The following is a 56,871-nucleotide window of genomic DNA, read 5'->3' as shown; positions in this document are numbered from 1 at the left end:
CGGGAGCAGGCCCGCCGTATCGCCGACGGTCTCGACCCCGAGCCCTGGACGGCGCACCAACTCCAGGAGCCTGTCGTGCACCGGCTCCCCGCCGGGCTCCGTGACGTACCGACCGAGTTGCGGCAGTGGTGTGTTGACGCCGACGCGCAGGAGGCGGCGTGGGGCCGGCTCGTGCGAGGCGCCCCGGTGACGGTCACCGTGTCCGATCACACCGGGTACTACGCGCTGACCGTACGGCCCGTACCGGTACCGGCGTTCGTACCTGTACCCGCCGCTGCCGCCCCCGCGCGACTCGGTCGCTCACTCCCCGGGCTCCCTGCCGCGCGGATCGGCCGTGCCGTCCGCCGGTGGTGAGGGCGGCCGGCCGGTGAAGGTACGCAGGGCCAGCTCGATCCGGATTTCCTCGTTGTCCAGGACCGACTGAAGCCGGCGCAGGACGATGTCGTCGATGACGCGCTGGTCGCGCAGGCGGATCAGGGCGCTGCGTTGGACGCCGACCAGCGTGCGGCGCAGTTCGAGCCCGGTCCGCACGCCGGGCCCGGTGTCGGGTGGTTCCGCGTCCTCGGCCGCGTCCTCGGCGGCGTACTGGCGCAGTTCGCTCCGGATGGTGTCGGTGGTCTCCGGCGGCGCTTTCAGGCGGTCGGCGTGCTCGGGAAGGGCTTCCAGCGCGGCATCGGCCATCTGGCGACGGGCGTGGCGTTCTTCGGTGGTCTCGTGGGGATCGCCGCGCAGCCCGGACCAGCGGATCACCGCGGGCATGGTCGTTCCCTGGAGGACCAGCGTGACCAGGATGACGGCCACGGCGGTGAACACCAGCAGGCCGTGTCCCCCGAGCGGCCGGCCCGCGGCAGTGGTGGCCGGGACGGCGAGGGCGGCCGCCAGCGACACGGCCCCGCGCACGCCGCTCCAGGCGAGGGGGAACCGTTCCCGGGCGCCGGAGCGCAGCGTGCGCTGGACCGGGCGGCGGTCGATGACGCGCAGGAGGTAGGGCACCGAGTACAGCCACAGCAGGCGGGTGGCGATCACCACGGCGCCGACCAGCAACGCGGTGACCACCGCGTGTCCCAGGGAGACGCCGCTGATCGCGCGCACGATGGCGGGTGTCTGGATGCCCACCAGAACGAACAGGGCACCGTTGAGGATGAAGGTGCTCACCTCCCAGAAGTTGGTGGCTTGCACTCTGGCGCTCGCGCTGATCACCCTGGGGCCTGCCTGGCTGAGGATGAGACCGCAGGTGACCACCGCCAGGACGCCGGAGACGCCCAGGGCTTGCGCGGGCAGGTAGGTGGCGAACGGGGTGAGCACGGCCAGGGCGCTCTCCAACACGCGGTCATGCAGCCGCTTGCGCAGTGCCACAACGACGACGGCGCAGGCGGCGCCGATCGCGACACCGCCCGCGTAGGCCAGCAGGAAGCGTACGGCGGTGCCCCACCAGGTGACGGTCTGTCCCTGAACGGCGATCCCGACGAGCACCGCGTAGAGGGCCAGTGCGGTGCCGTCGTTGATCAGGCTCTCCGCCCGGAGGATGGTCTGGGTCCGGCGAGGCAGGAGTCGGGCGACCGCCGCCACAGCGATGGCGTCGGTGGGGGCGACGACGGCGCCCAGGACGAAGGCGAGCGGCCAGGAGAGGCCCAGGGCGTGCCCCACCGCGGCCACGGCGGCGGCGGTGGCCAGCACGAGGCCGGTCGCGAGCAGCACGATTCCGCGCAGATTCGTCCGGATCTCGCGGAGCGAGGTGGTCAGCGACTCCCAGTAGAGCAGGGGTGGCAGGAAGAGCAGCAGAACGACCGGGGGCGGCAGGACCAGCGTGCGGAACGTGGGGGTGAGGCCGATCAGGCAGCCACCCGCCACCAGCAGGACCGGCTCGTTCCAGCGCAGGCGGCGGGCCAGCCATGTCATGGCCAGCACGGCCGCGAGAACCACCACGACGACTTCCAGGCCCCGCATTCGGCACCGCCTTCCCGATGGGGCAGGCACACCTTTCCCGGTGGTTCGGCCCTGGACGCTCTCCGGGGGTTCGGCCCTGGACGTTCCCTGGTGGTTGGCCCCGGGCTTTGCCTCGTGGTTCAACCCTGGGTGAGTTCGGTCAGGACGTCGAGACGGGTCGTCCAGGTGAGCTCACGGCGCGCTCGGGCGTCGCTGAACCGCTGGTCGCCGTGGCAACCCTCGTTACGTCCGTTGCGGGCGGACCGGCTGCCCGTTGCGCGCGAACCGGCTGTTCGTTGCACGCGATCCCGCTGCCCTTTGCGCGCGATCCCGCGGTCCATCGCGTGTGAACTCGCTGCCCGTTACGACTCCGCGCGGCGCGGCAGCCACACCAGCAACAGCAGCACCGCCGTCAGCAACACCCCCGCGCCGGTCCTGAAGGCCAGCGCATACCCCTCCGTCTGTGCCTCCGGGCTCGTTCCGCCCGCCGTACGGGACGCCGCCACCGTGGACAGGATCGCCAGCCCGAGCGCGCCGCCCATCGTGCGGGAGGTGTTGATCAGGCCCGAGACCAGGCCCGCGTCGCCGGGGGCCGCGCCCGCCGTGGCCAGTGCGGCGAGCGGGGTGGCGGCGAGGCCCATGCCGGTCATCATCAGGACGCCGGGGCCGAGGACGGACGAGAGATACGTTCCGTCAGCGGTCATCAGGGACTGCCAGCCGAAGCCGGTCGCGGCCACCAGTGCCCCGGTCACCGCCAGGTCGCGGGCGCCCATCCAGGTCATCAGCCGGGGCGCCAGCTTCGAGCCGAGCACCGCGCTCAGGGAACTGGGAACGAGCGCGAGACCGGCGGTCAACGGGTCGTACCCCAGCACGTTCTGGCAGTACACCGTCATGAAGAACCACGTGCAGAAGGACGCCGCGCCGCAGACGAACAGCGCCGCGTTGGCCGCGGACACGGCCCGTACGCGGAACAGCCCCAGCGGCATCAGCGGCGCCTTCGTCCGCGCTTCCACTGCCACGAAAACGCCGAGCAACAGCAGTCCGCCGAGCAGGGGCAGCAGTGTCGCCGCCGTGCCCCAGCCCCGCTCGTCGGTCTGCACGACGCCGTACGCCACCGTCGCCAGCCCGACCGTGACCAGCATCGCCCCCGGCAGGTCGAGGCGGCGCGCCCGTGCCGTACGGCTCTCGGTCACCCATAGCGCGGCGCCGGCCAGGACCAGCACACCGATCGGCACATTGATCAGCAGCACCCAGCGCCAGGACAGCAGGTCGGTGAGGACACCACCGACCAGGCCGCCGGCCGCACCGCCGCCCGCGCCGACCGCCGACCAGGTCGCTATGGCCCGGGTCCTGGCGGCTCCCTCCGGTACGGCGCTCGTCAGGATCGTGAGGGTCGCGGGCGCCAGCACGGCCGCGCCGAGCCCCTGCACGGCGCGTGCGGCGAGCAACTGCCAGCCCTCCTGGGCGAGTCCGCCCGCGGCGCTGGCCAGGGTGAACACCCCGAGCCCGGTCAGGAACATCAGCTTGCGTCCGAAGAGGTCCGCCGCCCGTCCGCCGAGCAGCATGAAGCCGGCGAAGGCGATCGAGTAGGAGTTGACGACCCACTGGAGACCGGCGGTGGTGAGTCCGAGGTCCGCGCGCATCGACGGCAGTGCGACATTCACCACGGACACGTCGAGCACGACGAGGAACTGCCCGGCGCAGGCGGCGAGGACCACCGCCCAGGTACGGCGGGACTCGGCGGGGGCGGATATGTGGACAGCATCAGTTGGTGACGAGGCTCTGACCATGGCTGTCATGGTCGCATCAGCCACACTGTCCGCACATCGGGATATCGGGCCGCGGTCCGACCGAGGGGCGGACCGGTCCACACGGTCGTTCCGTGAACAGCCGTCGGCGTCGGCCGGGTTCGTACCGCTCGGTTCGTAGCGGATTCGTACCGCGCTCGCCGGAATAAGCACGCCCGAAAAAAATGTTTCATACTGCATCCACTTGGCGGTCGGCGCTGCCCGCAGGCGACCGCGTCCGCCCGTCCGCCCCGTCTGTCCGCCCCGCCCGTCCGCCCCGTCCGCACACACCCGCGCACTTCCCCGCGCTTTCCGCCGCCCTCTTCCTGCCCTGCCTGACCTACCGCGCTCCCTGCCACCCTCTTCTCTGTACGACCCGCTTCCCTCTACAGCCCGCTCCTCTGTACCGCCCGCTTCTCTGTACCGCCCGCTCCTCTGTACCGCCCGCTCACCTTGACTTCCCGTAAGCCCTTTAAGTCCGTTTTCACTTCCCGTACGTCCGACTCCCGTACGGTCGTTCTCCCGGACGTTCGGCTCCCGCACCGCCCAGACTTCCCGACCCTCACTTCCCGCCCGGAGGCCCCACGTATGACGCAGACGACGACCGATCAGCACGCCGGAGCGCTCCCTGATCCACAGGGCCGACGCACCGGCGGTGTCGTCCCCATCCTCGCCTTCGCGGGTATCACCGTCGCGGTGATGCAGACCCTGCTCGTCCCCGTCATCAAGGACCTGCCCGTCCTCCTCAGCACGGCCCCCGCCAACGCCACCTGGGTGATGACCGCCACCCTGCTCGCCGGTGCCGTGTCGACGCCGATCATGGGGCGGCTCGGCGATCTCTTCGGCAAGCGGCGCATGCTGCTCGCCAGCCTCGCCGTCATGGTGTTCGGCTCGCTGATCTGCGCGTTCACCGACGACCTCGTCGTCATGATCGTCGGCAGGGCGCTCCAGGGCTTCGCCATGGGCGCGATACCCCTCGGCATAGGCATCATGCGCGACGAACTGCCGCGCGAGAAGCTCGGTTCGGCGATGGCCCTGATGAGCTCCTCCATAGGCGTGGGCGGCGGACTCGCCCTGCCCGTCGCCGCGCTGATCGCCCAGAACGCGGACTGGCACGTACTGTTCTTCGCCGCCGCCGGGCTCGGCACACTGTCGATCCTGCTGACCGTCCGTTACGTCCCCGAGTCCTCGGTCCGGGCCATCGGCGCGTTCGACTGGCTCGGCGCGATCGGTCTGTCCGCCGGGCTCGTCTCGCTGCTGCTGCCGATCACCAAGGGCAGCGACTGGGGCTGGGGCTCGTCCACCACCCTCGGACTGTTCGGCCTGGGGACCGCGATTCTTCTGCTGTGGGGCGTCATGGAGCTGAAGAGTTCCGCGCCGCTGGTCGACCTGCGGACCAGCGCCCGTCGTGAGGTACTGCTCACCAACCTCGCCTCGATCATGGTCGGTGTCGCCTTCTACGCGATCTCGCTCGTCCTCCCCCAGCTGCTCCAGCTGCCCGCCGCGACCGGATACGGCCTGGGGCAGTCGATGGTGGTGGCGGGCCTGTGCGTGGCCCCTCTCGGCGTGACGATGATGTTCACCGCGCCGGTCTACGCCCGCATCTCCGCCAAGCACGGCCCCAAGGTCTCGCTGATCCTCGGCATGCTGATCATCGCGATCGGGTACGGGGGCGGCCTCGGCCTGATGAACGCGGCCTGGCAGACCATCATCATCTCGGTGGTCGTGGGCGCGGGCATCGGCCTCGCGTACTCCTCGCTCCCCGCCCTGATCATCGGTGCCGTCGACCCGTCGGAGACCGGCGCGGCCAATGGCCTGAACACTCTCATGCGCTCCATCGGTACGTCGGTGTCGAGCGCGGTGATCGGCATGGTGCTGGCCCACACCTCGGTCCAGACCGGCGGGGTGGCGGTGCCGACGATGCACGGTTTCCGTGTCTCGTTCCTGATCGCCACGGGTGCGGTGATCGTGGGTCTGGTGCTGGCGGCGTTCCTGCCGTCGCAGCGAACGGCAGTGGCAGCGAAGTCCCTGACGGCCGACGCGGAGTCGTCCCTGGCCGAAGGCGACGGGGCAGTCCGGCAGCGGACACTCGTCGCGGGGTCCGGCGGATTCCGGGGGCGGGTGCTGGACGCCGACGGTACGCCGGTGGCTCGGGCGAACGTCACACTGATCGACCGTCGGGGCAGGCAGGCGGGCCTCACCACCGCCGACGAGGACGGCCACTACGCACTGCTGCCGCCGAGCGCCGGCCCGTACGTACTGGCGGGGTCGGCCACGGGATACGCGCCGCACGCGCGCCCGGCGGAGTACGCCGGGGACGGTCTGCCGGTCGATGCCGATCTGGTCCTGGGCCTGGGACTGGGCCTGGACCGGGACCCGACGCTCGCGCAGAACGCGCCGGAACCCCGGAACACCGTCGAGTCGGCCCGATCAGTCCGGTCGTAGGTCCTGCGCGCCGTAGGCCCTGCGCGCCATAGGTCCTGCGCGCCATAGGTCCTCTCCGGTCGCGGACCCCGTCCGGTCCTGACCAGCCTCATGCCGTACACCCCCGGCGCCCGCATCGCCGGTGGTGTACGGCAGCATGGGGCCGCCCCCGGCCCTCCCGGGTCACCCGACAACTTACGGAGAGCGCATGCCCACCGGTACCGAGTCCGAGGCAGTCGAACCCCAGGCACCGCTGCCGACACTCGCACCGGCCCCCACGCTCACACCGGCATCAGCGACCGCACCCGCACCCGCACCCGAGATCCTCGCCGCCTTCGAGGCCGCCAAGGGCTTCATGCCCGTCCACGAAGGCCTCGCCCTGTACGCGGCGGCGGTCCACGCCTCCGCGCTCGGTCTGCCGCTCCTGGAGGTCGGCACCTACTGCGGTCGCTCCACCCTCCTGCTGGCCGCCGCCGCCCGCGAAGCCGGTACGGTCGCCGTCACCGTCGACCACCATCGCGGCAGCGAGGAGCAGCAGGCCGGCTGGGAGTACCACGACCCGACCCTGGTCGACCCCGACACCGGCCGGATGGACACACTCCCCACGTTCCGCCGTACGCTCCACCACTCCGGCCTGGAAGACCATGTGATCGCGGTCGTCGGCCGCTCGCCGCAGGTGGCACAGGTCTGGGGCGGCCAGGTCGGGCTGGTCTTCATCGACGGCGGCCATACCGACGAGCACGCCAACGGCGACTACGAGGGCTGGGTCCCCCGGCTGGCCGAGGGCGGACTGCTGGTCATCCACGACGTGTTCCCCGATCCGGCGGACGGCGGCCAGGCGCCGTACCGGATCTACCGCCGCGCCCTCGCGTCCGGCGCCTTCACCGAGACGACCACCGAAGCCGCGACGGCCAATGAAGCCGGGGCAGCCACCGGAGCCGAGACGGCCGCCGGGACCCCCGCATCGACCGGGCCCGCTGTCCCCCCGGTGACTGACTCTTTGCGTGTTCTGCGCCGCACGGCGCCGGGAATCTGACCCGCTCGCACTACCATCGCGTCGTGTCGTACGACGAGAGCCAGCAGCCCGTCCGCCGCCCCTTCGGCCGGAGCAACCTCACTGTCGCGGTCGCCGCACTGGTGCCGACCGCGTTGGCGGGGTGGTTCGTCTGGCAGGGCATCAGCGGCCCCGGCGGTGATGGTCCGGACGCCGCGGCGGCGGCCGGCGCCACCTCCGCGGCCTCCACCCCCACCGGACATTCCGCCTCACCGCCCCCCTCCCCCACCTCAAGCAACACACAAGGCACACAGGACACACAGGACGACAACACTTCCGGGGATACCGACCCAACCGGGCCGCTCGCCGGAAAGGTGGTCGTCATCGATCCCGGCCACAATCCCCGCAACCGCGACCACCCCACCGAGATCAACGAGCCGGTGGATATCGGAACGACCAGCAAGGAGTGTGACACCACCGGCACCTCCACCAAGTCCGGTTACGCCGAGGCGACTTTCACCCTCGATGTCTCTCACCGGCTGCGCACACTTCTCCAAAAGGAAGGCGCGACAGTCACGTTCACCCACGACGACGACCGGCCCTTCGGTCCGTGTGTGGATGAGCGCGCCCGTATCGGCAACAAGGCGAAAGCCGACGCCGTCGTCTCCGTCCACGCGGACGGCTCGGCGCCCGGCAACCGCGGCTTCCATGTCATCCTTCCCGCCCTGGTCAAGGGCGGGGAAGCGGACACCGCGGCCATCGTCGGCCCCTCGCGCACACTCGGCGAGGAGATCGTCGCGGAATTCGCTCGGGCGACCGGCAGTAAACCCGCCAACTACCTCGGCGAAGGTACGGGGTTGGACGTGCGCAGCGATCTCGGCGGCCTGAATCTGTCGACCGTGCCCAAGGTCTTCCTCGAATCCGGCAACATGCGTGATTCGAAGGACGCCGCCCTGCTCACCGACGCGAAATGGCGACAGAAAGCGGCACAGGGACTCTCGGACGGGATCAGCTCTTTTCTGCTGAACTGAGCTCGCGTAACGGCCGGACGGCTACGGCTGGATAGCTCGCGTAACGGCTGGATACCGGGCCCGATACCCGGAAGACGCCCCGATCGGGCAGACGATACATTCATCCGTACGATAGGGAGCCGCCCCCGAGCTTCGCAGCGCGTACCGCCGTACCGGCGGCCGCGACGACCGCCCCGACGAGACGACTGACGAAGGACTTTTCACGTGAACATCCGCTCCCTCACTCGAGGCGACGGCGTGGTGATCGGAGCAGCGGTGTTGCTGTTCATCGCCTCGTTCCTCAATCTGTACGAGTCCAGCGCCTTCGGGTCCAGCGGCGCCCCGAACGCGTGGGACTCGCTGGGCACCGTGATGAGCATCCACCTGGCCGGGGTCATCGCCGCCGCGCTGATCGTTCTCGCTCGTGCGTTGCCGCAGCCGCGCAAGGTCGCGGGTCTCGATCTGGGGCAGTTCGGTGTCGCTCTGGCGATCTTCGCGGCCTGGACGGCGCTCTGGTCGCTGATCGGCCTCGACGGTGTCAACGCGGGCAGCGGCCTGATCCTCGGCTTCATCGCCGCTCTGATCCTCGCGGGCGGCGCTGTCGCCACCCCGCTCGTCCCGCAGTTGAAGGGCTCGCTCATCCCCGCCCCGAAGCCGGCGGCCCCGCAGCCGTACGGCGGCCAGCCCGGCCAGGGGTACGGCTACCCGGGCAACCCGCAGCCGTACGGCGCCGGTCAGCCCTCGCCGTACGGTGCGGGCCAGCCCGGCGGATCGTTCGGCGGCCAGCCGGGCCAGCCCCAGCCGGGTCCGGCCGGCCAGCCCTCGGGAGGTGGCCAGGCCCAGCCGTCGGGTGGCGCCGCCCCCGCGGGCGACTTCGCGCCGTTCTGGTTCGCGGTGCCGGTGGCCCGTCCGCTGTTCGGTGAGGACGGCTCGCCGTCCCCGATCGCCGAACTGGCGCCGGGCACCTGGTACCTCGCGGTCGAGCAGCGCGGTGCCGCCCTGGTCGCACAGACGCAGGACGGGCGCCGGGGTGTCCTCCAGGACGCCTCCGGCATCCAGCGCGGCTGACAGCCGGTCGCCGGTCGCCGGTCGCACCAACGGAAACAGCATGACAACGGCCCTCGCCGGAACTCCCGTTCCGGCGAGGGCCGTTGCCGTTGTCCCGCGCCCTCCTGCCCACCACCCGCCGCCAGGGCCGGACCGTCCGGGTTTCACGCGCCCATAATCGGCAACACGTTCGACATGTCCTCACGCCATCGCAGTACAAGCGGATCCGCGGCGGCGATCATCATCGTCGTCGCGGACGTCATGGCCTTCATCCTGGGCCTCTGGATCCTGATGTACCTGCTGGACGCCAACCGCGCCAACGACCTGGTGGACTTCGTCCAAGGCGCGGCCCGCTGGCTCGCCGGCTGGTCCTACGACCTGTTCACCTTCAACGAGGCATGGGCCCGTGTCGTCTGCGGCTACGGCCTGGCCGCCGTGGTGTACCTGTTCATCGGCCACGGTCTCGCCAACCGGATGCGCCGCCTCTGACACCACTGACGCCCCCGACGCCACTGACACCACTGACGCCCCTGACGCCACTGACGCCCCTAACACCACTGACACCACTGACACCACTGACACCCCGATGACGGGTCCGCTCAGCCGCAGCAGTCCGGCTCCAGCCCACGCGGCAGACGCTCCCCGCTGAACACGGCGGTGGTCGCCTCGTCTCCCCCCAGCGCGGCCACCGCCAGCAGCAGCGAACCCGCCGTCCAGGTGGTGAGTTCCTCCGGCCAGAACGCCCGGTCGCCCTCGAAGACGTAACCCGTCCAGTACATCCCGTCCTCGGCGCGCAGATGCTGGATGGACTGGAGGATCTCCAGCGCCCGGTCGGACTGTCCCATCACCCAGAGCGCCAGGGCGAGTTCGCAGCTCTCGCCGCCTGTCACCCAGGGGTTGGGCAGCACACAGCGCACCCCGAACTCCGGCACGACGAACCGGTCCCAGCCCGCCTCGATCCGCTCCGTGGCCTGCGCGCCCGACACCGCGCCGCCGAGCACCGGGTAGTACCAGTCCATCGAGTAGCGGCTCTTGTCGAGGAACCGCTCGGGGTGCTCGCGGATCGCGTGCCCGAGCGCACCGGCCGCCAACTCCCAGTCGGGCTGCGGCTCTTCACGCTCCTCGGCGATCGCGAGCGCGCAGCGCAGCGCCTGGTACACGGACGAACAGCCGGTCAGCAGCGCCTCGTCGACGACCGTGCCGTCCGCCTCCCGCCTCCAGCCGATCTGGCCACCTGGCTGCTGGAGTCCGAGTACGAACTCGATCGCCGCGTAGACGACGGGCCAGGTCCGGTCCAGGAACGCGTCGTCGCCGGTGGCCAGGTAGTGGTGCCAGATACCGACGGCGGCATACGCGCAGAAGTTGGTCTCGCGCCCCCGGTCGACGGGGAGTTCGGCGTCCCCGTCGCGGTATCCCGCGTACCAGGACCCGTCCTGGTTCTGGTGCCGGATGAGCCACTCGTACGCCAGCGCCGCCGCCTCGTGCTCGCCCGCCGCGTCCAGCGCCATGGCCGCCTCGGTGTGGTCCCAGGGATCGAGGTGGTGCCCGCGGAACCAGGGAATCGCGCCGTCGGGGCGCTGTACGGCGAGGATGCCGGCGACGGTCTCGGTGGCCTCTTCGGCGGTGAGGACACCGGGCAGGACGAGGTGCTCCATGGCGCCGGGGCCACGACCGCGGCTGGGCCAGGTCACTTGACGACCGCCGCGGACTCGGTCGCCGCGGACGCTGCCGCATCGGACTCGGTCGCATCGGACGCTGCCGCATCGGGCGCGGTCCCCACGGGAAGGTGCGGCTTGGTCGCGTAGGCCACGAAGCTCTTGCCCACGACGGGGTTGAGGAGCTGCTCGGTGACCCGGGTGGCCAGGGGCTTCTTCATGATGTCCCAGACCAGGAGCTTGTGGTACGCGCGGACGGGCAGCGCCTTGTCGTTGTCGACACCGAAGGCGCACTTGAGCCACCAGTACGGCGCGTGCAGGGCGTGCGCGTGGTGGGTGCCGTACGGCTTGAGCCCGGCCTCCCGCATTCTGCCCAGCAGTTCGTCGGCCTTGTAGATCCGGATATGGCCGCCCTCGACCTCGTGGTACGCGTCGGAGAGCGCCCAGCAGACCTTCTCGGGTCCGTACCTCGGCACGGTGACCGCGATCCGGCCGCCGGGCCGCAGGACGCGGACCATCTCGGCGAGAACGCCCTTGTCATCCGGAATGTGCTCCATGACCTCGGAGATGATCACGACGTCGAAGGACTCGTCGGGGAAGGGCAGATGGAGCGCGTCGCCCTCCATCGCGGTGGCGGTGGCGCCCAGAGGGGCTTCTCCCGCCTCCTTCATCGCGGCGAACCACGTGGCCACTTCGCGGATCTCCTCGGCGTTCCGGTCGAGTGCCACGACCTGAGCGCCGCGCCGGTAGCACTCGAAAGCGTGCCGGCCCGCGCCACACCCCAGATCGAGCACGCGGTCGCCCGCGGCGAGCGGGAAGCGGGTGAAGTCCACGGTCAGCACAGGGGCCTGCTTTCGCGGTCGAAGGAACGGAGAGATGGGAGAAGACGTAGAGGGCGGAGGGGGCGACGTCGACACCGTACGGACACGCGGAGCGCGCGAGCACCGCACCGGCGCGCACAGCCACGGCCGGATGCCGGATGTACGACTACAGCCACGGATACGGATACGGCGTCAGCGGGTGCTGCCACGGGCCGCGGCCACGGTACGCCCCGGCTGCCGGGCACCTGCCCGCCGGGTGTCGGCAACCGCCCGCCGGGCCATCGCCGCCCGGTACAGCTCGGCCGTACCCTGCGCGGCCCTGGCCCAGGTGAACCGGGCCAGCACCCGCTCCCGTCCCGCCGCGCCCAGCCGGGCCCGGAGCTCCGCGTCGCCGAGCAGCCGTCCGAGGGCGGCGGCCAGCGCGCCCGCGTCGCCCGGCGGAACGGCCAGGCAGGTCTCGCCGTCGGGGCCCGCGACCTCGGGGATCGCGCCGCCGGTGGTGGCGACCAGCGGCGTACCGGTGGCCATCGCCTCGGCGGCGGGCAGCGAGAAGCCCTCGTACAGGGACGGTACGCAGGCGATCTGCGCGCCACGGACCAGCGCGACCAGTTCGGCGTCGGTGATGCCCTTGACGAACTCGACGGCGTCTTCGAGCCCGTATCTCTCGATGGCCTGGGCGACGGGGCCGTCCTCGGCCCGCCTGCCGACCACCACCAGGTGTGCGGTGGGCTGTTCGGTACGGAGCTTGGCGAGGGCCTCGACGAGATGGACGAGGCCCTTGAGAGGGACGTCCGCGCTGGAGGTCGTGACGATCCGGCCCGCTGTCTCGGGCACGGCCGGATCCGGCGAGAACAGGTCCGTGTCGGCGCCGATGTGCACGACGTCTATACGGTCCGCCGGCACCCCGAGATGGTCGGTGATCTCCTGCTTCGAGGAGCCGGAGACGGTGAGCACGGACGGCAGCCGACGCGCGACGCGCTTCTGCATGTGGGTGAAGCCGTACCAACGGCGTACGGAGGCCCGCGCCCGCCAGTTCGCGGCGGCGTCCAGGTCCAGCCGCCGGTCGACGGTGATGGGGTGGTGGATGGTGGTGACCAGCGGCGCGCCGAGGTCGCCGAGGAGCCCGTACCCGAGCGTCTGGTTGTCGTGGACGACATCGAACTCGCCCGCGCGGGCGGTCAGATGGCGCCGGGCGCGGAGCGAGAAGGTCAGCGGCTCGGGGAAGCCCCCGGTCCGCATCGTGACAACCTCAAGAGCGTCGATCCAGTCGCGGAACTCGCCGAGTCCCGGCGTACGGAACGGGTCGGGCTGCCGGTAGAGATCGAGGCTGGGCAGTTCGGTGAGCGGAACGCCCTCGTCGAGTACGGGGTAGGGCTGGGCGCCGATCACCTCGACGCTGTGGCCCAGGCGGGCGAGTTCACGGGAGAGGTGCCGGACGTAGACGCCCTGGCCGCCGCAGAATGGATTCCCCTTGTAACTGAGAAGTGCGATACGCAACGGACGGTCGTCGCCGCCCCGGTGCTCCGCTCCGCCGCCCCGGGGCTCCGCTCCGGTGCCCGCCTCCACAGCCTCAGCGGTCACTCTCGGCCCCCTTCTCACGGCACCCTCTGCGCTTGTTCCGTCTGTTGTTCCGCTTGTTGCTCGACTCGCTGTACGGCCTGCTGCTGTCGGGCCCGCTGTTCGGCTCGCTGTCCGACTCCGTGTTCCGCTGCCGTTCCGCCGCCGTTCCGTCGCGGTCCCGCTGCCGTTCCGTCTGTTCGCCTCTTCGCCTCTTCGTCCGTTCGACGCCCGGCGGAGCGTAACCGCTGGCGATATTCCGCAACAAGTTGCCGCCGGGCGGCTTCGCTCGCTCACCGACTCAGAATCTACCGGCAGGTAGCGTGGCCGTACGCGCCGCATCAGGTGATTCACGCCACGGCGCGCGCCCACCGTGCCGCGCGGTCCGGAGCACGACGGCCCCTTGCTCCATCCGGCGGATACCGCTCAAGTCACGTGCCTGCCACAGCCGAAGGACGGGTGTTCGCACATCCCCGCAATACGCTACGCAAGGAGCACGCATGCGCTTGAGCAAGCGCTGGGCACCGGCCGCCCTTCTGCTACTCGTCCCCCTGCTCGGCGGTACCGACGCCACGGCCAGCCCCATCCCGCTCCCCAGCCAGAGCCGCGTCCCGGTGGAGCGCTCGGCGGAAGCGGTCCCCGGCCAGTACATCGTCACCCTGAAGCCCGCGTTCTCGTCGGCCGGTGTGCTGCGGCAGCTCGGCATCAAGGCCCTGTTCACGTACGAGACGGTCCTGTCGGGGTTCGCCTCCACCCTCACCCCCGGCCAGCTGAACCAGGTGCGCGCCCTGCCGGGCATCGCGGCCGTGGAGGAGAACGGCGTCGTCTCGGTCGACCCGGCCCTGACCGCGTCCAAGCCCGCGTCCAAGTCGGCGTCCGCGTCCCGGCGGGCTCGGGTCACGCCCGGGAGTTGGGGACAGGACCGGATCGACCAGCGGTACCTCCCGCTCGACAACGACTACGACGTGACCGGCACCGGCAAGGGCGTCAGCGCGTACATCGTCGACACCGGAATCGAGACGGGGCACAGCGAGTTCGGCGGCCGTGCCACCGTCGGCATCGACACCGTCAACGACGGCCGGAACGGCCAGGACTGCAACGGCCACGGCACGCACGTGGCGGGCACCACCGGCGGCGCGACCTACGGCGTGGCCCGCTCCGTCTCCCTCGTCGGGGTCCGTGTCCTCGGCTGCAAGGGCAACGGCGACTGGGCCGGGGTCATCGCCGGCTTCGACTGGGTGGCCAAGCACGCCAAGAAGCCCGCTGTCCTCAACGCGTCCATCGGCGGCCCCTCCTCGACAGCGGTCAACACCGCCGCCAACGCGGTCACGGCAGCGGGTGTCCTGCCTGTCGTCGCGGCCGGCAACGACCACAAGGACGCCTGTACGGTCTCCCCCGCCGGCGCCGAGCAGGTGATCGCCGTGGGAGCCACCGACATCGAGGACCACGAAGCCAAGTTCAGCAACTACGGCAAGTGCCTCTGGACGTACGCTCCCGGCGTCGCCATCGTCTCCGCCAAGCTCGGCGGAGGCTCGGTCGCACTCAACGGCACCTCCATGGCGAGCCCTCACGTCGCCGGAGTCGCGGCGCTCTACAAGGAGAGGCACCCCGACGCCGACCCGAAGTCTGTCGCCCTCTGGATCGCCGGGCAGTCCACCAAGTACCTCGTGTCGCCCCTCAGTACGGGCTCACCGAACCGCCTCCTCTACACGGACGGGCTCTGACGGCTCCGACGGCCTCTGATACACCCTGAAGTGCTCTGAAGCTGGTTCACGTGGGCCGACTCCACTCCGGAGTCGGCCCATTCGGCCGTCACGGTGCGGCCGATATCACCGGCGGTCCTCACCGGCGGCGGTCTTCGAGCGACACGACGTTCGTGGCGTCCACCGCCGGGCGCAGGGCTCGGGCGAGCTCGACGGCGTCGTCCACGGCCCAGAAGTGAGTGAAGAACAGCCGGGGTTCGTCCGTCAGGCCGTGATTGTGGAGTTCGACGATGCTGATTCCCCCGCGTCGCAGGGCCTTGAGGACCTGCTGGACCTCTCCGGCGAGCATGGCGAAGTCACCGTTGAGCGCGGCCCTGCCGCCGCCGAGGGGCTGGAAGTTGAAGGCCGTGGTGGCACCCAGGCCGGGGGGCAGCACCATGCCGTTGTCGACGATGGTCTCGCGGCGGCTGAAGACGCAGTTGTAGACCCCCGCGATGCGACGGCCCTTCGCGCCCAGCGCCGCGTCGATCCCGGCGGTGTCGAGATCGACGGGCGGCGACGGCTTCGGCGGCTCGGCCGGCGGGGTTCCCGTACGGTCAAGTGCCGCGCGCAGCCTGCGGGCCAGGTCCACCGGGTCGTGCCCGTGCGCGTGGACATGGGTCCACCAGACGTCCGGGGTCTGGGCGAGCAGATGCTTGTGGAGCGCGGTCTGTTCGATCCCGTGCTTCTGGAGGGCGTCGGTGGTCCGCTGCAACTCGCGCTCGGTGAGCACCAGATCGCCCATGAGCATCACACTGTGGTCGCTGTAGCGGACGAAGCTCACATGGGAGCCCAGGGCGAGTGCCGGTGAGACGGTGATGCCGTAGGAGACCACGTGCAGGTCCCCGCGTGGAAAAGGCGTGTGGTACATGACTCCGCGCAACAGGTCGCCGGGACGCCCCAGCGCCTTCGCGACGCCACGCCAGTCAGCCAGGGTGGTGGGCACCGGTTCGATCGACCGCCGGCCTCCGGCCCCGGGTGTGGCGCGGGCCTCGGTCGCCCCCGTTCCCGCCCCCACTCCCGCCAGCACCGGAGCCAGGGCCGCCGCGGTCAGCAGCCGGCGCCGTGGAGTGGCCGCGTGCGTGTACGTGTCCTGCCGTCGGTTTCCGCTCATCACATGAGCACCTCCATATGCGATCGAAACACGCGACGGTGAAGGCGTCGTGGGGAACGAGGGCCGGATGGACCAGCGCGGTACACCGGGGCCGGTCGGGCGAAGGTCCTCGGTCGGACAAAGCACCCCGGCGGAGTGAGGCCGACCGGATGGGGAGGCGTCCGGAATGGGGAGGCGTCCGGCCGGGGACGGTGGGGTACGGGCCGGTAGAGTGGGTGCGTCGTCATCATGCCCGTACGGGGGAAAGCCGGTGCGAAACCGGCGCTGACCCGCAGCCGTGAGCCGCTGTCGCAGGCGGTGAGCCGGAATGCTCCGTACGGGTCGTGACCGGCTCGTGCCATCGGAAACCGCCGGTGGCCGGCATCGTCGAGGTTTACGGAGCCGGAGCCTGGTGCCTCAGTGTGCCTGTGCCCCCGGCCGCAGGAGAGGCTCAGCCGCCCATGACCACCGTTCGCCGTTGCGCGGCCGCGCTCGCCGCATCCGTCGTGCTCTGCGTGGCCGTTGTTCCGGCCGCCCACGCCGGAGGTGACGTATCCCCGGCCCCCTCCGGTTCCGATTCCGGTACTGATTCCGGTTCCGACTCTGGTTCTGGTTCCGGCTCTGATCCCAGCTCTGGTTCCGGTTCTGCTTCCGATTCGCCGCCCACCACGCCGTCCGTCCCGCCGGCCCCTTCGCCCTCTCCGGTCAAGCTTCCGCCGGGGCTGTACGGCGACAAGGACCCCGCCTACGACGGGGTGTGGCGCCAGTCGATGGCGATGCTCGGCCAGTTCGCGGCGGGTGTCAGGCCCGCGAACCAGGCCATCGCCTGGCTCAAGCGCCAGCAGTGCGCCAACGGCGCCTTCCCCACGTACCGCGCCGATCCCACCAAGCCCTGCGACGCCAGGACGGCCGTCGACTCCAACGCCACCGCGACCGCCGTCCAGGCGCTCTCCACGCTCGGCGGCCAGCGGCCCCCCATGGACAGGGCCCTGAACTGGCTGCGCTCCGTACAGAACAAGGACGGCGGCTGGAGCTACACCCCCGGCACCCCGAGCGACGCGAACTCCACCTCCCTCGTGATCGCCGCGTTGGTCACCGCGGGCGTACGGCCCAGCTCGATGCGGTACGCGAGGTCCCCCGAGGGCAAGCACGCCTACGACGCGCTGGAGAGTCTGTCGATTCCCTGCGGCCCGGGAGCGGACGCGGGCGCCTTCGCGTACCAGCCGGACAAGTCCGGGAAGCTCAGCGCCAACGACGACGCCACGGCGGCGGCCGTGCTCGGCGGGCTCGGCAAGCGGCTGGTGTCCGGGCCGGTGAAGGACGGGGGTCCCGGGCCGTCCTGCGTACGTACGGCGAACCCCTCCCCGGAGCGTGTGGCCCGTAACGGCGCCGCCTACCTGGCGTCCGCGCTCGCGGCGTCCGGGCACCTCGACCAGCCGCCGATGCCCGGCGCCGAGGACAGCACTCCGCTGCCCGACGTCGGCAACACCGCCGACGCGGTCGTCGCCCTGACGACCGCCGGGTACGGGGACCAGGCGACCGGCGCGCTGGAGTGGCTGCAGCGGAACTCCGGGGCCTGGGCCCAGGAGAACGGTCCCGCCGCCTACGCCCAGCTGATCATCACCGCCCACGCGACGGACACGGATCCGCGCAACTTCGGCGGTATCGACCTCGTACAGCGGCTGAACGCGACCGGTCCCACCCCGACGGTCGTGGCGTCCGCGACGGCACCGGCCGTCGCGGAGAAGGGGATCGACGGCGGCTCCGGGCGGGTCGTCCTGTGGGTCATCGGCTTCGGTCTGATCGCGTTCGTCGGGCTCGGTTTCCTGATCGGCAACCGCAGGAAGACGCGGCAGCCGTGACCGGCGCCCGGTCCCTCACTTCTCCCCCCTCCCGCTCCTTCCCTCGCTCCCCCTTCGTCGCTCTCTCGCTGGTGTTCTCCCTCGTCGGCCTCGTCCTGGGGCTCGACGCCGGGTCCGCGCAGGCGGCCGGTTACCGCTACTGGTCGTTCTGGGACGGCCGGGACGGGCAGTGGGCCTATGCCTCCGAGGGGCCGGCCACCGCCCGGCCCGCCGACGGCGCGGTCAGCGGCTTCCGCTTCTCGGTGAGCGCGGACAGCGGTGACGCGGCCCGGCCCCGCAGGACACCCGTCTTCGGGGCGGTCTGCGCCAACACCCCGGCGCAGGACGGCCGCAAGCGGATCGCGGTCGTCATCGACTCCGGTACGGCGGCCGACGCCCCGAGCAGGGAACAGCCGCCCGCTCTCCGGGCGGAGTGCGCCCGGGTCGGCGAGGACGCGACCGCCGCCGAGGCCCTCGCCGCCGTGGCGAAGCCGCTGCGTTACAACGGCCAAGCGCTGCTCTGCGCGATCTCCGGCTATCCGGCGTCGGGCTGCGGAGAACAAGTGGGGGAAGGGGAACGGGAGTCGGACGGAAAGCCGACGCCACAAGCCACTCCCACCCTCACCCCCACTCCTACGCCGACAACTGCCGACGGTGGAAGCGGCAGCGGCGGCCCGTCCGTCAGTGTCTTCGCCGGGATCGCCGCGGTGGTGGCCCTCGGTGCCGCCGGGCTCTGGCAGGCCCGCCGTCGGCGCGGATGAACCGGCCGTACGTCATGAACCCGCTGTACGTCGTGAACTCTCCGTACGCCACGCACCCGCTGTACGTCCTGAACCCGCCGTACGTCATGAGCCGGGCCCGATGAGCCGCGCCGCAGACCGCCCTGAGGGAGCGGCGAACCGCTTCCCCCGCCCGTCCCCGCTCCGCGCTCCCGAGGCGACCCGCTCCAACGCCCTGCACTCCGGCGCCTGGTGGCTCTGGGCGCTCGGGCTCGCCGTCGCCGCCTCCCGTACGACCAACCCGCTGCTCCTCGGCCTGCTGGTCGGTGTCGCGGGCTATGTGGTGGCGGCCCGCCGTACCGCCGCGCCCTGGGCCCGTTCGTACGGTGCCTTCGTCAAGCTCGCCCTGGCCGTCATCCTCATCCGGCTGCTGTTCTCGGCCGTCCTCGGCTCGCCGGTCCCGGGCTCGCACGTGCTGGTCACCCTGCCCGAACTGCCCCTGCCCGACTGGGCGGCAGGCATTCGGCTCGGTGGCCGGGTGACGGCGGAGCAGCTGGTCTTCGCGCTGTACGACGGCGCGAAACTGGCCACGCTGCTGATCTGCGTGGGCGCGGCGAACGCGCTCGCCAACCCCGCCCGGCTGCTCAAGTCCCTGCCGGGCGCGCTGTACGAGGCCGGGGTCGCCGTCGTCGTGGCCATGACCTTCGCGCCGAACATGGTCGCCGATGTCGTACGGCTGCGCACGGCCCGTCGGCTGCGCGGCCGTCCCACCGGCGGGGTGAAGGCGGTGCTCCAGATCGGATTGCCGGTCCTGGAAGGCGCGTTGGAGCGGTCGGTAGCGGTCGCGGCCTCGATGGACGCGCGGGGATACGGTCGTACGGCCGACGTCCCGCGCGCCGTGCGGCACACCACCAGCGTCCTCACGCTCGGCGGGCTTCTGGGCGTCGCCGCCGGTTCGTACGGACTGCTCGCCGCGCAGGGCGCCGGGTACGGGGTGCCGCTGCTGGCCGCCGGGCTCGTTGCCGCGTCGGCCGGGCTGTGGCTCGGCGGCCGGCGCTCCGTGCGTACCCGCTACCGGCCCGACCGCTGGGGTGTGCGCGCCTGGCTGGTCGCCGGGTCCGGTGCGGCCGTCGCGGCGGTGATGATCCGGGCGGGCGGCACCGATCCGGCGGCTCTGCACCCCGGCGTCGTACCGCTGGTGGCGCCGACGCTGCCGCTGTGGCCCGCGGCGGGGGCGCTGATCGGTCTGCTGCCCGCGTTCGTCGCGCCCGTACCCGCACCACCGCTGTCCCCGAGGGAGCCGACGCCGTGATCCGATTCGAGCAGGTGTCGGTCGTGTACGGCGATGCCTCCACGCTTGCCATCGGCGGCGTCGACCTCACCGTGCCCGAGGGCGAACTGGTGCTGCTCGTCGGTCCGTCCGGTGTCGGCAAGTCGACACTGCTGGGGACGGTGTCCGGGCTCGTCCCGCACTTCACGGGCGGCACTCTGCGCGGCCGGGTCACCGTCGGCGGCCGGGACACCCGCACCCACAAGCCGCGTGAACTCGCCGATCTGGTCGGCACGGTGGGCCAGGACCCGCTCGCCCACTTCGTCACCGACACCGTCGAGGACGAGCTGGCGTACGGCATGGAGTCGCTGGGCCTGGCCCCCGATGTGATGCGGCGCAGGGTCGAGGAGACGCTGGATCTGCTGGGCCTGGCCGAGCTGCGCGACCGGCCGATCGCGACGCTGTCGGGCGGGCAGCGCCAGCGGGTCGCGATCGGTTCGGTCCTGACCCCGCACCCCAAGGTGCTCGTCCTGGACGAGCCGACCTCGGCGCTGGACCCGGCGGCGGCCGAGGAGGTGCTGGCGGTGCTGCAACGGCTGGTGCACGACCTCGGGACGACCGTACTGCTGGCCGAGCACCGGCTGGAGCGGGTGGTGCAGTACGCCGACCAGGTCATCCTCCTTCCCGGCCCCGGGCAGCCCCCGGTCGTCGGCGAGCCCGAGGCGGTCATGGCGGTGTCGCCGGTGTATCCGCCGGTGGTGGCGCTGGGGCGGCTGAGCGGCTGGGAGCCGCTGCCCCTGTCCGTACGGGACGCCCGGCGCAGGGCGGCGGGGCTGCGGGAGCGGCTGGCGGGGACGGAGCCTGTCGCGGTGGTTCCGGCGTTGGCCGAGGCACCCGTACAGGCCCTGGCGGAGGGCCCGGTAGAGGCCCCGGTGGAGGAGCGAACACCGGCCGCCGCCCGTCGTACCACGCTCGCCCGGCTGCTGCGCCGCCGTCCGAAGACGGCGGCGGAAGAAGACACGGCGGAAGAAGGCGCGGCGGACCGGGCCGAACGGCCGCCCCGGCCTCTCGCCCTCGCCGTCGTCACGGATCTCGGCGTACGGCGCGACCGGATCGAGGCCCTGCGCCGGGTCTCGCTGACCGTCGCGCCGGGCGAGACCATCGCGCTGATGGGCCGTAACGGCGCGGGCAAATCCACCCTGCTCGCCGCGCTGGTCGGCATGGTCGAGCCGGCCTCCGGCAGCGTCCTCGTCGGTGGCCGCACCCCCCACCGCACGCGGCCGGGCGAGCTGATCCGCCAGGTCGGGCTGGTGCCGCAGGAGCCGCGCGATCTGCTGTACGCCGACACGGTCGCCGCCGAGTGCGCCACGGCGGACGCCGACGTGGGTGCCCCGCCGGGCAGTTGCCGGGCGCTGGTCCGCGAACTGCTGCCGGACGTGGCGGACACGACCCACCCGCGTGACCTCTCCGAGGGGCAGCGGCTGGCGCTGGCCCTGGCCGTCGTCCTGACCGGCCGGCCTCCGCTGCTGCTCCTGGACGAACCGACACGTGGGCTGGACTACGCGGCGAAGTCCCGTCTCGTCGCCGTACTGCGCGCGCTGGCGGCCGACGGGCACGCGATCGTCCTGGCGACCCACGATGTCGAACTGGCCGCCGAACTGGCCCACCGCGTGGTGATCCTGGCCGACGGCGAGATCGTGGCGGACGGCCCGACGCCCGAGGTGGTGGTGTCGTCACCGGCCTTCGCGCCCCAGGTCGCGAAGGTCATGGCACCGCAGGAGTGGCTGACGGTGACCCAGGTCCGTACGGCACTGACGGCGACGGAGGGAGCGGTGTGACACCCGATGCGATACCGGCAGCGCGACCGGCGGTGACGACGGCTGTCCCGCAGGCGCGCGCCGTACGGCTCGGGCCGCGTTCGGTCTGTGCTCTCGTCCTGATCAGCGTGGTCGGGGTGATCGCCTTCGGCTGGCCGCTGCTGGCCGACTCCGCGTCCGGACTCGCGCATTCCCGGGACGCGCCGTGGCTCTTCGCCGCGCTCCTCCCTCTCCTCGTGGCGGTCGCCGTCGCGACGATCGCCGATGCCGGCCTGGACGCCAAGGCGGTCGCGATGCTGGGAGTGCTGGCCGCGGTGGGCGCGGCGCTGCGTCCGCTCGGCGCGGGGACGGCGGGGCTGGAGCCCATGTTCTTCCTGATGGTGCTGAGCGGCCGGGTCCTCGGGCCGGGCTTCGGCTTCGTCCTCGGGTCGGTCACGATGTTCGCGTCGGCGCTGCTGACGGGCGGGGTCGGGCCGTGGATGCCGTTCCAGATGCTGGCGATGGGATGGTTCACGATGGGGGCCGGTCTGCTGCCGGGCCCGGACCGCCTGCGTGGCCGGGGTGAGCTGCTGATGCTCGCGCTGTACGGCGCCGGTGCGGCGTTCGCGTACGGCACGATCATGAACCTCCAGGGCTGGACGTACATCGGCGGGCTCTCCTCCGGTGTCTCCTTCCACCCGGGCGACCCGGTGGGGGACAACGTGGTGCGCTTCCTCGCGTACTGCGCGGCGACGTCGTTCGGCTGGGACCTGGGCCGGGCGGTACTCACCGTCGTACTGACCCTGACGATCGGTACGACGGTGCTCAAGGCGCTGCGAAGGGCGACGCGCCGGGCGGCGTTCGAGGCGGAGGCGCGGTTCGCGATCGGCTCCGTGAAGTGACCCGCGAAACACTGGTCATTGGAAGAACAGAGCCAGCGCGTTGACCTGAATCCGGATCGGGTCATCAGAGTTTATGTCAGTGAGACGCACACTGCACACCATCAAGTTGGGTGACGCAAATGAGAGCGTAGCCATGAACTGACCCAGCGCACGCTCGCGAAGCTGGTTGCCGGTGACGAAAGCACCGTTGATTCCCATCAGTGCGAAAACGACGCTGTCACCTGGGTGGAGATCTACGGGCTTCTGTTGTACCAGAGGGCGCCCCGGCAAGAGATGACCCGGCCCGCCGGGTTCGATGAAGTCGAAGAACACGCCTTGGAACCCTCTTACGCCTGCAGTCAAGGAGCGACCCACCGCATCTTCCTCGCCCGGAACAAACAGCCCAGGAGCGAGTGGCGTTGTAAACGCTGCTTCTACCTTTTCCTCAGTAGTCATTTTCAACTCCGATCAGCTGATGCACTGACTCGCGAGCACCTGAAAGGCGGCCCGAAGAGCAGTGCACATCCGTGGCGTGAGCTTCTGATAACTCCTGCGCTCGGCTATCTACCACATATCCAGGTTGGCACTGCGAATGCACGTCCGCAAACTCTGAAACAACTTACGGAAATAACAGCTTGCGGAAATAGTTGAGGTCGAAATGATCCCGCGTCACGCCGAGCACGGCCGGCACGATGGTGACGTCCACGACGGCCGTGACCTGACCGTCCGACGGTGTGGACGCGAACGTCGTCGCGGGGCGTGGCCCCCCGACACACCCGCGCCCGCCCTACCCCGGCTCCCGCGCCGTTTCCCATGCGGTCTTCTGCACCGCTACGACCCCCTCGCCGACAGCACCCGTTTCGGAACCGGTGCCCGCCACGCTCGCCGTACCGGCCGCCGTGCCCGTGACCGTACCCGCGCCCTCCCCCGTCGGGAACGGGTCGTCCTTCGCCACCGGCCCCGGCAGCAGCTTCCGCGGACCCGCCAGCAGATACGTCAGCGCGAAGCCCGCCCCCACGACCGCCGCACCCCCCACCGCGTCCAGGACCCAGTGATTCGCGGTGCCGATGATCGCGCACACCGTGAACAGCGGGTGCAGCAGGCCGAGCAGTTTCATCCACGGTCTGCGCGCCAGCACCACGATCACCACGCCGAACCACAGCGACCATCCAAAGTGCAGCGACGGCATCGCCGCGTACTGGTTGGTGAGCGCCGTCAGCGCCCCGTAGTCCGGGTTGGTGAGGTCCTGCGGACCGTGCACGGTGTCGATGAAGCCGAGGCCCGGCATCAGCCGCGGCGGGGCCAGCGGGTAGAACCAGAAGCCGATCAGCGCGAGGACCGTGGCGAAGGCGAGCGAGGTACGGGCCCAGCGGTAGTCGGCGGGACGGCGTGCGTACAGGACACCGAGGAGCGTCAGCGGCAGCACGAAGTGGAACGACGTGTAGTAGAAGTTGAAGAAGTCCTCGGCCCACTTCGCGTTCACGACCACGTGGTTGAACCAGTGCTCGATGTCGATTCCCAGCGCCTGTTCGACGGAGTGGATCTGGCGGGCGTTTCCCTCCGCCGCCTCACGGCCGCCCGTCGCGGCGAGCCGGATGTGGGAGTAGACCGAGTAACCGACGCGGATGGCCAGCAGTTCGAGCAGCAGATTCGGGCGGTCGAGCAGCCGTCTCCAGAACGGTGCCAGCGGAACACGGCTCCACCGCGCGGGCGCGGCCCGCGCGTACTGGGTGGGAACGGGCTTGTCGAAGTACGGCGAGGTGCGCAGCAGGAACGGTACGCCGCAGGCCGCCGCCAGCGCCGCGATCAGCAGGACGTTCTCCCGCACGGGAGCCAGCGCCGCCATGGTCGGCAGCAGCATCTTCCCCGGCAGCGACATCACCAGCACCACGAACGCCGGCCACACCAGCCGGTCCCTGGCCTTCGTACCGACCCGCCCGACCACCGCCAGCAGCACCCACAGGAGTTGGTGCTGCCAGGCCGTCGGCGAGACCGCGACGGCGACGCAGCCGGTCAGCGCGACGGCGAGCAGCAACTGCCCGTCCTGGGCGTAGCGGACCGCGCGGCGCAGCCCGAGGAAGACGACGGCCGCGGCCAGGACGACGAAGAGCACGACTTCCAGGGGCCCTTCCAGGCCGATCCTGAGCAGCGCGCCGTGCAAGGACTGGTTGCCGAGGGAATCCGGTCGTGCGCCGAGGCCCGCGCCCGCCACGTGGTGCAGCCAGTACGCCCACGAGTCGCCGGGCAGCGCCGCCCAGGTGAGGGCCGTGCCGACGCCGAAGGTCCCGGCCGCCGTCACGGCGGCCTTCTTACGGCCCGTCAGCCACAGCAGCGGCGCGAAGAGCAGGACGGCGGGCTGCAGGGCGGCGCCGATGCCGATGAGGACTCCGGAGCCGCGTTCGCCGCGTACGACGAAGCAGCCGACCAGCACCAACAGGACGGGAATGATGCTGGTCTGGCCGAGCGAGAAACTGTTGCGGACCGGCAGGGACAGCATGAGCAGGCTGATCGTGACGGGTGCGGCCAGCAGTCCCGTACGGCGCGATACGCGGCCCGGGAGGGCGCGGGCCACGACCAGGCCGAGCGCGACGACCAGCAGCAGCGTCCCGAGAGTCCACGCGATGCCGAGGCTCTGCTCGGCCGAGCGGGCCAGGGGTTTGAGGACGAGTCCGGCGAACGGGGTTCCGGTGAACGTCCCCGTGTCGTACAGCGAACCGGCCACGTGCAGCACGCCGTTGTCGCCGATCCAGGTCTCCAGATCGGTCAGCCGCTCGCCCGGCGGCTGCCGGAGCACCGCTGCCGCCTGTCTTATCGCCAGCACCGCGGCGACCAGCCAGAGGAGCGCGCGGGCCGTACCGAACCCGCCTTCCGCCGTACCTGCCGCCGCACCGCCGTGCACACTGTGCTCCGCATTCGCCACGCCGCGCCGACCCTCCGTCCGAAATCGCCGTCCCTGGGGCATAGAGCCTCGCACTGCCCGGTCGGAAAGACTCAGGCAACCCCCTCTTAGCCTGACTGTCATCCCAGTTTTGTCTCCATGCCCACACACGGGTGACGGCGAACGAAGCGGGATGCACGGGGACTCGGGGGCTCGGGGAATGCCCGGTACGCGAGGGGAGCCCGGTGCGCTGGACGCAACAGGCGTACGGAGCATAGCGGGGGCGGCGACATCGCACCGAAACCCGCAGGCAGCCACACACCGGCCGCAGGGCGTGTCGCGGCGGACTCCGACGGGCGGACTCCGACACTCCGCATCAGCGGGGCCGTGTACGACGACGACCTGCTTCCGGACGAGGAAACTGATCCTGATCATTCCGGTACGAGCGAGAGGCACCTCATGTCCCAGGAGCAGTGGACCGCGGTCGACCAGTACTTCACCGATCGGCTCGCCCCCGCCGACGAGGCGCTCTCGGCTGCCCTCGCCGCCAGTGCCGCGGCCGGCCTGCCCGCCATCCATGTCGCCCCGAACCAGGGCAAGCTGCTGCACCTGCTCGCCCGTGTGCAGGGCGCTCGTACGGTCCTGGAGATCGGCACGCTCGGCGGCTACAGCACCATCTGGCTCGCGCGCGCGTTGCCCGAGGGCGGCCGGCTGATCTCGCTCGAGTACAACCCCGCGCACGCCGACGTGGCCCGCGCCAATCTCGCGCACGCCGGACTCGACGAGGTCGCCGAAGTCAGGACGGGGGCGGCGCTGGACACGCTCGCCGGCCTGGCGGACGAGGAGGCGGGGCCGTTCGACTTCGTCTTCATCGACGCGGACAAGCCCAACAACGCGCACTACCTGGAGTGGGCGCTGAAGCTGACCCGGCCGGGCAGCGTCATCGTCTGCGACAACGTCGTACGGGGCGGAGCGATCATCGACGCGGAGAGCACCGAGGCATCGGTGCGGGGCACCAGGAACATGATCGAACTGATGGCGGGGAATCCTCGGCTGTCCGCGACCGCGGTCCAGACGGTGGGCAGCAAGGGGTACGACGGCTTCGCGCTCGCCCGCGTACTCGGCTGAAAACCGCGTACGCACGACGCCATCGCGGACGGACGGGCAGACAGACGGAGGCGGCGGGCCGTCCCTTGCCCGCCGCCTCCGAGTCTGCGTCTGCGTCTGCGCCTGCGCCTGCGTCCGCGTCTACGCGTTACGCACCAGTCCCTTTGGGCCGCAGCGACATGGTCCGGTTCCGGCCCGCGCTCCGCCTGCCACTCCGGGGGCGGCTCCCGCCGTTCTTCTCCGGGTGGCCGAGGATCAGTTGCTCGAAGAGCAGGCGCGCGCCGACCAGCGCCTCACGCAGTTCCTCCGTGTCCGTGCCGCCACCGTCCCCCGAGGCCGCGTGGTGCACCCTCCGGAAGCCGTCCACCTGATGCGCGTGGTGTACGGAGAGGGCGTCGAGCTGGTCTTCGTACCGCGCGCCGGCGGGGTAGCCGCACTCCTCCGCGAGCCGGGCCAGCAGCTGTTCCGCCTCCGCGACCGCCTCCCTCGGGGAGTCGACAAAGCGCTCCTGGAGTCCGGCCCAGTGGGCCACGTACACTTCGCGCTGCTCGGCGGAGAGGCGCTGCGGCCTCAGGTCGCCGTGGCGCTGGACCCGTTCGGCCAGTTCGCGCTCGGCGGCCTTGGTGTCACCCCCGTGCCGGGCGGCGACACGGTCGTACTCCGGGCCGAACCGGCGCTTCAGCCCGATCCGCCCGCTCTCCCTGCCGGGTCCCACGTACAGGAACGCGGCGATAACGATCAGGAATGCCACGATCAGAGCGACGACGATCAGAACTGGGGACATGTTGGCCTTCCTGGATTCCCGGTTTGACTTATCTGGACACGTTTCGACTCGTCTGGTCACGTAACGCGTCGTTCTTCAGACCGGGTTGCCCTTAATCCGTTGGTCAAACGGTCCCGCGCCCCGATAGGGAGATGAACATGAAGACCCTGAACTGGTCCGTGCGCCCGGAGCCATTCGGCACCCCCGAAGCCACCCTCCTGCGCCGCGCGTACTACGCCGAGGTGGCCGGCCGCTACTGGGGACGGCCCGCGACCACGGCGGAGATCGACGAGGGGCTGGCCGACGACCCGCCCGACCGACTGGCCCCGCCCACAGGCCAGTTCGTCGTCGGACGGTACGGCGGCGAGGCCGCGTGCTGCGGCGGGCTGCGGATGCTCGACGCGCGGACGGCGGAGCTGACGCGGGTGTACGTGAGCCCCGCCGCACGCGGCACCGGAGGCGGCGGTGCGCTGCTGACCGCCCTGGAGCACGCCGCGCGCGGGCTCGGGGCGCGCGAACTCGCCCTCGACACCCGGCTGGATCTGGTCGAGGCGCGGGGGCTGTACGTGAAGCACGGCTTCCGGGAGATCCCGGCGTACAGCTCGGGCCCGTACAGCGAGATCTGGTACGGCAAGGAACTCACGGCCCACGCAACGGACCGGGGCTAAGGCTGAGGCTGGGGCGGTGGCTGTGGCTGTGGATCTTGCCGGGCTCGCGTGCCCTGGCGCCGCGCCTCAAGCGGCGTGATCCCTAAGCAACGTGGTCTCCCGGCGGCTCGGGCATGCGCGGCCGTTCGCTCCCCGAGCCGCACATCTCACCGCTCAACTCCTCCACCAGCCGCACCAGATCCGTCGGCCGGTCCGGCCCCCACCAGTCCCCCAGCAGCTCCGTCAGGGACTCCTCGCGCGCCTTCGCCAGCGCCTCCGCCACCTGTGTGCCCCGCTCCGTGAGTACCAGGCCGAGCCCCTCGCGGCGGGCCAGCCCGCGCTCCTCCAGCTGCCGCGACGCGTCGGTGACGGAGGTGAGCGACACGGGCTGGGTCTCCACGAGCGCGGCCGGCCGGACCGAGCCGTGGCGCCGGATGCGCAGCAGCATCCAACTGGCCGCCGGGAGCAGGTCGTACCCGGCCTTCGCCGTGATCTTCGCGTAGATCCGGTGTCGCCCCTCGCGCGTGCCGAGGACCGACAGGGCGCGCGCGACCTCGTCGCACGAGGAGCGCTCGACCGGATTGGACGCGAGGGTCTCGGTGCCCTCCGGGGCGGTCACCGAGCCGCGCAGCTTGTCCTCCTTGAGGAACCAGGCGACGGCGAAGGCGAGGCACACGACCGGCACGGCGTACAGGAAGACGTCGGTGATGGACGTCGCGTACGCGTGCAGTACGTCGGACCGGAGCGCGGGCGGCAGCGTGCCGACGGCCCGGGGGTCGGCGGACAGCGTGCCCGGTCCCACGCCGGGCGGCAGCGGTTTTCCGGCGAGGACGGCGGTCAGTCTGCCGTTGAGCAGGTTGGTGAAGATCGTGCCGAAGATGGCGACACCGAAGGAGGCGCCGATGGAGCGGAAGAAGGTGGCGCCCGAGGTGGCGACACCGAGATCCTGGTAGCCGACGGAGTTCTGGACGACCAGCACCAGGACCTGCATGACCAGCCCCAGGCCCGCGCCGAAGACGAAGAAGTACGCGCTCATGACCCAGGTGCCGCTGAATTCCGTGAGCTGGTGGAGCAGCAGAAGTCCGACGGCGGTGATGCCGGTGCCGAGGATGGGGAAGACCTTCCAGCGGCCAGTACGGCTGACGATCTGCCCGGACAGGGTGGAGGTGATCAGCAGGCCGAGCACCATGGGCAGCAGATGCACCCCGGACAGGGTGGGCGTCACGCCCTGCACCACCTGGAGGAACGTCGGCAGGTAGGTCATCGCGCCGAACATCGCGAAGCCGACGATGAAGCTGATGACCGCGACCAGGGTGAAGGTCCGGAGCCGGAAGAGCCGTAGCGGCAGGACGGGTTCGGCCGCGCGGCGTTCGACCCGGATGAAGACGGCGAGCAGGATCACGGCGAGGCCGGCGAGGCCGGTGATCTCGCCCGAGCCCCAGGCCCAGGTGGTGCCGCCGAGGGAGGCGACCAGCACGAGGCAGGTGGCGACGGACGCGATCAGGAAGGTGCCGAGGTAGTCGATGGTGTGCTTGGTCGTGCGTACGGGGATGTGCAGGACGGCGGCGATGACGAGCAGCGCGACGATGCCGATGGGCAGGTTGATGTAGAAGACCCAGCGCCAGCTGAGGTGTTGGGTGAAGAAGCCGCCGAGCAGCGGGCCGAGAACGCTGGTCGCGCCGAAGACGGCGCCGAACAGCCCCTGGTACTTGCCGCGTTCGCGTGGCGAGACGATATCGCCGACGATCGCCATCGACAGCACGATCAGCCCGCCGCCGCCCAGTCCCTGGAGCGCGCGGAAGCCGATGAGCTGGGGCATGTTCCGTGCGATTCCGCAGAGGACGGAACCGATGAGGAAGATGACGATGGCCGTCTGGAAGAGCCTCTTGCGCCCGTACTGATCACCGAGCTTGCCCCACAGCGGCGTGGCGGCGGTCGAGGCCAGCAGATAGGCGGTGACGACCCAGGACAGATGCTCCAGTCCGCCGAGATCGCTGACGATGGTCGGCAGGGCGGTGGAGACGATGGTCTGGTCGAGCGAGGCGAGCAGCAGGCCCATGAGCAGGGCGCTGATCGCGACCATGACGGTGCGCGGACTCCGGCCGTCGCCGGGAGCCGGACTCACCGCGGGGGTACTCACTTCCTGAGTCATGGGGACATCTCCTCGGAATACGGTCCGCTCCTCGGGATTCGGTCCGCTCCGCTGGATACGGTTCCTCTGGATACGGTCCGCCGAGACTCCATCCTGTCTGTTCTATTCCGTTCTGTCCCGTTGTGGCCTGCCGGGCGGTCGCCGGGGGCGGACCGGAGTCCCCAGGCGTCACACGCTGTTCGAAAAGGGCCTGCATAATCGGCGGCAGTTCGGGGGGAGGCAGCTCAAGGGGAGGGAACCCACGTTGACCGGACAGCTCTGTCCTGAGTGCGGTGCGCCGCGAACCGCACAGGGCGAACCGGGCCGCGACGACAGTGGCGGCCGTGACGATCGCGGCGATCGCGGCGGTTGCGATTGCGCCGCGCGGGCCGCGGGGGCCGTACAGGCCGGACGCTCCGAGGAGATCGCGGCGGAGGTCGCGGCGACCGAGGACTTCCATACGCTGCGCATGCGGCCGTACGTGACGCTCGACGCGCAGGACGACACGCGGGCGACCTTCCGTACGGCGGGCCCGCTGCCACCCCTGGCCGCACCGAAGGCCGCCGCAGGACCCTCGGCCGTCACGGACGTCACCCCGGAGCCGCCGCCGGCTCGCCGTAAGCCGCTCCGGGCGGTGGCGATCGGCGCGGTGGTGGTGGCGGTGATCGGTACGGCGGCGTTCGTCGGCGGCCTGTTCGAAGGGGACGACGGGGCGGCTCGGGCGCTGCCGAAGGAGACGCACACGGGAGCGCCGGCACCGGACGCGGCGACACGGGACGCGTCCGCGACACCCACTCCGTCGAAGAAACCGTCTTCGTCGCCGACACCGTCGGCCACGAAATCCGCCTCCCCGTCCCCTTCCCCCTCCACGTCGAGCCCGGCCACGCCACAGGCGCCACCCCCGGCCCGTACGACACCCACGACCGCCCCGAAACCCACGACCCAGGCCCCGGAGCGGCCCGACCAGCCCCCGGCGGGCGCTTCACTGCGCCTCGGGGACTCCGGCCCGGAGGTCTTCGCGCTCCAGCAGCGGCTGGCCGAGGTCCGGCTTTTCCGCGGACAGCCGGACGGAAAGTACGACCAACGCGTCGAGGGCGGGGTGCGTATCTACCAGGCGTACCGGCAGATCGGGGGCGACCCGGCGGGCGTCTACGGTCCGAACACCCGGAAGGCGCTGGAGGCGGAAACCCAGGGTAGGGGTGGCCGTCACTGATCTCGTTTGTATAATACGGAAACAAAGTGGTTCCGCCCGTGCACCCTGACCGACGGGCGGAGCCACTCTGTATCGGGGCGAGTCATGTGTCTCGGCACGGGCTCACTCGCCTTCGTACGGGATCACTCGCCTTCGTACGGGATCACTCGTCTTCGTACGGGCTCACCTGTCCCGCTCGTTCCGCTCCCGCCCTCTGGAGAGTCCCCCGATGCCGGCCACCGCGTCCTCCCCGACGTCCGTACTGACCGCACGAGCCCTCCTTCTCGACATGGACGGCACTCTCGTGAACTCCGACGCCTCCGTGGAACGCTGCTGGCGCCGCTGGGCCGACGAGCACGGCCTGGATCCCGAGGAAATCCTGAACGTCGTCCATGGCCGCCAGGGGTACGCCACGATGGCCGTACTGCTTCCGGACCGCCCCATGGAGCTGAACCACGCCGACAACCGCAGGCTGCTGGCCGAGGAGACCGCCGACACGGACGGAGTCGTCCCGATCCCCGGCGCCCCGGCCTTCATGTCGGCCATCGCCACTCTCCCGCACGCCCTGGTCACGTCGGCGAACGTGGCCCTGGCGGACGCCCGGATGACCGCGGCGGCCCTCCCGATGCCCAAGATCCGCGTCACGGCCGAGAACGTCACGGCCAGCAAGCCCGACCCGGAGGGCTTCCTGCTGGGCGCGGCCGAACTGGGCTTCGCCCCGGAGGACTGCGTGGTCTTCGAGGACTCGGAGGCGGGCATCACGGCGGCCCGGTCGGCGGGCATGCGCGTCGTGGGTGTGGGCCCGCGAGCGAAGACGATGGCGCCGGACGCACACGTCGTGGACCTCACCCAACTGCGGGTGGAGGCACTGCCGTCGGGCGAGATCGCGCTGCGCTTCGGAGCGTAGGAGCCACGCCGGGCGCCGCCCTTCGGAGCGTAGGAGCCACGCCGGGCGCCGCCCTTCGGAGCGCAGGAGCGCACGCCGGGCGCTTCCGCGCTCCCTGCACCCCGACGCGCCCGGCGCAGCGCGGTGGCGCCGCACGCCCCCGGCGTCCCGCGAACCTCAGCCGTCCCGGTCGATCCGGCCCCGCGCCACCAGTTCCAGCACCACGCTCACCGCCACCGCCTGTACCGCCATCAGCGCCACCAGCACGAACAGTTGCACCGCCCCCGCCAGCACCGGTGACGCGCCTCCCAGCAGCATCCCCACGAAGGCTCCCGGCAGCGTCACGAGCCCGACTGTCCTGGTCTGATCGAGCCCCGGCAGCAGCGCGTCGGCCGCCGCCGGCCTCGCCACCTCCATCCGGGCGTCCCGGTCCAGCAGGCCGAGCGCGAGCCCCGCCTCGACCTCCCCCCGGCGCGCGTGCAGTTCGTCGAGCGCGCGCCGGCCGCCCAGGACCGTCGCGGTGAGCGCGCCCCCGATGAGGATGCCGGTGACGGGGATCAGCGCGATGCCCTTGGCCGGTACGACTCCGGTGAGCAGCAGCAGGGCCATCACCGGGCCCACCGCCGCCGCGATCGGCACGGCGGTCCACCACCACGTCCCGTTCGCGGTGACCCGGCGCCCGGCGGTCCGTACGGCGACCGCGAACATCAGCGCGACAAAACCGAGCAGCGGCGGTACGGATCCGATCACCCACCCGATGACGAAGGAGACCGCGCCGAGTTGCAGCGCGGCCCGCACCCCCGCGACGGCGATCTCGCGGGCCCGCCCGAGATGCGCGAGTGCCGCCACGGCCACGGCGACGATCAGCAGCAGGCCGAGGACGACCCCGAACGTGATATCGACCCGAAGCAGCACGCGGCCACCCTATGCCGCACCCGGACGACGCCCCGCGCCGCAGTGACCGCCCCGCGCACGCCCGGCCCCCCGACCACCGGCCCGCGCACGCCCGGCTCCCCGATCACCGGCCCGCGCACGCCCGGCTCCCCGATCACCGGCCCGCGCCCGCTCCGCGTACCTCGTACCCCGGCACCTCACCCCCGCCCCACCTCGCGCCCCACGCACGCCCCGCCCCCGCGCCCCTCGCGCATCAAGACCGCACCACGCCTCGCCGCCACCGCCGCCACCCGCTCCCACCTCGCCAATCTTGCCCCGATAGACCCCAATTGCCGGTCCATCAGGACAACCTCGACACCTCAACCTCTTGATGTGACGTGCTCATGTCGCCACCCTGTTACCTGGTGCCCACCCCACGGAAACCCACCGCCGCCACGATGGCGGCCGGGCCCAACCGCGCCGCACGGCCCGAGCCAAAGCCCCGCCACGCACGGACAGGCCAGGTTCGTCCCCCCACATTTCAAGGGAGTTCGCATGTCAGCCATCTACGCGCGTCGCATGCCCCGTATCGCCGTCCTCGCCGCATCGGCGGCCCTCGCCACCGCCACCACCCTGCTCACCGCCCCCACGGCGCAGGCCGCCATGCCCACCCCGATCAGCGCCTCCACGGCCCGTACCTACCTGGGCCAGCTGACCGTGCAGGCGGAAGGTTCCTCCAGCGGTTACAGCCGCGAGATGTTCCCGCACTGGAGCACCCAGTCCGGCGCCTGCAACACCCGTGAGGTCGTGCTCAAGCGCGACGGTTCGAACGTCCAGCAGGACTCCGCCTGTGCCGCCACCAGCGGCAGCTGGTACTCGGAGTACGACGGCGACACCTGGACCGCCGCGTCCGACGTGGACATCGACCACATGGTGCCGCTCTCCGAGGCGTGGAAGTCGGGTGCGAGCGGCTGGAGCACCTCGCAGCGTGAGTCGTTCGCGAACGACCTGACCCGCCCGCAGCTCATCGCCGTCACGGACAACGTGAACCAGTCGAAGGGCGACCAGGACCCGGCGAAGTGGATGCCGCCGCGCTCCGCGTACGCGTGCACCTACGTCCGCGCCTGGGTGCAGGTGAAGAAGTACTACAACATGACGGTCGACTCCGCCGAGAAGACCGCGCTCAGCAACACCCTGAGCGGCTGCTGAGCGTCCACAGACCGGCTCCGAGCAGGCACTGAGCGGCTTCTCAGCGACGAAAGCCGCCCCCCTGCCCGACCTCCTCCGTCGTTCCGTACCGTACGGATCGACGGAGGAGGGCACATATGACCGGGCTGCGCCTGGGACCACTACTGCGCTACGTCGACTGGGACGGCGACGGTACGGCGACCGTCTGGGTCGAGACGGACCGGCCGTCCACGGCGGAGGTCCGCTGCGGGGACGGCGCGTACGGCACATCCCGTACGTTCCACGTCGCCGGCCACCACTACGCGTTGATCCCGGTGACCGGCCTGCCCCCCGGCACCGCCACCCCGTACGACGTGTTCCTCGACGGCCGCCGCGTCTGGCCGCCCGAGGACTCTCCGTATCCGCCGAGCACGATCCACACCCCCGCAGTCCAGCCGTCCCCGTCCCCATCCCCGGAACCGGGACCGGGCACTCCGCAGGAAACCGGGACGGATCCCGGCGAACTGCGCGTCTCCTTCGGCTCCTGCCGCTGGGCCTCCCCGGCCCATGGCGAACCGGACCCCGTCGGCCCCGACGCGCTGGACACCCTCGCGACCCACCTCGCGGCCCACCCCGACGCAACACGCCCCGACGTCCTGCTGCTCCTCGGCGACCAGGTGTACGCGGACGAGACGTCGAAGGCGACCCAGCGCCGGATGGCCGAGCGCCGGGACCTGAGCGAGCCGCCGGGCGCGGAGGTCGCGGACTACGAGGAGTACACCCACCTCTACGACGAGTCCTGGAGCGACCCCGACGTACGCTGGCTGCTCTCCACCGTCCCCAGTTGCATGATCTTCGACGACCACGATCTGGTCGACGACTGGAACACCAGCGCCGCCTGGCTGGCGGACATGCGCGCCGCACCCTGGTGGCAGGAGCGGGTGCTCAGCGGGCTGATGTCGTACTGGGTCTACCAGCACCTCGGCAATCTCACCCCCGCCGAACTGGCGACGGACGAGCTGTACGCGGCCGTACGCGCGGAGCCCGACGGCACCGAGCTGCTGCGGCGGTTCGCCTCCGAGGCCGACCGCGACCCGGCGTACGCGCGGTGGAGTTACCGGCGCGACTTCGGGCGCACCCGCCTGCTGATGGTCGACTCCCGCGCCGCCCGCGTACTGGACGAGCAGCACCGCGCGATGCTCCACGAGGGCGAGGCCCGGTGGGTAAGAGACCAGGTACTGGACGGGCGAGGTCCGGCGGAGAGCGGCCGAACGGACGGCCCGTACGACCATCTCCTCATCGGCACCTCACTGCCCTGGCTGCTCCCGCCCTTCATCCATGACCTGGAGTCCTGGAACTCCGCCCTCTGCCACGGCGAACGCGGCCCGCGCTGGGCGCGTTTCGGTGAACGGCTGCGCCGGGCGGCCGATCTGGAGCACTGGGCCGCCTTCCCCGACTCCTTCGAGGAGCTGGCGGCACTGATCGCGGAGGCCGGCAGCGGCCCCGGGGCCCCGGCGACCGTGTGCGTCCTGTCCGGCGATGTGCACCACGCGTATGTCGCGGAACCGTCGTGGCAGGCCGGCGACCCGGACGCGCGGGTCCTCCAGTTGACCTGCTCCCCGGTACACAACTCCGTCCCCGCCTATATGAAGCTCGGCTTCCGCTTCGGCTGGAGCCGACTGGGCAGACGTCTGGGACATTCCCTGATCCGGCACGGTCGGGTCGGACCACCCTCGGTCAACTGGGGCAGAACGGGCGGGCCATGGTTCGGGAACCAGCTGATGACGCTGACGATGCGGGGCCGTTCGGCCGGCCTCCGGCTGGACCGTGCCCGCGCCAAGGACGGCGGCGCCGAGCTGGTGACCGTACAGGAGCGGCCCCTGACGGCCACCTGACGACCCGACGGCGCGGCAGCCCCGGCGACTCGCCCCTTGGGCCGACCGGTCTTGTCACCCGATGACGAACGCCCTCTCCCTGGAGCCGTGACGCTTCCCACACGAGGTCATCCTCCGCCCAAGGGTTCGAACTCATGGCGCACCAACGGCATGATGAGCGGACCATCCGCTTCCAGCACCCCAGATGCCCCGGGAGTCACTGCTTTGTCCGCTGTACGGCAGCCCCTGCCCCACTCTCTCGCCGTCGTCGGCGCCGGTCCTCGCGGCACCTCGGTCCTGGAAAGACTCTGCGCGTCCGTGCCCGAACTGGCCCCGGACACTCCGTTGACCGTGCATGTCATCGACCCCGAGCCGCCCGGCGCGGGGCGCGTCTGGCGTACCGACCAGTCGGCCGAACTGCTGATGAACACGGTGGCCTCGCAGGTGACCGTCTTCACCGACGACAGCGTCGAGTGCGAGGGGCCGATATGTCCGGGGCCGAGCCTGTACGAGTGGGCCGCGAGCCGTCCCGCCGAACGGCTCGGCCCCGACGACTACCCGAGCCGCGCCGCGTACGGCCGTTATCTGGAGTGGGCCTTCCGCAGGACGGTGGAGGGCGCCCCGGCGAATGTGACGGTCGAGGTCCACCGGGCCCGCGCGGTCCGTCTGGATGACGACATCAACACCCCCGCCCCTTCCCGCCCCTTCGCCCCTTCCCGTGCCCCGGCCCAGCCCCACGCCCCCACCCCGCCTCCCGCTTCGACCGATATACGGGTCTTGTCCGAGCCGTACCGCCCCACCCAGACCCTCACCCTCGACAACGGCACGACGCTTTCCGGCCTCTGTGCCGTGGTCCTCGCACAGGGCCATCTACCGGTGGTTTCCGGCCAGACCCAGGCGACGCTCGCGGAGTACGCGGCCCGGCACCGGCTTCGCTATCTGCCACCTGCCAACCCCGCCGATGTCGATCTCTCCTCGGTGCCTCCCGGCGAACCGGTGCTGCTGCGCGGACTCGGGCTGAATTTCTTCGATCACATGGCGCTGCTGACGGCCGGTCGCGGCGGCATTTTCAGCCGCGACGCCGACGGCGTACTCGTATACCACCCGTCCGGCCGGGAGCCGCAGTTGTACGCGGGTTCGCGGCGCGGGGTCCCGTACCAGGCGCGCGGGGACAACGCGAAGGGTCCGTCCGGCCGGCATCTGCCGCTCCTGCTGACCCCGGACGTGATCGCGGTGTTCCGCAAGCGCGTGGACGAGGGCGACCCGCCGGACTTCCTCGCGGAGATATGGCCGCTCATCGCCAAGGAGGTGGAGGCGGTCTTCTACCGGACGGCATGGGCGGCGGAAGGGCACCCTCCGGCCGCGTGGGCACGCGTCCTCGACCGCTTCCTCGCGGCGCCTCACGGCAGCCCGCAGGAGGCCGCCGTTCTCGACGACGCGGGGATCGGACCGGCGGACCGCTGGTCCTGGGACGAGATCTCGCGGCCGTACGAAGGGGCGGACTTCCGCGATCCGGCGGATCATCGTGCCTGGTTGCTGGCCCATCTGCGCAAGGACGCGGCACAGGCCGAGCTCGGCAATGTCGCGGGTCCGGTCAAGGCGGCCCTGGACGTGCTGCGCGATCTACGCAACGAGGTGCGGATGATCGTGGACCACGCGGGCCTCTCCGGCACCTCCCGTCGCGACCACCTCGACCGCTGGTACACGCCCCTCAACGCCTTCCTCTCCATCGGTCCGCCGCGCCGCCGTATCGAGGAGATGGCGGCCCTCGTCGAGGCGGGGATCCTGGATGTGATCGGCCCGCGAACGTCCGTACAGGCGCGGGACGGCGTCTTCGTCGCCGAGTCGCTCGACGTGCCGGGTTCGGTGATCCACGCGACCACTCTCGTGGAGGCGCGACTGCCCGAACCGGACCTTCGGCGCACTTCCGATCCTTTGCTGTCGCGACTGCTGAAGACCGGTCAGTGCCGGCCGCACCGCATTGATGGTTACGTGACCGGCGGACTGGATGTAACGCGGCGGCCATATTTGCTGATTGACCGTCAGGGTGAGCCTCACTCAAGGCGGTTCGCGCTCGGAGTGCCCACGGAAGGGGTGCACTGGGTGACCGCGGCGGGGGCCCGGCCCGGGGTCGACTCGGTGATGCTCTCCGACTCCGACGCGGTGGCACGTGCCATCTTGCGAAGGCCGGTCGCCGGCGAAGTGGAATACACGGCGGAAATTGATCCCCGCCAGAATGTTGAACTTGCAAGCATAGATTAGGCCTGCCTAACGTATGGGGGGAGCTTCTCTCGTCGGTCCAGACCAATGATCGAAGGAGTACAACCCCCCATGTACACACGTCTCAATCACGCTCAGCCCTACGCGCTCGGACTCTTCCGCATCGTCGTCGGGCTGCTCTTCGCCTGCCATGGCGCGGCCTCGCTCTTCGGTTTCTTCGAGAAGGAAACCGTGCCGACCGGCACGTGGCCCGGCTGGTTCGCCGCCGTCATCCAGCTCGTCGGCGGCGTCCTGGTGATGCTGGGCCTCGGTACGCGCATAGCGGCCCTGGTGGCCTCCGGCTCCATGGCGTACGCGTACTTCAAGGTCCATCAGCCGGACGGCCTCTTCCCCATGGAGAACAACGGCGAGCCCGCCGCCATGTTCTGCTGGGCCTTCCTGCTGATCGTCTTCACCGGCCCGGGCGCGATGGCCCTGGACCAGCTGTTCGCCTCCCGTTCCGGCGGCTCCGAGGCGAAGCGGGAGGACCAGCGCACAGCGGTGGCCGCCTGACGCCCTGACTCCGCTTGACCGGCAGACGGCGCCCGGACCCGAGTTGAGGGTCCGGGCGCCGTTCTGCTCTGCCCCGGGCGATCTCTCCGTACCGCACAGGCGTACGCTGTACGGCGACACCCGCCCCTGCCGCTCCCGCGACGCCGCGGCTGTCACAGGACCGGGCCGGGGGAGTCGTAAAAGTGCTGGAGAGTGTGGGGCTGCTGACCGGCAGCCCATGGATCTACGCCGTCGTGGCCGTCTCCGTACTGCTCGATGTGTTTCTGCCCGTCCTGCCCAGCGGGGTTCTCGTGATCACGACCGCCACGGCGGCCGCCGCGGGGACGACCACCGTCGCGGGCGCCGCCGCCGGAGCCGCCGACAAGGTCGCGCAGGTACCGCGCGAGGTGCCGTCCCTCCTGATCCTGATGGTGTGCGCGGCCGTGGCGTCCGTCCTCGGCGACCTGGTGGCCTTCCGCCTCGCCCGGCGCGACGGCGGCCGGCTCACCCGGGCCCTCGCCCGCTCACGCCGGCTGACCATCGCGCAGGAACGTCTTGGCGGCGCGCTGAGCCGTGGCGGCGGCATCCTGGTCGTCATCGCCCGTTTCGCACCGGCCGGCCGCTCGGTGGTCTCACTGAGCGCGGGCGCGGCCCACCGCAAGGTGAAGGAATTCCTCCCCTGGTCGGTGCTCGCGGGCGTGGCATGGACGGGCTACAGCGCGGGCCTCGGCTACTTCGGCGGCCAGTGGCTCGGCGCGAGCTGGGTCGGCGCGGCCGTGTCCGTACTGGCGCTGTTCGCGGCGGGCGCGCTGGCGGCGTACGTCATACGCCGTCCGGCGGCGGCGTCCGCACGGGCTGCGGCGGTCACCGCGGCCCCCGCCGCGTAGACACTCCTCCCCCGCGCCGGCGTGCAGTCGGCCCGGCGTTGCGCGAACAGAGCTTACTGTCGCCCGTCGACCAGGCCGGATTCCCAGGCCCAGGCGGCGATCTCCACGCGGTTGCGGGCGGGCAGTTTGATCTGCACGTTGCCGAGATGGGTCTTCACCGTGCCCACCGAGATGGACAGTTCGGTGCCGATCTCCGCGTTGGTCAGCCCTCTGGCCACCAGACGTACGAGATCCTTCTCCCGTGCGGAGAGCGCGCTGTCCGGCTCCCGGGGCGCGGGTACGGCGCTGTTGAGGCGTCGCAGCAACCGTACGGTGATGGCCGGGCTCACCAGCGCCTCGCCGGAGGCCGCGGCCCTGATGGCCTCGACCAGCAGGGCCGGGCCCGAGTCCTTGATCAGGAAACCGGAGGCGCCTTCGCTCAGGGCACGTTGAACGTACTCGTCGTCGTCGAATGTGGTGACCACGACGACCTTCGGCGGATTCACGGTGCCGGGGCGGGTCAGTCTGCGCAGTGCCTCCAGCCCGTCCATGCGGGGCATGCGGATGTCCATGAGCACCACGTCGGGCCGGTGGCGCTCGGCGAGTTCCACGGCGTGCACCCCGTCCTTGGCCTCTCCGACGACGTCGATGTCGTCCTCCGCGGCCAGGATCATCGCGAACCCGGCGCGGACCATGGCCTGGTCGTCGGCTATCAGCACCCGGATCGTCATGACGCCACCACCCCGGCCGTGAACACCGGGAGCGTCGCCTCGACGCCCCAGCCGCCGCCCGTCGCCGGGCCCGCCTGGACGCTTCCGCCGATCAGGCCGACCCGTTCGGCCAGGCCCTTCAGCCCGAAGCCGCTGTGGGAGACGTGCCGCGGCTGTCCGTCGTCGCTGACCCGTACGGTGACCCGGCCTCCCGAGCGGTCCACGCGCACCCGCACCTCGGTGCATCCGTGGGCGTGTTTGCGTACGTTGGTGAGGGCCTCCATCACCACCCGGTGAGCGGTGGTGGTCACCTCCACCGGCAGGTCGTCGAAGGTCCCTTCAAGGTCGAGCCGGGCCCGGGCGCCGCCGACCGCCGAGAACTCCTCGACCAGCGAACGCACTTCACCGATGCCCGCCAGCGGCGTCAGCGCCACTTCCCCGTCGGCGTCGCGCAGCATCCCCACCATGGCCCGCATGGAGGTCAGCGCCTCCGAACCCGCCTGTTCGATCCGCCGTAGCGCGGGCGGCACCAGTTCGGGCCGCCGGCCCGCCATCGCCTGGGCTCCCTGTGCCTGTACGACGATGCCGGTCACGTGGTGGGCGACGAAGTCGTGCAGGTCCCTGGCGAACTCCGTCCGCTGCTCCAGCCGGAGCGCCGCCGCCTGGCGCCGCCGGTCCGCCAGGAGCAGACGCATCCCGAGACCGATGGCCAGCGCCGTGACCGTTCCCAGAGCGAAGAGCAGCGCCATGATGATGGTGGACTGCCGCGCCGTGACCGACACCGGCCGCAGCACGATCGCCGCGCACAGCAGGGGGACGGCCAACGCCGCCCACGACGGCTTCGCCCGCCGGGCGACGAGCAGCAGGAGCAGCGCCAGTGCCGCCGGTTCGGCGAATCCGAGCGCCTGCGCGCCGGTCCTCATCTCCAAGTGCATGTAGACGGAGACGCACAGCGACACGAACGCGGCGGTGCCGCCGGCCACCGGCAGCGCCCGGCTGTCGAGCCGGGGCGACACCACGACGAGAACGATCGCCAGCAGGGCGCCGATCAGCTTGGCGGGGCCGTATTCCACGATCCAGTAGAAGCCCGCCACCGAGTCCAGCACGACCAGGGCGGCCAGGCCCGCGACCAGCAGCAGCCATGCCGTGGCCGGCAGGAGCAGCGCGCGCCCTCTGCCCCTCGCACCCGTGGCCTCTCCGTACTCCGTCTCCGCCATCGCCCGCACCGTCCCTCCGGCCGACCGGCCGAAAGTCGGAGCCGGCCTCGAATGATCTGTCTTTCGCCCGATCCGCCGCAGGACGCGGCGGAGGAGAGTTGTATCCACCGGGCGGCGTTCGCCATTCATCACCCAAGGAGCATGTCATGATCACGGCCAACGTCACTTTGGTGGGCAGCCCCGGAGGCGCTGGAGCCCGCGTTGGCGTGGTCCTGCTCCCCTCTCGGGTTTTCGTCGCGCCGGCCGGAGCGACCGGGGCGCCGGGTGCCACGCGTCGTCCTGGCGGGCGTGAACGGTCCGGTCGCGCTCCGGCAGCGCCGACGGCTCACCGGTCGGCCTCCAGCCTCGGGTGGCAGCCGAACAGGCGCCCCGCGTAGGCGGTTTCCCGGCAGCGGTCGACCGTACAGAGCCGGCCCGCTCCCCCACGTACACAGCCGACCCGCTCCTCCACGTACACAGCCGACCCGCTCCTCCACGCACGCGGTCGGCTCCCTCTCACACGCACACGGCCGCCCCACCCCCACGTACACGGCCTGCCCTCCCACACGCACAGGAGCCACACATGGACCACGCAGAGACGCATTACGGAAGCGGAGCGGGGCTCGCACGCCCCGCCGGCGAGTCCGCGATCGAGGCCCAGGGGCTCGGCAAGAAGTACCGGCGCGGCTGGGCATTGCGGGACGTTTCCTTCCGGCTGCCGGCCGGGCGGGTGTGCGGTCTTGTCGGCCCCAACGGCGCCGGCAAGAGCACCCTGATGGGCCTCGCCACGAGCATGATCCGGCCGACGACGGGCGCCCTGCGGGTGTTCGGCGCGGCACCGGGGTCGACGGAGGCGGTCCTGCGAACCGCGTTCCTGACCCAGGAGAAGCCGCTGTTCAAGCGATTCACCGTGGCGGAGACCCTGCGGCTGGGCCGCGAACTCAACCCCCGCTGGGACCAGGTGGTCGCCGAGGGCATCGTCCAGGCGGGCCAGGTGCCGATGGACGCGAAGATCGGAACGCTGTCCGGCGGGCAGCGCACCCGCGTCGCTTTCGCCCTGGCTTTCGGAAAGCGCCCTGAACTGCTCATCCTCGACGAGCCGATGTCCGATCTGGACCCGCTGGTCCGCCGCGAACTCATGACCACACTGACGGAGGAGGCGGCCCAGCACGGCACCACGGTCCTGGTGTCCTCACACATGCTCGCCGAGCTGGAGTACATCTGCGACTACCTCCTCGTCATCGCGAACGGCGGTCTGCGTCTCGCGGGCGAGGTGGAAGAACTGCGCGCCGCACACGCTCTGTTCACCACCCCGGAGGGCGGCCCGTCCCCCGCCGTCGCACCGCACAGGGTCATCGATTCCCGCAGCGGCGAGGGCCGGCCGGGCGTCCTGGTACGCCTCGGCGGACCGGTCGAGTACGGCGGCCAGGCCGAGCCTCCCACCCTGGAGGAGCTTCTGCTCGCCTATCTGCGCTCCCCCGACGCGCCCCCGCTGATCGCCCCCAGCGCCCAGGTCGGCGACATCCACGACATCATCACCCGCGACGGCAAGAAGGCTGTGACCGCATGACCACGCTCACTCGTGACCCGGTCCGTACGGCGCCCGCCGGATCCACCCGGAACAAGTGGATCCCCCGGCTCGGCGGTCCGGTCTGGCTCATCTGGCGCCAGCACCGCGCCGCGTTCTGGACGCTCATCGCCGTCACCCTCCTCGGCGTGGTCGCCATGGTCTACCTGCGCGGGCAGATGATGGACTACCTGTCCGCCCAGGAGCCGACCTCACGGAGGTCCGGCGGCCTGCCGCCCGAGTTCGAGACCCACGTCGACCGTCTGCGCAGCATCGCGGGCTACTTCAGCTTCATTCCGGTCCTGGCCGGCGTCCTCCTCGGGGCTCCGCTCATCGCGGGCGACCTGGAGACCGGCACCGCCAAACTGGTGACCTCGCAGTCCGTCAGCCGACTGCGGTGGCTCACCATGAAACTCGCCGTTCCCGCCACGATGCTCGCCCTGTCGACCGGCATACTCGCCTCCGTCTTCACCTGGTGGTGGCAACCGGCCAAGGGACTTTCCGAGGGCCTCATCTGGACCTCCGTCTTCAGTGTCACGGGGGTCACACCGGTGGCCTACGCCCTGCTCATGTTCACCGTGGGCGTGGCGGCCGGCATGCTCCTGCGCCGCACGCTGGTGTCGATGGTGGTCACGCTCGGCATCGTCGTGGCGATCGAGTTCGTCTGGAGCGAACTCTGGCGCAGCCTGGGCCATATCATGTCGATCAACACCGACAAGGGCGTCGGGTCCGGTGCGGTACCGCCGGAGCTGCCCCTTGAGGCGGAGCAGCAGGGACAGGGCACCTACTTCCTCACCGGCTCCGGAGACCGCCTGGGCTGGACCACCTGCCTCGATCAGGTGGAGAACGACCGGGCGCACACCACCTGCCTGCAGTCCAAGGACATCGTCGGCTGGTCCATCGACTACCTTCCTGTCGACCAGATGCAGACGATGCAGTGGCTCGGAGCGGGCATCATGCTCACTCTCACCGCCGCCATCGTCGCCTTCGTCCTCCTCTGGGGCCGCAAGCGACTCCTGTGACCGGCCCTCCTGCAACGCGGGGCGGCGGAAGTCGCCGGGCGCGGTACGCGGCGGGCCCGGTCGAGGGAGGCCGTGAGCCGGTCGAGGAGCATCTGGAATGCCAGGTGCTCCTTGACCGGCTCACGGCCTTCGCCCACGTCGAACGCCTCTCAGGCACTCTCTCGCGCCGGAGGATTCGCCCCCGCCGAGCGAGCCGAACCCCGGACCTCGATGTCCTGGAGGAGCTTCGCGGTCGACTCCGCGATCTCCTCGACGGCCCGATGGAAGACCTCGCGATTGTGCGCGGCCGGTTCACGGAAGCCGGAGACCTTGCGTACGTACTGGAGAGCGGCGGCCCGGATGTCCTCCTCGGTGGCCTCTTCGGGGAGGACGGGCGGACGGAGGGTCTTGATGCTGCGGCACATGCCTCCAGTGTGGCCGATGACTCGGACATGGGGCCCGCCCCGGCCCGGGGCAGCTTCCCCACCTGCCGTACGGCCGGGCTCCCGCCGTACGAGCGGATGGGCCCGAACGTGGCAGGGGCCGGAACGTGGCACGGGCCGAGCGCGCGAAGGGCTCAGGGCATGTCGTACTCCGCCGAGAGGCGACGATCGACGCCGAGGAAGTCGGTGGCGTACTCGGTCACCGAACCGTGCTGGTCCCAGTAGTGATTGGTCATGGTCAAGACCAACGCACCTGCCCGAACGTCGAGGAGAGGTGCGGCTTCCGCCGGTACCGGACGCAGCGACACCACGTCACGCCTGCGGACCGCACGCCGCCCTGTGCGCTCTTCCACCAGGCCGAACGTCATCTTCGGCAGCGGTTCCGGCGCGATCAGTTCAGGAGCGCTGTCCGCGAACTCCCCTGGTAGCCATGACATGGACAGGGCCACTACACCCTCGTCGTCCAGATACCTGCGCTGCCGCCTGACGACAGGGGCGCCCTCCGCCAGCCCCAGCGCCTCGGCGACTTCAGCGGGCGCCGATACGAGCCCCGCGCTGATGATCTCCACTCGCTCACCGGGCCGGAACCGGTACCTCCGACCCGCAGCATCTGGAGGCGATCCGCTCCCGTGGTCTGCTTCGCACCCAGGTCCGCCCTGAAGTCAGTCCACGCCTGCCCGCACCTGCGCGAGCGATACGTGGCCCTCCGGGTCCGCGCCTTCGGCCTGGCGGGAGTCCGGGGCGCGCTCTACCAGCCGGGGTATCCGTCTCCCGTCGCGGTGGACGCGACCGGAGTGGCCTTCGACGACCCCCGCATCCACTGGGTCCGCGCCGGCCAACTCATCATGCGGCTGCACGAATTCACGATCACCGACCTGGTACCGGACTGAAATACGTCCTCCCTGGGGTACGCCCGGCGGCCAGCGAGGCCGACACCCTCGCGCCGATCGATCGCTCAGGTGCCGGAGAGCGCCAGGAGCGCGGGCGCGAGCACGCTTATTCCGTTGTTGACAGCGTGGACGCACACGCCGGGCCACACCGATCCGGTCTTGCGCAGCAGGAGTGCGGCGGTGACACCCACCACGAAGGCGATGGGCAGGATGACGTTCACGCCGTGCGCGACGGCGAAGATCGCGGAACTGGCGAGGACGCCGACCCAGGGGCCGTAGCGCCCGAGAGCGTTGGCCAGCACACCGCGGAAGGCGAGTTCTTCCCCGATCGGGGTGGCGATCGCGCCGAAGAGGAACGTGAGGACGAACGAGAGTGCTCCCCCGCTGGCGGCAGCACGGTAATCACCCTGGGGGGTGCTGGTATCGCCGGAGATCTGGGCGTAGGCGATCGCCACCACTATGTTCAGAAGGAATGCGCCGGCCCCGAGTCCGGCTCCGAGCAGGAGCCACTTCCAGGCCACTCGTCGTAGCCCGAACGCGCTCAGGTCCCGGACGCGGAGGATGACGGCGATCCCGAACGCGCCGAGCCCGGCCAGCGCGGACACCGCGTAGCTCACGACCCCACGGGCGACGGCCTGCTCGTCGGGTATCGAAAGGATCAGGGCGATACCCGCGATGACGAGGACGGCATACGTCACCGCCCCGCCGGCGATCTCGGGCCATCCGGGCCGCTTCGTGCTGCGCTCCGGCGGCGCGTCAGGAGACGCCATCGCGAAAGCAGGGCTCAGGTAGTCGTTCGGCATGGTGCTTCCCGTTTCGTGGTCCGGCCGTGATGTGAGGGGTGCCGGTGCGGAAGTCGGTGCGTGAGCACATCCCCGGCACGCTGTACTGGCACACCGTACTAGTACAGCGTACCGGTACGGCGTGCTGGCACGCCGTACTACGATGCGCACATGTCTAGACGGGACGAGATCATCGAAGCGGCCCTACGGCTGACGAAGGCCGAGGGCATCGGCGCCCTGAGCGTGCGGGCGGTCGCGAACGCGGCAGGTATCGGGCCGACGACGTTGCGCCACTACTTCCCCTCGCAGGCCGACCTGCACCAAGCCGTCGCGGTCGAGCTCGTCAGCGGGTCACTCGACGACCTGGCCATCGCGGACGACACACGCGATCCGGTCCAACGGCTGTACGAGTGCCTCGTGCAGTTCCTGCCTCCGTCCGAGCATCAGGAGGCGGTACTGGGCGGCTGGTTCGAGTTGTACCGGCTCGCCCTGGGCCCGGAGCCCCTGCCGGCGGTACGCGGACTGCTGGAGAGCGGGCATCGCTCGTCCGCGCAGGTACTCCAGAGGTGGCTCGGAACGCTCGCCGGCCAGGGACACGTGGTGGCCGACGATGTCGACGCGCATGTCACGCGCGTTCTCGCGCTGATCGACGGGCTCCATCTGAACCTCCTGATCGGCCCGGAGCGCTTCGATCTGGAGGGGGCGAGGGGAGCCCTCCGATGGTTCGCCGAACGTGTGATCAGCTAACACGGCCTGGCTAAGCCCCAGAACACACCTAGCCCGTGGCCACCGGCTCCAGCCGCGCCGTACTGTCCCGCACCACCAGCCGCGTACCGAACTCGATACGCGCGTCGGCCTGGTCGGAGCGCCGCAGGCGCAGCAGCATCCGCGCCGCCTCCTCCGCCATCTCCACGAGCGGCTGGTGCACGGTGGTCAGGGCGGGGCTGGACCACTGGGCGAACGGGATGTCGTCGTACCCCACGACCGACAGGTCCTCCGGGATACGGAGCCCCAGCACCCGGGCCGCCTCCAGCACCCCCAGTGCCTGAAGGTCGCTGCCGGCGAAGACGGCGGTCGGCCGGTCGGGCTCCTGGAGCAGTTCCATGGCGTGGTCGTGCCCCGACCGGACGTGGAAGTCGCCGAACCGCACGAGCGCCGGGTCCACCTCAAGGCCGGCCATGCCCATGGCCGAGCGGAAGCCGTCGAGGCGCGCGAGCGAGCACAGCATGTCCTGGGGGCCGGTGATGACGGCGATTCTGCGGTGGCCGAGTTCGGTGAGGTGCCGGGTGGCGGCGAGCCCGCCGGCCCAGTTGGCGGACCCGACCGAGGGCACATCGGGTTCCGGATCACCGGCCGGGTCGATGATGACGAACGGGATCGCCCGGGACCACAGCTTCTTCTTGAGGTCGTCCGGGAGCGTCGAGAAGACCAGGACGACACCGAGCGGGCGCCGTCGCAGCACGCCCTCCACCCAGTCGGCGCCCGGCGAGTGACGGGTGCCGGTCTCGGTGAGCACCACGCTCACGCCGGTCTCCTTGGCGACGTTCTGGACCCCTCTGATCAGCTCCATCGCCCAGGTGCTGTCCAGTTCGTGGAAGACGATCTCGATGAGCGGCGCCTCGGGAGCGCTGGGGGTGGAGCGCCGGTAGCCATGTTCCTCCAGCAGCTCTTCCACCTTGACCCGGGTGGGGGCCGAGACATCGGGACGCCCGTTGAGGACCTTCGAAACTGTCGAAAGAGATACCCCGGCTTGCGAGGCCACCTGAGCCAGAGTGACCCGGCCCGCACTCCTGTCATCACGCATGGGCTGAAGGATAAGCCACCCGCCCTCGGTAACGGTTTGGTCGCGCGACGACCGCACTGTTGACCACTCAGGGGCGGAGTCCTACGGTCACTCGCCATAATACTTTCGGCGATGCCGCCGATACTTTCGATACGTCGAGAGGTCGAACGATGACAACACGCGCACGGTTTTCCCGGACCGTCGCCGGTGGCGTGGCGCTCGTCCTGGGACTGAGTCTGGCGGCCTGCGGCGGTGATGGCAGCGCCTCCGGCGGCTCCGACGAGTTCCATGTGCTCGTCTACGGCGACGCCGCGAACAAGGCGGAGAAACGGATCGTCGCGACGTTCAACAAGACCTCCAAGGTCAAAGCGGTGCTGGACACCGTCCCCGGCGCGGACTACCAGCAGAAGCTTCAGACGATCATCAACACCCCGCAGGCTCCGGACGTCTTCTTCAACTGGGGCGGCGGCAGCATCCAGCCCTTCGTGAAGGCGGACCTGCTGCTGCCGCTCGACGAACTGGGGCCGGACGGCCAGGGGCTCAAGGCGAAATTCCTGCCGTCGGTGTTCGACACCGCGGTGGTCGACGGCAAGGCGTACGGCGTCCCCATGCGCGGCACCCAGCCGGTGCTGCTCTTCAACAACAGCGAGGTGCTCGCGGACGCGGGCGTCCGACCGCCGAAGACCTGGGAGGAACTGCTCGACGCCGTACGGAAGTTGAAGGCCAAGGACGTCACGCCGATCGCCCTCGGCGGCGGCGACCGGTGGCCCACCCTGATGTGGTTCGAGTATCTCTACGACCGTATCGCCGGTCCCGGGCTGATCGAGAAGGCCCTGGCGGGCGACACCGGTGTGTGGGAGAGCGCCGACAGCAAGAAGGCGCTGAGCATGCTCAAGGAGCTGGTCGACGCGGGGGCGTTCGGCACCAGCTACGACTCCGTGAAGTTCACCGACGGCGGCTCCCCCGCGCTGCTGGCCGGCGGAAAGGCGGGCTTCGAGCTGATGGGCTCGTGGGAGTACTCCACCGTCCAGGACGCGAACCCCGACTTCGCCGAGAACGGCCTGGGCTACAGCGCCTTTCCCAGCATCGAGGGCGGCAAGGGCGACCCGGCCGCCGTCGTCGGCAACACCAACAACTTCTACTCGGTGCTGAAGAAGACCAAGCACGCCGAAGACATCGCGAAGTTCCTCACGTTGATGTATTCGGACGAGTTCGTGAAGGAGCAGCTGGCCATCGGCAATCTGCCCACCACCACGAACACCTCGAAGTTCTTGAGTTCGGCGGACAATCCGGAGTATCTGAAGTACCAGTTCGACCTGGTCGACAAGGCTTCCTCATTCCAGCTGTCGTGGGACCAGGCCTACCTCCAGACGAACGCCACGCCGCTGCACCAGGCCGTCCAGCAGTTCTTCAACGGGCAGACGGACGCCGACGGATTCATCAAGGCCATGCAAGCTCTGACCACCGGCTGAGGGCCGCGATGCCCGACATGGCTACCCTCGCACCACCGGGAAAAGAAAAGGGGAGACGGCAGCGGTCACCCGGCTCACGCCCGACCCCGCCCTCCCACCAGGGCGTCGCCCGCCCCGGTCTCGGCTGGGCGCTGCCCGCCACCCTGTTCTTCGCGCTGTTCGCGATCGTGCCGCTGGTGCTGGTCGCCGTGCTGTCCTTCACCAGCTGGAGCGGGCTCGGATCGCCGGAGTTCGCGGGCCTCGACAACTGGGTCAAGCTGGCCCACGACCCGGTGATGATCAAGAGCCTCTGGCTGAGTGTGCTGCTCACGGCGCTGGGAGTGGCGACCCAGACACCGCTGTCCCTCCTGCTGGGAGTCTGGGCGGCGGGCCCGCAGCGCAACCGGGCCGTGCTCTCGGCGGTCTTCTTCGTACCGCTGCTGCTGTCCGCCACGGCGGTGTCCGTGCTCTGGCGGGCGCTGCTCGACCCCAACTTCGGGGTACCGGCACAGGCACGCTGGCTGTTCGGGGACGGCAATCTCCTGGGCTCGCGCACCGGGGCGATCGGCGTACTCGTACTGGTGAGCACCTGGCAGTTCACCCCGCTGCACGCGCTGATCTACCAGGGCGCGACGCGCGCGATCCCCACCGTGCTCTACCAGGCGGCGGCGATCGACGGCGCCGGGACCGTACGGCAGTTCTTCCACATCACCCTGCCGCAGCTGCGCAACTCCATCATCACGTCAGTGATCCTCATGGTGGTCGGCGGGCTCACGACCTTCGACACCGTACTGATCCTGACTCAGGGCGGCCCCGGCACGGACACCACCATCAGCGCCTTCTACATGTACCAAAAGGCCTTCAAGGGCTTCGAGTTCGGCGCGGGGGCCGCGATCGCGCTGCTGCTGGTGCTCGTCGCGACGGTCATCTCGCTGATCGTGGTGCGGGTTTCGGGCTACGACAAGATGGCCGGCACGAGGGAAGGCCTGTGATGAGGCGCGGTCCGACGGCGGGACACCACGCGGGGACGAGGCAGCAATCGAGGCCCAGAAACCTCTCGGGTTCCCGGAACCGCCCCAACTACCTCGCGGGCATCGGCGTGTTGCTGTGGCTCTGTCTGGTCGCGCTTCCGCTGTACGTGATGCTCGGCGCGACCGTCCAGACCCGGCCGGACTACAGCGCGGGCGGCCCGCTCTCGTTCCCCGAGAACTTCACCTTCTCCAACTACACGCAGGACTTCTCCAACGGCTTCGGCCGCTACTTCCTCAACACCATCGTCGTCACGACGAGCGTCGTGGTGATCGTGCTGCTGCTCGTACCGCCGCTGGCCTTCTCGATCGTACGGAACCGGGGCCGCGCCACCGGCCGTGTCTTCCGCCTCTTCCTGCTGGGGCTGGCGATCCCCGCCCAGGCGGTGATCGTCCCGATGTTCTACGTGATCAGCACAGCGGGTCTGTACGACAACCTCATCGGCGTCATCCTGCCCACCGCCGCGTTCTGTCTGCCCGTCTGCGCGCTCATCCTCACCGGCACCATGCGTGACATCGCCGACGAACTCTTCGAGGCCATGGCCATCGACGGGGCGACCACCCGGCGGGTCTTCTTCCAGCTCGTCGTACCACTGTCCCGGAGCGGGCTCGCGACGATCGTGGTGTTCTCGGCGCTCCAGGCGTGGAACGGCTTCCTCTTCCCGCTCGTCCTGACGCAGTCCGAGGAGACCAAGGTGCTCACCCTCGGGCTGTACAACTTCCAGACCCAGTACGGCATCAACATCCCCGGCCTGCTGGCAGCCGTGGTCCTGTCCACGCTGCCTGTCCTGCTCGTCTACCTGTTCGCCCGCCGCGCCCTGGTCCAGGGGCTGATGGGCGTCGGAGGAAAGTGATCGACAACGTGACGACCGCCGATACCCGCTCCGACGCCCGCTCCGACACTGGTTCCGGCTCCGGCGCGTCCACTCCGGAGGACCGCGCGAAACGGATCGAGTACCTGATCACCACCATGACGCTGGAGGAGAAACTCGCCCAGCTGTACGGCCTGTGGGCCGGAGCCTCCGACGACGGCGCCGAAGTCGCCCCGCACCAGCACGACATGGACCGCCCTCCGTCGCTGGACGAGCTGCTCCCCTCCGGCCTGGGCCAGTTGACCAGGCCGTTCGGCACGGTCCCGGTGGACCCCGCGCTCGGCGCCCTGTCGCTGATGCGTACCCAGGAACGTATCGTCGCCGCCAACCGCTTCGGCATCCCCGCGATGGCCCACGACGAGTGCCTCGCGGGCTTCGCCGCGTGGGGAGCCACCACCTACCCCGTCCCGCTGTCCTGGGGCGCGGCCTTCGACCCGGATCTCGTACGGGAGATGGCGGCCGCGATCGGCCGCGACATGCGGTCGGTGGGCCTGCACCAGGGGCTCGCCCCCGTACTCGACGTGGTGCGCGACGCCCGCTGGGGCCGGGTCGAGGAGACCATCGGCGAGGATCCCTACCTGGTCGGCACAGTCGGCACGGCCTACGTCCAGGGCCTGGAGTCCGCCGGAATCGTGGCCACCCTCAAACACTTCGCGGGCTACTCCGCCTCGCGCGGCGGCCGCAATCTCGCCCCGGTGGGCATGGGCGCGCGGGAGCGGGCCGACGTCATCCTCCCGCCGTTCGAGATGGCGGTACGGGAGAGCGGCGTACGGTCCGTGATGCACGCGTACACCGACACCGACGGGTTGCCCTCCGCCGCCGACGAGGACCTGCTGACCGGTCTGCTCCGGGACACCTGGGGCTTCGACGGCACGGTGGTGGCCGACTACTTCGGCATCGCCTTCCTGAAGACCCTGCACCGGGTGACCCCCGACTGGGGCGGCGCCGCCACGGCGGCCCTCACCGCGGGCGTCGACATCGAACTGCCCACGGTGAAGACCTTCGGACAGCCGTCGCGGGACGCGGTCGCCGCCGGACAGCTGCCCGAGTCCGTGATCGACCGCGCGCTGCGCCGCGTACTGACGCAGAAGGCGGAGCTGGGGCTGCTGGACCCGGGCTGGACGCCGGTACCGACGGCACTGGTGGCAGCGCCGGCAGAGGCCGGGGCGTCCACACGGGCCGGTGGACGGGCCGGTGGACGGGCCGACGGCCAGGGACTGCGCGGCACCGTGGACCTCAACTCCCCCGCGCACCGGGACATCTCACGCCGTCTGGCGGAACGTTCGGTGATCCTGCTGCGCAACGACGGAACACTCCCGCTGGACCGCCCGGCCCGTATCGCGCTCGTCGGCCCACAGGCCGACAACCCGACGGCGGTCCTGGGCTGCTACTCCTTCCCCGTACACGTGGGAACGCAGCACCCCGGCACCCCGGCGGGCATCGAACTGCCCACCCTGCGGGAGGCGTTGACGGCGGAGTTCCCCGGAGCCGAGATCGTCACCGTGCCGGGCGCGGGAATCGACTCGACCGGCACGGACGGTTTCGCCCAGGCGGTACGGGTGGCCCGCGACGCGGACGTGGTGGTCGCCGCACTGGGCGACCGGGCGGGACTGTTCGGTCGCGGTACGAGCGGGGAGGGCTGCGACGCGGAGAGCCTGGACCTGCCCGGCGTACAGGGACAGCTGCTCGAAGCGCTGCTCGATACCGGTACGCCGGTGGTGGTGACGCTGTTGGCGGGGCGCCCGTACGCGCTGGGCCGCGCGGTGGGGACGACGAGGGAAGCGGGGGCAGCGGGGACGACGGGGGCGGCGGGAGCAGCGGCGTTGTCGGGAGCAGCCGGAGCGATTGTGCAGTCCTTCTTCCCCGGCCAGGAGGGCGCACCGGCCGTGGCGGGCGTACTCAGCGGCCGGATCAACCCCTCGGGACGGCTCCCCGTGAGTGTCCCCCGGCTGCCGGGCGCGCAGCCGTCCACGTACCTCGCGGCCCCGTTGGCGCAGGTCAGCGAGGTCTCCAGCATCGACCCCACCCCGGCGTTCGCCTTCGGGCACGGTCTGACGTACACCTCGTTCGCCTGGTCCGGCCCGGAGCCGGGCGAGCTGCTGGAAGCCGGTACGGACGGTTCCGTACAGCTGTCCTTCACGGTCCACAACACCGGCGACCGGACGGGCACCGAGGTGGTGCAGCTGTATCTGCACGATCCGGTCGCCTCGGTCGTCCAGCCGGTCCAGCGGCTGATCGGCTATCTGCGGGTCCCCCTGGGGCCGGACGAACGGGCCGAGGTCGGCGTACGTGTGCCCGCCGACCTGGCCTCCTTCACCGGCCGCGACGGGCACCGCAGGGTCGAACCGGGCGATCTGGAGCTGCGTCTGGGCGCCTCCAGCGCCGATGTCCGGCTCACGGCCCGGGTACGGCTGACGGGTCCGGTACGGCGGGTCGACCACACCCGCGAGCTGCACGCCGCGTTCACGCTCACCCCGGGATGCCCAGGATGACCGGGATGCCCGGGATGCGAAAAACCGGGGGCGGCCTAGGGTGGCGCTCAGGGCGCCCGGCAGCGCCGGCCACCCCGTCCGGCGACGAACCACTCGCCCCCGCCCGGAGGAAGTCCGGTCGCCCGGTCCGGCGAAGGGAGCACCGTGCGGGACATCGCCGAATCCCTCGCGGCCTGGCACACGGCCGGGGTGCGGTTCGCGGTGGCCACGGTCGTACGGACCTGGAATTCGGCGCCCCGCCGGCCGGGCGCCGCGATGGCCGTCGCGGAGAACGGCGAGGTATACGGCAGTGTGTCCGGAGGCTGCGTCGAGGGCGCGGTGTACGAGCTGGCCCGCGAGGTCCTCGCCTCGGGCGAACCGGCGCTGGCGACCTACGGCGTGAGCGATGACGACGCGCTGGAAGCGGGCCTGACCTGCGGCGGGACGATCGAGATCCTGGTACGCCCGGCGGACGACGAGCACTTCCCCGAACTGCCGGCCGTCCTGGACCACATCGCGTCGGGCCGCCCGGTGGCGGTGGCATCCGTACTCCCCGACATCACACCCCCGGCCCAGGACCCGGCCCCGCCGCCACCCCCGCCCCCGGCCGGAAACCTCGTCATCACCCCGGACGCGGCCGGGCCGTCGGGCACCCTCGGCGGCGAACGTCTGGACGCGGCGATCACCGACCAGGCCCGGGGCATGCTCGCGCAGGGCCGTACCGGAGTCGTACACGTCGGCTCCGCCGGTGAGCGCCGCATGGACCAACTCGCCGTCTTCGTCCAGTCGTTCGCCCCGCCGCCGAGGATGCTGGTGTTCGGCGCGATCGACTTCGCGAGCGCGGTAGCGCGGATGGGAAAGTTCCTCGGCTACCACGTCACGGTCTGCGACGCCCGCCCCACCTTCGCGACGCGCAAGCGGTTCCCCGACGCGGACGAGTTGGTCGTCCAGTGGCCGCACCGTTTCCTGGAGGACCACCCGGTGGACGAGAACACGGTCATCTGCGTCCTCACGCACGACCCGAAGTTCGACGTACCCCTCCTGGAACGCGCCCTGCTCACCCCGGCCCGCTACATCGGCGCGATGGGCAGCCGCCGCACCCACCACACCCGCCTGACCCAACTCCGCGCGGCGGGCCTCCCGGAATCCGCCCTCGCCCGCCTCTCCTCCCCCATCGGCCTGGACCTGGGCGCCCGTACCCCGGAGGAAACGGCGGTGGCGATCATGGCGGAGATCATCGCGCTGCAGTGGGGCGGCACAGGCACCCGCCTCACGCACATGCACCAGCCGATCCATCACTGACATCCCTGACCGTGGAAGGCCGCCGAGCCCGCCAGGGCAGCCGCTCACGGTAGCCGGGGCCGTCAAGGCAGGCCGATCTCGCGAACCGGGGCCGACCTCAGGCCCGCCGCGCGGCCCCCTCCGGCCACACCACATCCACCGGCAGACCCGCCTCACGCGCCGCGACCACCACGTCCGCCGTACCCCCGCCCTTCCCTGACGGCGGCTCCCCGTTCCATACGGCGACCAGCCGGTCGGCCCGGTCGAGCAGAACGGCGTTCGCCGACTCGTACGCCTGCCGGTTCGCGGACTGGTGAGGCATCACCAGCACTTCGGCGGCGGCCTCCACCAACTGGTCGAAAACCGGCGCGTGTTCGGGCTTCACCTTCGTCTCGCGGTAGTCGCGCGAAGGGATCACCACCACCAGCGCGCCGCCGACCGAGGCAACCTCCTCGGCGAACAGCGAATCGGCCCCGGCGGCGACGCACGACACGCCGGTCAGGTCATTGCCGTACGGCTCCAACAACCCACGCAACGCGGCCCGAACGAGCGGCACGCTCTCCTCGGTCAGGTCCATGTGCCCGGTCACGGCCAGCGTGGTCATACGTTCGTCCCTCGCTCGATCAGCTCGTCGCTCAATTCGACTGCCACAGCCGGAGAGTAAACGGCCCGGCATGAGTAACGCCTCGTCCCCCGGGTGATCGGGGAACGAGGCGATGCTGCTCGGAGTAGACCGGGCGTACCGTTCTGAATGTCTACGTCAGAACGGAGTTCAGTATGCACGCTCTGCCTCATGACCACACCGGCAGTCGCATCAAACGGCTGCGCTTGGAACGCCACCTCACGCAGAGGGCACTGTCCGACCTGTCCCAGGTTTCGTACAGCACCCTCACCAAGACCGAGCAGGGCGTTCTGCCTGCCACTCCGCACGTCATCGCCAGCATCGCCCGCGCCCTGCGCGTCGATGTCGCCAGCATCACCGGCCAGCCTTACGTCACCGAGCTGCGAGCTGATGAACTGGACGTGCTGATCAGGCCCATCCGCGAAGCTCTCGACGTGTACGACCTCGGCGCCGACCCTGACATCCGGCCAAGGCCCCACCAGCTCTTGACCGATGATGCCGAGGAACTTCTCGTCATCGTCCGCGCGGGTGAGATCAAGCGGGCGGCCGGCCAGGTGGCCGGCCTGATTCAGGAAGCGACGACAGCCGCGCATACGGCCGACTCCAGGGAGGGCTGGCTGCTGCTGGCCAGCACCTACCGCACGGCGTACGACGTCGCCTCGAAGCTCGGATACGCAGACCTCGCGGGGACGGCGCTCTCGCGAATGGACTGGGCCGCGCTGCGCGGCTCGGACGCGGTGGTCGGCGGCATGTACCGGTACATGCGGGCGTTGATCCATCTCCGTGAGGGCCAGTACCGCACCGGTGAGCGCCTGGTGGCCCTCGGATTGTCGACGCTGGAGCAGGCCGATGCCGGCCGTGAACGCGACGTTGTGACCGGGCAGCTTCACCTGGGCGCGGCGGTCATGGCGGGCCGGGCGCAGGACAAGGCCCGCGCTGACGGCCATCTCGACCGGGCGGAGGAGATTGCCCGGGGCACCGGCGAGGCGGCCGATGTGCACTGGCTGTCGTTCGGACCGACCAACGTGTCCGTACACAGGGTCTCGGTGGCCGCCGAGCTGGACCAATACGAGGAT

Annotated in this window: 51 protein-coding genes and 1 riboswitch (2 of these 52 only partly in view); of the genes, 32 read left to right on the top strand and 19 right to left on the bottom strand. The window is 70.8% G+C overall.

Annotated elements, in window-relative coordinates:
- A protein-coding gene (locus ACIQD6_RS12560) for a hypothetical protein (RefSeq protein WP_401881229.1) crosses the window boundary here: on the top strand, positions 1 to 354 show its 3' portion. The gene continues 120 nt to the left of window position 1, outside the view; the window shows 354 of its 474 coding nt (coding positions 121-474); the start codon falls outside the window, past its left edge; its stop codon occupies positions 352 to 354.
- Here the strand turns inward: ACIQD6_RS12560 and ACIQD6_RS12555 are convergent.
- Together ACIQD6_RS12555 and ACIQD6_RS12550 are read right to left on the bottom strand one after the other, a co-directional pair.
- Positions 301 to 1,947 (bottom strand): Na+/H+ antiporter, encoded by a 1,647-nt coding sequence (locus ACIQD6_RS12555; RefSeq protein ID WP_401881227.1) that lies wholly within the window; start codon positions 1,945 to 1,947, stop codon positions 301 to 303. The two genes, ACIQD6_RS12560 and ACIQD6_RS12555, sit on opposite strands and share 54 nt — an antisense overlap.
- A gap of 341 nt (positions 1,948 to 2,288) precedes the next feature.
- Entirely contained in the window at positions 2,289 to 3,725 is a 1,437-nt protein-coding gene (locus ACIQD6_RS12550) for an MFS transporter (RefSeq protein WP_401881225.1), read from the bottom strand.
- A gap of 576 nt (positions 3,726 to 4,301) precedes the next feature.
- On the opposite strand from ACIQD6_RS12550, the gene ACIQD6_RS12545 reads away from it, so the two are divergent.
- The 5 genes from ACIQD6_RS12545 to ACIQD6_RS12525 all read left to right on the top strand — a co-directional run bounded on the left by ACIQD6_RS12545 (position 4,302) and on the right by ACIQD6_RS12525 (position 9,677).
- Positions 4,302 to 6,158 (top strand): MFS transporter, encoded by a 1,857-nt coding sequence (locus tag ACIQD6_RS12545; protein WP_401881224.1) that lies wholly within the window; start codon positions 4,302 to 4,304, stop codon positions 6,156 to 6,158.
- Between the two features lie 334 nt (positions 6,159 to 6,492).
- Positions 6,493 to 7,173, top strand: a complete 681-nt coding sequence (locus ACIQD6_RS12540) for a class I SAM-dependent methyltransferase (RefSeq protein ID WP_401881714.1) — start codon at positions 6,493 to 6,495, stop codon at positions 7,171 to 7,173.
- 23 nt (positions 7,174 to 7,196) lie between these two features.
- Positions 7,197 to 8,162 (top strand): N-acetylmuramoyl-L-alanine amidase, encoded by a 966-nt coding sequence (locus tag ACIQD6_RS12535; protein ID WP_401881222.1) that lies wholly within the window; start codon positions 7,197 to 7,199, stop codon positions 8,160 to 8,162.
- A gap of 204 nt (positions 8,163 to 8,366) precedes the next feature.
- Positions 8,367 to 9,209 (top strand): hypothetical protein, encoded by an 843-nt coding sequence (locus ACIQD6_RS12530; protein WP_401881220.1) that lies wholly within the window; start codon positions 8,367 to 8,369, stop codon positions 9,207 to 9,209.
- A gap of 174 nt (positions 9,210 to 9,383) precedes the next feature.
- Positions 9,384 to 9,677 carry a hypothetical protein gene (locus ACIQD6_RS12525; RefSeq protein WP_401881218.1) on the top strand — a complete coding sequence of 98 codons (294 nt, stop codon included), beginning with the start codon at positions 9,384 to 9,386 and terminating at the stop codon, positions 9,675 to 9,677.
- A gap of 110 nt (positions 9,678 to 9,787) precedes the next feature.
- Here the strand turns inward: ACIQD6_RS12525 and ACIQD6_RS12520 are convergent, their stop codons facing one another.
- The 3 genes from ACIQD6_RS12520 to ACIQD6_RS12510 all read right to left on the bottom strand — a co-directional run bounded on the left by ACIQD6_RS12520 (position 9,788) and on the right by ACIQD6_RS12510 (position 13,245).
- Entirely contained in the window at positions 9,788 to 10,843 is a 1,056-nt protein-coding gene (locus tag ACIQD6_RS12520) for a prenyltransferase (RefSeq protein WP_401881712.1), read from the bottom strand.
- A 32-nt stretch (positions 10,844 to 10,875) separates the two neighbouring features.
- The gene (locus ACIQD6_RS12515) at positions 10,876 to 11,685 is read right to left on the bottom strand and encodes a methyltransferase domain-containing protein (protein ID WP_401881216.1); all 810 of its coding nucleotides are present in this window, start codon (positions 11,683 to 11,685) and stop codon (positions 10,876 to 10,878) included.
- Between the two features lie 171 nt (positions 11,686 to 11,856).
- Entirely contained in the window at positions 11,857 to 13,245 is a 1,389-nt protein-coding gene (locus tag ACIQD6_RS12510; protein WP_401881214.1) for a glycosyltransferase family 4 protein, read from the bottom strand.
- A 32-nt stretch (positions 13,246 to 13,277) separates the two neighbouring features.
- On the opposite strand from ACIQD6_RS12510, the gene ACIQD6_RS12505 reads away from it, so the two are divergent.
- The gene (locus tag ACIQD6_RS12505; protein WP_401881212.1) at positions 13,278 to 13,466 is read left to right on the top strand and encodes a hypothetical protein; all 189 of its coding nucleotides are present in this window, start codon (positions 13,278 to 13,280) and stop codon (positions 13,464 to 13,466) included.
- Positions 13,467 to 13,721: 255 nt separating this feature from the next.
- A complete protein-coding gene (locus ACIQD6_RS12500) occupies positions 13,722 to 14,945 on the top strand; it encodes a S8 family serine peptidase (protein WP_401881211.1) in 1,224 nt (407 codons plus the stop codon).
- Positions 14,946 to 15,063: 118 nt separating this feature from the next.
- Here the strand turns inward: ACIQD6_RS12500 and ACIQD6_RS12495 are convergent, their stop codons facing one another.
- Positions 15,064 to 16,077, bottom strand: coding sequence for a DUF1259 domain-containing protein (locus ACIQD6_RS12495; RefSeq protein ID WP_401881209.1), 1,014 nt, complete (start codon positions 16,075 to 16,077; stop codon positions 15,064 to 15,066).
- A gap of 246 nt (positions 16,078 to 16,323) precedes the next feature.
- A riboswitch (cobalamin riboswitch) is annotated at positions 16,324 to 16,385 on the top strand.
- A 132-nt stretch (positions 16,386 to 16,517) separates the two neighbouring features.
- Between ACIQD6_RS12495 and ACIQD6_RS12490 the strand changes: the two genes are divergently transcribed.
- The 5 genes from ACIQD6_RS12490 to ACIQD6_RS12470 all read left to right on the top strand — a co-directional run bounded on the left by ACIQD6_RS12490 (position 16,518) and on the right by ACIQD6_RS12470 (position 22,584).
- Positions 16,518 to 17,918 (top strand): prenyltransferase/squalene oxidase repeat-containing protein, encoded by a 1,401-nt coding sequence (locus tag ACIQD6_RS12490; RefSeq protein WP_401881207.1) that lies wholly within the window; start codon positions 16,518 to 16,520, stop codon positions 17,916 to 17,918.
- Positions 17,915 to 18,658: an SCO2322 family protein gene (locus ACIQD6_RS12485; protein WP_401881205.1), complete on the top strand. Its 744-nt coding sequence runs from the start codon at positions 17,915 to 17,917 to the stop codon at positions 18,656 to 18,658. The genes ACIQD6_RS12490 and ACIQD6_RS12485 overlap by 4 nt, the downstream gene beginning before the upstream one ends.
- 100 nt (positions 18,659 to 18,758) lie before the next feature.
- On the top strand, positions 18,759 to 19,928 hold the full coding sequence (locus ACIQD6_RS12480) for an energy-coupling factor transporter transmembrane protein EcfT (RefSeq protein WP_401881204.1): 1,170 nt from the start codon (positions 18,759 to 18,761) through the stop codon (positions 19,926 to 19,928).
- On the top strand, positions 19,925 to 21,724 hold the full coding sequence (locus ACIQD6_RS12475) for an ABC transporter ATP-binding protein (protein ID WP_401881202.1): 1,800 nt from the start codon (positions 19,925 to 19,927) through the stop codon (positions 21,722 to 21,724). Before ACIQD6_RS12480 ends, ACIQD6_RS12475 begins: the two co-directional genes overlap by 4 nt.
- An 11-nt stretch (positions 21,725 to 21,735) precedes the next feature.
- Positions 21,736 to 22,584, top strand: coding sequence for an ECF transporter S component (locus tag ACIQD6_RS12470; protein ID WP_401881710.1), 849 nt, complete (start codon positions 21,736 to 21,738; stop codon positions 22,582 to 22,584).
- A gap of 15 nt (positions 22,585 to 22,599) precedes the next feature.
- Here the strand turns inward: ACIQD6_RS12470 and ACIQD6_RS12465 are convergent, their stop codons facing one another.
- Together ACIQD6_RS12465 and ACIQD6_RS12460 are read right to left on the bottom strand one after the other, a co-directional pair.
- A complete protein-coding gene (locus ACIQD6_RS12465; protein ID WP_401881200.1) occupies positions 22,600 to 23,019 on the bottom strand; it encodes a hypothetical protein in 420 nt (139 codons plus the stop codon).
- A 331-nt stretch (positions 23,020 to 23,350) separates the two neighbouring features.
- Positions 23,351 to 25,483, bottom strand: a complete 2,133-nt coding sequence (locus tag ACIQD6_RS12460; RefSeq protein WP_401881199.1) for a bifunctional glycosyltransferase 87/phosphatase PAP2 family protein — start codon at positions 25,481 to 25,483, stop codon at positions 23,351 to 23,353.
- A gap of 417 nt (positions 25,484 to 25,900) precedes the next feature.
- Between ACIQD6_RS12460 and ACIQD6_RS12455 the strand changes: the two genes are divergently transcribed.
- Positions 25,901 to 26,569 (top strand): O-methyltransferase, encoded by a 669-nt coding sequence (locus ACIQD6_RS12455; RefSeq protein WP_401881197.1) that lies wholly within the window; start codon positions 25,901 to 25,903, stop codon positions 26,567 to 26,569.
- Positions 26,570 to 26,696: 127 nt separating this feature from the next.
- Here the strand turns inward: ACIQD6_RS12455 and ACIQD6_RS12450 are convergent, their stop codons facing one another.
- A complete protein-coding gene (locus ACIQD6_RS12450) occupies positions 26,697 to 27,332 on the bottom strand; it encodes a hypothetical protein (RefSeq protein WP_401881195.1) in 636 nt (211 codons plus the stop codon).
- Between the two features lie 137 nt (positions 27,333 to 27,469).
- Here ACIQD6_RS12450 and ACIQD6_RS12445 point away from each other — a divergent pair, with 137 nt between their 5' ends.
- Positions 27,470 to 27,979 (top strand): GNAT family N-acetyltransferase, encoded by a 510-nt coding sequence (locus tag ACIQD6_RS12445; protein WP_401881193.1) that lies wholly within the window; start codon positions 27,470 to 27,472, stop codon positions 27,977 to 27,979.
- A gap of 82 nt (positions 27,980 to 28,061) precedes the next feature.
- Here the strand turns inward: ACIQD6_RS12445 and ACIQD6_RS12440 are convergent, their stop codons facing one another.
- Positions 28,062 to 30,110 carry an MFS transporter gene (locus ACIQD6_RS12440; RefSeq protein WP_401881192.1) on the bottom strand — a complete coding sequence of 683 codons (2,049 nt, stop codon included), beginning with the start codon at positions 30,108 to 30,110 and terminating at the stop codon, positions 28,062 to 28,064.
- A gap of 244 nt (positions 30,111 to 30,354) precedes the next feature.
- On the opposite strand from ACIQD6_RS12440, the gene ACIQD6_RS12435 reads away from it, so the two are divergent.
- Both ACIQD6_RS12435 and ACIQD6_RS12430 read left to right on the top strand, forming a co-directional pair.
- Entirely contained in the window at positions 30,355 to 31,302 is a 948-nt protein-coding gene (locus tag ACIQD6_RS12435) for a peptidoglycan-binding protein (RefSeq protein ID WP_401881190.1), read from the top strand.
- Between the two features lie 208 nt (positions 31,303 to 31,510).
- A complete protein-coding gene (locus ACIQD6_RS12430) occupies positions 31,511 to 32,188 on the top strand; it encodes an HAD-IA family hydrolase (protein WP_401881188.1) in 678 nt (225 codons plus the stop codon).
- 156 nt (positions 32,189 to 32,344) lie between these two features.
- Here ACIQD6_RS12430 and ACIQD6_RS12425 read toward each other — a convergent pair whose 3' ends face one another.
- Positions 32,345 to 33,082 (bottom strand): ABC transporter permease, encoded by a 738-nt coding sequence (locus ACIQD6_RS12425; protein WP_401881186.1) that lies wholly within the window; start codon positions 33,080 to 33,082, stop codon positions 32,345 to 32,347.
- Positions 33,083 to 33,595: 513 nt separating this feature from the next.
- Between ACIQD6_RS12425 and ACIQD6_RS12420 the strand changes: the two genes are divergently transcribed.
- From ACIQD6_RS12420 to ACIQD6_RS12400, 5 genes are all read left to right on the top strand, one after another.
- Positions 33,596 to 34,249, top strand: coding sequence for an HNH endonuclease family protein (locus ACIQD6_RS12420; RefSeq protein ID WP_401881185.1), 654 nt, complete (start codon positions 33,596 to 33,598; stop codon positions 34,247 to 34,249).
- Between the two features lie 116 nt (positions 34,250 to 34,365).
- Positions 34,366 to 36,102: an alkaline phosphatase D family protein gene (locus ACIQD6_RS12415; RefSeq protein ID WP_401881184.1), complete on the top strand. Its 1,737-nt coding sequence runs from the start codon at positions 34,366 to 34,368 to the stop codon at positions 36,100 to 36,102.
- A gap of 153 nt (positions 36,103 to 36,255) precedes the next feature.
- Entirely contained in the window at positions 36,256 to 38,343 is a 2,088-nt protein-coding gene (locus ACIQD6_RS12410; RefSeq protein ID WP_401881183.1) for an FAD/NAD(P)-binding protein, read from the top strand.
- A 69-nt stretch (positions 38,344 to 38,412) separates the two neighbouring features.
- Positions 38,413 to 38,853, top strand: a complete 441-nt coding sequence (locus ACIQD6_RS12405) for a DoxX family protein (RefSeq protein ID WP_401881181.1) — start codon at positions 38,413 to 38,415, stop codon at positions 38,851 to 38,853.
- 182 nt (positions 38,854 to 39,035) lie between these two features.
- Positions 39,036 to 39,719: a DedA family protein gene (locus tag ACIQD6_RS12400; RefSeq protein ID WP_401881179.1), complete on the top strand. Its 684-nt coding sequence runs from the start codon at positions 39,036 to 39,038 to the stop codon at positions 39,717 to 39,719.
- Between the two features lie 53 nt (positions 39,720 to 39,772).
- Here the strand turns inward: ACIQD6_RS12400 and ACIQD6_RS12395 are convergent, their stop codons facing one another.
- From ACIQD6_RS12395 to ACIQD6_RS12385, 3 genes are all read right to left on the bottom strand, one after another.
- Entirely contained in the window at positions 39,773 to 40,429 is a 657-nt protein-coding gene (locus ACIQD6_RS12395) for a response regulator (RefSeq protein ID WP_401881177.1), read from the bottom strand.
- A complete protein-coding gene (locus ACIQD6_RS12390) occupies positions 40,426 to 41,625 on the bottom strand; it encodes a sensor histidine kinase (RefSeq protein ID WP_401881176.1) in 1,200 nt (399 codons plus the stop codon). Before ACIQD6_RS12390 ends, ACIQD6_RS12395 begins: the two co-directional genes overlap by 4 nt.
- Before the next feature lie 325 nt (positions 41,626 to 41,950).
- Complete coding sequence (locus ACIQD6_RS12385; RefSeq protein ID WP_401881174.1) at positions 41,951 to 42,082, bottom strand: hypothetical protein; 132 nt, start codon at positions 42,080 to 42,082, stop codon at positions 41,951 to 41,953.
- Positions 42,083 to 42,187: 105 nt separating this feature from the next.
- On the opposite strand from ACIQD6_RS12385, the gene ACIQD6_RS12380 reads away from it, so the two are divergent.
- Positions 42,188 to 43,174, top strand: coding sequence for an ABC transporter ATP-binding protein (locus ACIQD6_RS12380; RefSeq protein ID WP_401881172.1), 987 nt, complete (start codon positions 42,188 to 42,190; stop codon positions 43,172 to 43,174).
- Positions 43,171 to 44,193 (top strand): ABC transporter permease, encoded by a 1,023-nt coding sequence (locus tag ACIQD6_RS12375; RefSeq protein ID WP_401881170.1) that lies wholly within the window; start codon positions 43,171 to 43,173, stop codon positions 44,191 to 44,193. The genes ACIQD6_RS12380 and ACIQD6_RS12375 overlap by 4 nt, the downstream gene beginning before the upstream one ends.
- Before the next feature lie 149 nt (positions 44,194 to 44,342).
- On the opposite strand, the gene ACIQD6_RS12370 is transcribed toward ACIQD6_RS12375, so the two are convergent.
- Positions 44,343 to 44,597, bottom strand: a complete 255-nt coding sequence (locus tag ACIQD6_RS12370; protein ID WP_401881168.1) for a DUF2277 domain-containing protein — start codon at positions 44,595 to 44,597, stop codon at positions 44,343 to 44,345.
- Between the two features lie 152 nt (positions 44,598 to 44,749).
- Entirely contained in the window at positions 44,750 to 45,184 is a 435-nt protein-coding gene (locus ACIQD6_RS12365) for a UTRA domain-containing protein (protein ID WP_401881166.1), read from the bottom strand.
- 129 nt (positions 45,185 to 45,313) lie between these two features.
- Between ACIQD6_RS12365 and ACIQD6_RS12360 the strand changes: the two genes are divergently transcribed.
- Entirely contained in the window at positions 45,314 to 45,505 is a 192-nt protein-coding gene (locus ACIQD6_RS12360; RefSeq protein WP_401881164.1) for a hypothetical protein, read from the top strand.
- A gap of 65 nt (positions 45,506 to 45,570) precedes the next feature.
- Here ACIQD6_RS12360 and ACIQD6_RS12355 read toward each other — a convergent pair whose 3' ends face one another.
- Positions 45,571 to 46,308: a lysostaphin resistance A-like protein gene (locus ACIQD6_RS12355; RefSeq protein WP_401881162.1), complete on the bottom strand. Its 738-nt coding sequence runs from the start codon at positions 46,306 to 46,308 to the stop codon at positions 45,571 to 45,573.
- Between the two features lie 150 nt (positions 46,309 to 46,458).
- On the opposite strand from ACIQD6_RS12355, the gene ACIQD6_RS12350 reads away from it, so the two are divergent.
- Positions 46,459 to 47,034, top strand: coding sequence for a TetR/AcrR family transcriptional regulator (locus ACIQD6_RS12350; protein WP_401881161.1), 576 nt, complete (start codon positions 46,459 to 46,461; stop codon positions 47,032 to 47,034).
- A gap of 28 nt (positions 47,035 to 47,062) precedes the next feature.
- Here ACIQD6_RS12350 and ACIQD6_RS12345 read toward each other — a convergent pair whose 3' ends face one another.
- Entirely contained in the window at positions 47,063 to 48,091 is a 1,029-nt protein-coding gene (locus tag ACIQD6_RS12345) for a LacI family DNA-binding transcriptional regulator (RefSeq protein ID WP_401881159.1), read from the bottom strand.
- Positions 48,092 to 48,240: 149 nt separating this feature from the next.
- On the opposite strand from ACIQD6_RS12345, the gene ACIQD6_RS12340 reads away from it, so the two are divergent.
- From ACIQD6_RS12340 to ACIQD6_RS12320, 5 genes are all read left to right on the top strand, one after another.
- Positions 48,241 to 49,542 carry an ABC transporter substrate-binding protein gene (locus ACIQD6_RS12340; RefSeq protein WP_401881157.1) on the top strand — a complete coding sequence of 434 codons (1,302 nt, stop codon included), beginning with the start codon at positions 48,241 to 48,243 and terminating at the stop codon, positions 49,540 to 49,542.
- 8 nt (positions 49,543 to 49,550) lie between these two features.
- Positions 49,551 to 50,513, top strand: coding sequence for a carbohydrate ABC transporter permease (locus ACIQD6_RS12335; protein WP_401881155.1), 963 nt, complete (start codon positions 49,551 to 49,553; stop codon positions 50,511 to 50,513).
- On the top strand, positions 50,513 to 51,403 hold the full coding sequence (locus ACIQD6_RS12330) for a carbohydrate ABC transporter permease (protein ID WP_401881154.1): 891 nt from the start codon (positions 50,513 to 50,515) through the stop codon (positions 51,401 to 51,403). Before ACIQD6_RS12335 ends, ACIQD6_RS12330 begins: the two co-directional genes overlap by 1 nt.
- Positions 51,404 to 51,519: 116 nt before the next feature.
- Positions 51,520 to 53,913, top strand: coding sequence for a beta-glucosidase (locus ACIQD6_RS12325; RefSeq protein ID WP_401881709.1), 2,394 nt, complete (start codon positions 51,520 to 51,522; stop codon positions 53,911 to 53,913).
- 144 nt (positions 53,914 to 54,057) lie between these two features.
- A complete protein-coding gene (locus tag ACIQD6_RS12320; protein WP_401881153.1) occupies positions 54,058 to 55,194 on the top strand; it encodes an XdhC family protein in 1,137 nt (378 codons plus the stop codon).
- A 97-nt stretch (positions 55,195 to 55,291) separates the two neighbouring features.
- On the opposite strand, the gene ACIQD6_RS12315 is transcribed toward ACIQD6_RS12320, so the two are convergent.
- The gene (locus ACIQD6_RS12315; RefSeq protein WP_401881151.1) at positions 55,292 to 55,777 is read right to left on the bottom strand and encodes a hypothetical protein; all 486 of its coding nucleotides are present in this window, start codon (positions 55,775 to 55,777) and stop codon (positions 55,292 to 55,294) included.
- A 173-nt stretch (positions 55,778 to 55,950) separates the two neighbouring features.
- Between ACIQD6_RS12315 and ACIQD6_RS12310 the strand changes: the two genes are divergently transcribed.
- Positions 55,951 to 56,871: the 5' portion of a helix-turn-helix domain-containing protein gene (locus tag ACIQD6_RS12310; RefSeq protein ID WP_401881149.1), read on the top strand. It continues 264 nt past the right edge of the window; 921 of the gene's 1,185 nt are visible here — the first part of the coding sequence; its start codon is at positions 55,951 to 55,953; its stop codon lies off the right edge, out of view.

This window comes from Streptomyces sp. NPDC088400, from assembly GCF_044753355.1.
Taxonomy (GTDB): Bacteria; Actinomycetota; Actinomycetes; order Streptomycetales; family Streptomycetaceae; genus Streptomyces.
This window is presented reverse-complemented; position numbering and strand designations above follow the sequence as displayed.

Bases quoted from the DNA above. Each gene is read 5' to 3' on its own strand.
- ACIQD6_RS12555 (WP_401881227.1), bottom strand. From the start codon at position 1,947: ATGCGGGGCCTGGAAGTCGTCGTGGTGGTTCTCGCGGCCGTGCTGGCC.
- ACIQD6_RS12550 (WP_401881225.1), bottom strand. From the start codon at position 3,725: ATGACAGCCATGGTCAGAGCCTCGTCACCAACTGATGCTGTCCACATA.
- ACIQD6_RS12545 (WP_401881224.1), top strand. From the start codon at position 4,302: ATGACGCAGACGACGACCGATCAGCACGCCGGAGCGCTCCCTGATCCA.
- ACIQD6_RS12540 (WP_401881714.1), top strand. From the start codon at position 6,493: ATGCCCGTCCACGAAGGCCTCGCCCTGTACGCGGCGGCGGTCCACGCC.
- ACIQD6_RS12525 (WP_401881218.1), top strand. From the start codon at position 9,384: ATGTCCTCACGCCATCGCAGTACAAGCGGATCCGCGGCGGCGATCATC.
- ACIQD6_RS12520 (WP_401881712.1), bottom strand. From the start codon at position 10,843: ATGGAGCACCTCGTCCTGCCCGGTGTCCTCACCGCCGAAGAGGCCACC.
- ACIQD6_RS12500 (WP_401881211.1), top strand. From the start codon at position 13,722: ATGCGCTTGAGCAAGCGCTGGGCACCGGCCGCCCTTCTGCTACTCGTC.
- ACIQD6_RS12495 (WP_401881209.1), bottom strand. From the start codon at position 16,077: ATGAGCGGAAACCGACGGCAGGACACGTACACGCACGCGGCCACTCCA.
- ACIQD6_RS12490 (WP_401881207.1), top strand. From the start codon at position 16,518: ATGACCACCGTTCGCCGTTGCGCGGCCGCGCTCGCCGCATCCGTCGTG.
- ACIQD6_RS12480 (WP_401881204.1), top strand. From the start codon at position 18,759: ATGAGCCGCGCCGCAGACCGCCCTGAGGGAGCGGCGAACCGCTTCCCC.
- ACIQD6_RS12465 (WP_401881200.1), bottom strand. From the start codon at position 23,019: ATGACTACTGAGGAAAAGGTAGAAGCAGCGTTTACAACGCCACTCGCT.
- ACIQD6_RS12455 (WP_401881197.1), top strand. From the start codon at position 25,901: ATGTCCCAGGAGCAGTGGACCGCGGTCGACCAGTACTTCACCGATCGG.
- ACIQD6_RS12450 (WP_401881195.1), bottom strand. From the start codon at position 27,332: ATGTCCCCAGTTCTGATCGTCGTCGCTCTGATCGTGGCATTCCTGATC.
- ACIQD6_RS12445 (WP_401881193.1), top strand. From the start codon at position 27,470: ATGAAGACCCTGAACTGGTCCGTGCGCCCGGAGCCATTCGGCACCCCC.
- ACIQD6_RS12440 (WP_401881192.1), bottom strand. From the start codon at position 30,110: ATGACTCAGGAAGTGAGTACCCCCGCGGTGAGTCCGGCTCCCGGCGAC.
- ACIQD6_RS12430 (WP_401881188.1), top strand. From the start codon at position 31,511: ATGCCGGCCACCGCGTCCTCCCCGACGTCCGTACTGACCGCACGAGCC.
- ACIQD6_RS12420 (WP_401881185.1), top strand. From the start codon at position 33,596: ATGTCAGCCATCTACGCGCGTCGCATGCCCCGTATCGCCGTCCTCGCC.
- ACIQD6_RS12415 (WP_401881184.1), top strand. From the start codon at position 34,366: ATGACCGGGCTGCGCCTGGGACCACTACTGCGCTACGTCGACTGGGAC.
- ACIQD6_RS12410 (WP_401881183.1), top strand. From the start codon at position 36,256: ATGAGCGGACCATCCGCTTCCAGCACCCCAGATGCCCCGGGAGTCACT.
- ACIQD6_RS12405 (WP_401881181.1), top strand. From the start codon at position 38,413: ATGTACACACGTCTCAATCACGCTCAGCCCTACGCGCTCGGACTCTTC.
- ACIQD6_RS12395 (WP_401881177.1), bottom strand. From the start codon at position 40,429: ATGACGATCCGGGTGCTGATAGCCGACGACCAGGCCATGGTCCGCGCC.
- ACIQD6_RS12390 (WP_401881176.1), bottom strand. From the start codon at position 41,625: ATGGCGGAGACGGAGTACGGAGAGGCCACGGGTGCGAGGGGCAGAGGG.
- ACIQD6_RS12380 (WP_401881172.1), top strand. From the start codon at position 42,188: ATGGACCACGCAGAGACGCATTACGGAAGCGGAGCGGGGCTCGCACGC.
- ACIQD6_RS12375 (WP_401881170.1), top strand. From the start codon at position 43,171: ATGACCACGCTCACTCGTGACCCGGTCCGTACGGCGCCCGCCGGATCC.
- ACIQD6_RS12370 (WP_401881168.1), bottom strand. From the start codon at position 44,597: ATGTGCCGCAGCATCAAGACCCTCCGTCCGCCCGTCCTCCCCGAAGAG.
- ACIQD6_RS12355 (WP_401881162.1), bottom strand. From the start codon at position 46,308: ATGCCGAACGACTACCTGAGCCCTGCTTTCGCGATGGCGTCTCCTGAC.
- ACIQD6_RS12350 (WP_401881161.1), top strand. From the start codon at position 46,459: ATGTCTAGACGGGACGAGATCATCGAAGCGGCCCTACGGCTGACGAAG.
- ACIQD6_RS12345 (WP_401881159.1), bottom strand. From the start codon at position 48,091: ATGCGTGATGACAGGAGTGCGGGCCGGGTCACTCTGGCTCAGGTGGCC.
- ACIQD6_RS12340 (WP_401881157.1), top strand. From the start codon at position 48,241: ATGACAACACGCGCACGGTTTTCCCGGACCGTCGCCGGTGGCGTGGCG.
- ACIQD6_RS12335 (WP_401881155.1), top strand. From the start codon at position 49,551: ATGCCCGACATGGCTACCCTCGCACCACCGGGAAAAGAAAAGGGGAGA.
- ACIQD6_RS12330 (WP_401881154.1), top strand. From the start codon at position 50,513: ATGAGGCGCGGTCCGACGGCGGGACACCACGCGGGGACGAGGCAGCAA.
- ACIQD6_RS12325 (WP_401881709.1), top strand. From the start codon at position 51,520: ATGACGCTGGAGGAGAAACTCGCCCAGCTGTACGGCCTGTGGGCCGGA.
- ACIQD6_RS12315 (WP_401881151.1), bottom strand. From the start codon at position 55,777: ATGACCACGCTGGCCGTGACCGGGCACATGGACCTGACCGAGGAGAGC.